The organism is Bradyrhizobium sp. USDA 4451 (assembly GCF_054822585.1).
Genome location: NZ_JBTRCH010000001.1, coordinates 7,298,381 through 7,353,787 on the forward strand (window position 1 = coordinate 7,298,381; position 55,407 = coordinate 7,353,787).

Below are 55,407 nucleotides of genomic sequence, written 5' to 3' on the forward strand. Positions count from 1 at the left end.
CACCGCGGCGACGCGCGGCTGCCGCGCGAACCAAAAGCCGACCAGGATGCCGCCGACCGAGCCGATCACGAAGGCCAGGATCGATTCCCACAAGGTGATCGCCAGATGCTTCCAGATCACCCCGCTCGAGAACCATTTGACGATCTGGCTGAAGACGTCGACCGGGTTGGAGAAGAAGAACGGCGGCAGCAGCACCTTGCCGAACACCGGCACGGTGGAAAAGACCTGCCACAAGGCCAGCGTGACGACGGCGACGAGAATCTGAAGGGAGAGCAGCGTGACGCGCGACATCAGGCGGCCCCCGCCTGTGTCGACTGCGCATAGCCTTTCATGACCTCGTCCTTCAGCACGCCCCAGATCTCGCGGTGCAGGGCGTGGAAATCCTTCTCCATCCTGATCTCGGCGATGTCGCGCGGCCGCGGGAGCGTGATGCGCCAATCGCCGATGATGCGCGCAGACGGACCGGCCGACATGATCACGACGCGGTCGGCCAGCGCGATCGCCTCCTCGAGATCGTGGGTGACGAACAGCACCGCCTTGCGGTCGGCCGTCCACAATTCCAGCAGCAGGTTGCCCATGATCTGCCGGGTCTGGGCATCGAGCGGACCGAACGGCTCGTCCATCAAGAGGATCTTCGGATCGCGGATCAGGACTTGCGCGAGCGCCACGCGCTTACGCTGGCCGCCCGATAGCATGTGCGGATAGCGGCCCGCGAACGCGCCGAGCCCGACCGAGGTCAACCATTTTTGTGCGCGCGCCAGCGCCTCACTCCGCGGCGTGCCCCTGATCTCGAGGCCGATCGCGACATTGTCGATCGCGGTCTTCCACGGGAACAGCGCATCGGCCTGGAACAGATAACCGGCGTCGCGGTTGAGGCCGCCGAGCGGCTTGTCGAAGATCCGCGCCGATCCGGACGCGGGTTTCAGCAGCCCCGCGGTGACGTTGAGCAGCGTCGACTTTCCGCATCCGGTCGGCCCGACAATGGCGACGAACTCGCCATGCGCCACCGCAAGATTGGCCTGCTCGACCGCGGTATAGACCCGTCCATCCGCCAACCGAAACGCCACCGTCGCATTGTCAAGCGCGACCGCCGTCGGCTCCGTCATCGCCACGCATTCCTCCCCGAATTTTCGGAAATGGCTTAGCGGTTCGGGCCGGCAAGTTCAACGCAGGAAGATGGCGCAGACGGCCAAGCCGCGGTCACGCAGTTTTCAGCGCAGCGGGGTTGCGCACTGCGCAAGCGGGGTTGCGAATTGGCGCGACATCGTCGAGGCTGCCGGCCAAATCGCAGGATCAGGAGATAATCATGCGGATCGCAGTGGTGGGGGCCGGCGGCGTCGGTGGCGGCTTTGGTGCGGCGCTCGCGCATGCCGGGGCCGACGTCACCTTTATCGCGCGCGGCGCCCATCTGGCCGCGATGCGCAGCGAGGGGCTGAAGGTTCAGGGCGGCCGTGGCGAAAGCCATTTGATGCCGACCCAGGCGACCGACGATCCCGCCGGCGTCGGCCCGGTCGACATCGTGCTGTTCTGCGTCAAGCTGTGGGACGTCGAAAGCGCCGGCGCACACATCAAACCGATGGTCGGTCCGGACACCGCGGTGATCCCGCTGCAGAACGGCATCGATGCGCCCGACCGGCTGATCCCGATCCTCGGACCCAACGCTGTGATGGGCGGCGTGGCGCAGATCTCCGCCTCGATCATCAAGCCCGGCGTCATCAACCAGGTCGGCAGCTTCATGCGGATGATCTTCGGCGAGCTCGACGGCCGCATCACGCCGCGCGGCAAGGCGCTGCTCGAGCTCTGCCTGAAGGCCGGCTTCGATGCGACGCTGAGCGAGCAGATCAACACCGAGCTGTGGATGAAGTTCGTCGGCCTCGCCACCAATGCCGGCATGACCGCGGTCACGCGCCAGCCGATCGGCGGGTTGCGCGACGATCCCGATCTGCGCCCGCTGTTCGTGTCGGCCTGCGAGGAGACCATCGCGGTCGCCCACGCCAGCGGCATCAAGCTGCCGCCGGATGCGCTCGAGAAGGTGCTCGCCTTCATCGGTCATGCGCCGCCGGCGATGAAGGCCTCGATGGCGCTCGACCTCGAGCGCGGCAACCGGCTCGAACTGCCCTGGCTGAACGGCAAGGTGGTCGAGCTCGGCCGCAAGCTCGGCATCCCGACGCCGACGCACGATTTCCTCTACGCGGTGCTGAAGCCTTACGCGATGGGCAGGCCGTCCTGATAGCCGAGCAAGACCGAAATCTGCCGGCCCGCTTCGCGCACCAGTTCGGAATAGTCCAACAGCGACGCGCCTCGCGCACCCGCGTCAGTGCGCGCGATGGCGATGCACCCGGCGCTTCGGAGGCAGCGGCGGCGCAAAAAAGGGATTCACCGAGCACATCGCGGCGCGGCCCGACGCACTCATCTGGCACTGCGGGATCGAGGTGAAGCTACAATCGATGTAGTTTCCGGCCCTGCCTTGAAAGACCTGCATGCACACCGGATAGTTCGGGTCATAGGCCTGCCCGGCGGCAGGTCCAATCAGGGCGGCCGCAAATGCAGCGATCGCGAGCAGCTTCAGGTACATCGGTCTCTCCTCGGCATTGCAGGGTTTCCTCACAACCGCCGGAGTTAGTCAACAGCACCTGAGACGCGACAGCCATGCAGGCGATCGCAGGCGGGCAACATCCCGATGCGCGAGCCGCTAATCGGCGGGCCGGCGCTGCCTTTGCCCCCGCTCCCTGGGTGGCTTTCTTGGACCCTTGTAGAATGGATTGACCGAGCATGTCGCCGCGCGCCCCGAAGCCGTTGCCTGGCACTGCGGAAGCGACGTGTAGCTGCAATCGATGTATTCCGGCGTCAGCCTGCCGCCATAGACTTCCAGGCACACCGGATAGTTCGGATCGTACATCTGCGCGGCAGCGGGCCCGGCAATGCCGACGCCGATCACGGCGACGATGAAGCGTGTCAAGCGCATCGCGTTCTCCTCAAGCCTGAGCGCAGGGCACACGGCTATCGCTGTTCGTCGGCCGGCTTGCCGTCGCCTTCACCGAGACAACGGATCATGAAGGCCGTCGTGTCCCGCGGCAGCACCTGGGCGGCGCGCGCTTTGAGGCGGCATTCGAGCTGCGCGATCTGGCGCGCCCGTTGCCGTTCGGACGGCAGCGCCGATTGCCGCAACCGGCGCAAGGTCATCGGCGTGCCGTCCGACTCGAAGCTCAGCTCGTACTTCTTGCCGTTCTGGTCGGTGGCGGTGCAGGTGACGGTGGACACCTGCCGCGTGATGAAACTGCCGACCTGGCGGCAGGAGCCCGTCGACATTTCGACCAACGGCACCGGCAAGCCATCGACGCGCGGACGATCGCTCGACTTCAGCAACATCCGGTCGACCGAAAGCTCGAACAGATTGTCCTGGGTGCGCTCGGTGCTCTCGCCGGAGAACGAGACGATGTGGCTCTTGTCGGCGGGATCGTCGAGCACCACGGTGAATTCGGAACGGCCGCGCAGGGTGTGGAAATAGGCGACCGCCTTGCAGCTATAGCTGCGGCCCGCGACGGTCACGTTGCGGCAGGTGCCCGACATCAGCGCATACAGATCGACGTCGTAGACCGGGCCCGCGGCGACGGCGAGCGCGGGCCAGCAGACGACGGCAGCCGCAATCAATCGAGCGAAACGGGAGATCATGCTGAAACGGCCGAAAACACGGTCAATCGGGAAGTCCATGGACTCAGGGTCGCTGATTTCCACGGACTGTGCAACGACGAAGCAGGCCTAAATGTGGAGACCCCGCAAACCGGCGGGAAACGCACCACAGCCCGTGCTGAAAGGCCGCGGCCCGGCCGCCTTGCGTCAGATCTGCGGGCCGGACAACGTCACCTCGCGCTCGGCGCGGAACACGTTGCTGTAGAGATTGGCGATCCACTGGCGGCCGCTTGCCGTCATGTTCAAACAGTTGATGGCGCCCTGGATGTGCGGCGCAACCATGTTCCAGTAGAATTGCGGATAACGGTCGACGATATCGGCCGGCGATTCATAACCGAGCTGGCGGTTGATGCCGACTTCCTCGAACTCGTGATAGAGCGCGTTGGCCTTCCTTATGTAGTTGGGATCACCGAGCTGCCCGATGAAATCGGCCGCCCGGACGATCGCGGCCTCGTCGTCATATTGCTGGCCTTCGGGCGCCGGAAACCGCGTGCCCTCGATGTTGCGCGCGACGCGCTCGCGATCGAGCGGGAGCACGGCCTCGAGCCGGTCGAGCACATACAGCTTCGAGCGATCGACATGGTACGGCATCAGGCCGGCATCCGACGAGCCGCGCGGCAGCACCACCTTGTTGCCGGCGGCATCGATGACGTACCCATCCGGGCCATCGCCCTTCAGCAGGCCGCGCACATAGCCGATGTCGTGAGTGAGGCAGGCGATGATGGTGTGGGTGTAATCCTCGGCGGTGACGTGGGTGTGCAGCGCGCGGCCGCGAATGATGTCGTGCCCGGCCAGCGTCACCAGCATCGTATGCTCGACATTGTGGTAAAGTGCATCGCTGTTGCCGATGCATTCCAGCGCGATCCGCGCCGCGGCCGGCAGCAGTTCGCCGAAGCGCGCTTGCGAAGCCCCGAAGGTGCGGCTGACATGCGTGGCGAAGAACTTCTCCAAAGCGCCTGCCGCCAACTCAGGTAACGTCATCATCGATGCAGCCCCCGACCGCGCAACGTTCCTCGTTCGCCCTCGATCTCACGCCGTAGTTGGGCAACGAGTATAGCGTATCTGCGGGCGTGCGGCTACGCGCTGCCGAACGCACCGAATGGCTCCCGCCGTACTTTACCGGTGTTGCCGGCCGCGACGCCCGGCCCACTGATAGTGGCATGAACCGTGCATGATTCGATTCAGACCGGGTTAATTCTACGGATAAAGACCATCATGCTTGTTACGCTCGTCGCCATCCTCTGCAATGCTCAGCTCTGCATGGAAAAGGTCGTCACCAACAGCGACCAATCAGGCATCACCATGGGCGCCTGCGCCGTAAATGCCCAAATCGGCATCGCCGACTGGCTCGCCAAGGGCCCGTATCACGAATGGCACCTGCAGAGTTACAAGTGCATCATGGGCAAATACGTCCCCAAGAACGAAGTGTGATGTGTGCTCACAGCCCCGAAAGGGGCTGATCCACTTCACGGGTCCGACTGGAACGGCAGCCGCGCGGCGCAGGCGTTCGCGCCGCAGGCCAATGTCCATTTTTGCGAAACCGCAGGTGCGACCACCTGCACCTCGAGTCAAAGTCCGTTTTATGGGCTATCACTGTCGTTCACGATCGTGAGACTGAGGTCGCCCTGGAATGCCCGCAACGCCGCTGATTGCCTACGCGCATGTCGGCAAGAGTTTTGACGATGGTCGCGTGGTGGCGGTCGACGATGTCTCGCTCGACGTGGCCGCGGGCGAATTCCTGGCCATTGTCGGCGGCTCGGGGTCCGGCAAGACGACGCTGCTCAGGCTCACCAACCGCCTGATCGAAGCCGACCGCGGCCAGATCGCAATCGAGGGCGAGGATGTCAGCCGCATCGACCCGATCCTGCTGCGGCGCCGCATCGGCTATGTCTTCCAGAGTGCCGGGCTGTTTCCGCATCTCACCGTTGCCGGCAATATCGGCATCACGCCCAAACTGCTCGGCTGGCCGCAAGCGGATGTCGCGGCGCGCGTCGACGAGCTGCTCGACCTGGTGCGGCTCGATCGCGCGCACTATCGCGACCGTCTCCCCCACGAACTCTCCGGCGGTCAGCGCCAACGTGTCGGCGTCGCGCGTGCACTGGCCGCGAGGCCGCGCATCGTGCTGATGGACGAGCCGTTCGGCGCGCTCGATCCGCTGACCCGCGACGCGCTTGGCGACGACTATCGCGCGCTGCACCGCGAGCTTGGCCTGACCACAATCATGATCACCCACGACATGACCGAGGCATTGCTGCTGTCCGATCGTGTCGCGGTCATGCATGGCGGCCGGCTGCTGGCCCAGGGCACGCCGGCGGACCTCTCGGCCAGCACCGACGCCTATGTCGGCGAGCTCATGCGCACGCCGCGACGACAGGCGGACCGGCTCGGCGCATTGCTGCCACGGGACGGCACGGCATGAGCCTGTTCGCCGATCCACGCTGGAGCGAGGCGCTGTCACATCTGCCTGACTATCTCGGCAGTCATGTGCGGGTCAGCGTGTCGGCGCTGGCGCTCGGGCTGCTGGTCAGCCTGCCGCTCGCGGTCATCGCCCGCAACCGACCGGTGCTGCGCACCGCCCTGCTCGGGCTCGCCAGCATCGTGCAGACGGTGCCCGGCCTCGCGCTGCTCGCGCTGTTCTACCCGCTGCTGCTGGCGCTCGCGGCGCTGACCGCGGCGTGGCTCGGCTTCAGCTTCTCCGCCTTCGGCTTCCTGCCGGCGGTGCTGGCGCTCGCGCTCTATTCGATGCTGCCGGTGCTGCGCAACACCATCACCGGCCTGTCGGGCGTCGATCCCGCCGTCCTGGAGGCCGCGGAAGGTGTCGGCATGACGCCGCGGCAATCGCTCACCATGGTCGAGCTGCCGCTGGCGCTGCCGGTGATGATGGCGGGAGTCCGCACCGCCGCGGTCTGGGTGATCGGCACCGCGACGCTGTCGACGCCGATCGGCCAGACCAGCCTCGGTAACTACATCTTCGCCGGGCTGCAGACCCAGAACTGGGTGTTCGTGCTGTTCGGCTGCTTTGCCGCCGCCGTGCTCGCACTTGTCGTCGACCAGTTGCTGGCGCTGATCGAGAACGGCCTGCGCAGTCAGAGCCGCATCCGCACCGCGCTCGGCGGGCTCGGCATCGCCGCCCTGATCGGCGCAACGCTGGTGCCCGCACTCGCCCGTCCGCATGCGCGCTATGTGGTCGGCGCCAAGACCTTCACCGAGCAATATGTCCTGTCGGCGCTGATGGCGCAGCGGCTGCAAGCGGCCGGGCTACCGGCCACGACCCGCGCCGGCCTCGGCTCCAACGTGATCTTCGACGCGCTCGCGTCAGGCGATATCGACGTCTATGTCGACTATTCCGGCACGCTGTGGGCCAACCAGTTCCACCATGCCGACATCAAGCCGCGTGCCGAGCTGCTGGCGGAGCTGAAGGCCGTGCTGGCCAAGCAGGACATCACGCTGTTCGGCGAGCTCGGCTTCGAGAATGCCTATGCGCTGGTGATGCCGAGGAAGCGCGCCGATCAGCTCGGCATCCATTCGATCGCCGACCTCGCATCGCGCGCCGCGACGATGTCGATCGCCGGCGACTATGAATTCTTCTCGCGTCCGGAATGGGCCGACATCCAGAAGGCCTATGGGCTGGCTTTCCGCGCCCAGCGCCAGATGCAGCCGGACTTCATGTATGCCGCGGTCGCCTCCGGCGAGGTCGACGTCATCGCGGGCTACACCAGCGACGGGTTGATCGCGAAATACGATCTCGTCGCGCTCGAGGACAACAGGCATGCCATCCCGCCCTATGACGCGATCGTGCTGCTTTCGTCGCAGCGGCGTGATGACGACGCCTTCAAGGCGGCGCTACAGCCGCTGCTCGGCAAGATCGACATCGCCGCGATGCGCGAGGCGAATTTGCGCGCCTCGGGCAATGACGCATCATCGTCGCCGGACGCGGTGGCGCGCTGGCTCTGGGAGAAGATCGGGCCACGCTAGAGCCTTTTCCGTTCCGATGGAATCGGAACGGGGCTCTAGATTCGTGTTTTGACGCGTTTTCTTTACGCGAACCGGTAGCCACCTCGCTCGAAAACGCTCTAGTCCCGTCGTCACTGCGAGGAGCGATGGCGACGAAGCCATCCATCTCTCCGCTTGCCGCCAGACGCCAGATGGATTGTTTCGCTCCGCTCGCAATGACGTCGTCAGGCTTACGCCCTGACCTCTTGGCGCTGGAACAGGACGTAGCCCGCGACGAACAGCACGATGGTGCAGGCGATCAGGCCGACCGTCTGCGGCCAGGCGATCATCACGCTCTGGCCGAACGGCAGCGGGGCGCCCATCACCGCACCTCGGATCTGGTCGAGGAACACCGGGCCGAGCGTGCGCGTGGTCGGCGACAGCACCGCCAGCATCGCCTCGCCGAACAGGTCATTCGGCGAGAAGCGTTGCAGCAGCTGGGTCCAGATCGCCGTGCCCGGCGTATCGAGCCCGAGGGCGGCAAAGCGCGGATCCGGCGGCACGATGGCCTGCGCAATCGCCGGCGCCAGCATCGGCCACAGCACGGTCAGGAACAGCCAGATGCCGAGCGCGACCAGCGCCGCGGTCGCCGGCGAGCGAAACACGATCGAAAGCAGCATCGCCAGCGACAGCCAGACGCCGGCATAGAAGACCGCGATCACCAGGAAGGCGAGCGAGCGGGCGATCTCCTCGCCGCCCGGCGGCACGCCGAGGAAGATCAGGCCGAGCCCGATCACCAGCAGCCACAGCGCCGTCAGGCTGATCGCGATGGTCGCGAGCCCGGCGAGATATTTGCCGAGCAGCAGGGCATCGCGGTAGATCGGCTGCGCCAGGATCCGCGACAACGTGCGCCGGTTGTGCTCGCTGTTGATCAGATCGAAGCCGAGCCCGATCGCCATCAGCGGGATCAGGAAGCCGAGGACGGCGACGAAGGACGGCAGCGGCGCCTGGCTCACGGTGAACAGGCGCAGCAGCAGGAATGGATCCTCCGCCGTGTTCTGGCGCAGTGCGACGATCGCCTCGTAGAGCGCCGCCATCGCGGTCAGCACGATCAGAAGCTCGAGCATCAGCATGCGGACGCTCGAGATGTTGTCCGACAGCTCCTTGACGAAGACCGCGCCAACGCCCTGGAATGCTGAACCTTCACGCCGCATCGCGCACGCCTCCTGATGGGATGGCCTGGAAGTAATGGGCGTAGATCGCCTCGAGGCTCGGCTCGTCGACCGAGAGCCGCCGCAAGGCGCCATTGGCCGCGACCACCGCGCGGGCCGCGTCGGCCCGCACGTCGCGGTCGGCGGTCATGCGGAAGCGGTCTTCCGCCAGCGTTTCGACATTGCCGACACCCGGGATCGCCGCCAGCCGCCGGGCAATCCCGGCACCGTCGGCCTCGACTTCGACGACGAAGCCCGCGCCCAGCACCTGCACCGAGAGCTCGGCCACCGAGCCCATCATCGCGATCTTGCCGGCACGGAACAGCGCGACGCGGTCGCAGACCCGCTGCACCTGATCGAGCATGTGCGACGACAGCAGCACGGTGATGCCCTCGGCCTTCAACTCCCTGATCAGATCGAGGAATTCGATCGTCGCCTGCGGGTCGAGGCCCGAGGTCGGTTCGTCGAGGATCGCGATCTCGGCGCGCTTGACGATGATCTCGGCAAGCCCGAGCCGCTGCCGCATGCCGCGCGAGAAGGTCGCGACCCGCTTGTCGGCGACATCGAGCAGACGCACACGGGTCAGCGCCGCCGCGATCCGCCGCGAACGTTCGGCCATCGCGAGTCCCATCAGCTTGGCGGCGTAGGCGAGGTTCTCCACCGCAGTCAGGTGGTCGTAGAAGCCGACGGCATCGGGCAGATAGCCGACCCGCCGCTTGACCTGCAACGGCTGCCGCGCCGGATCGAAGCCGAGTACGCTGACTCGGCCGGCCGAGATCTCGGTGAGCCCGAGCATCATCAGGATGGTCGTGGTCTTGCCGGCACCGTTCGGGCCGAGCAGCCCGAACACCTCGCCCTTGGCGATATCGAAGTTGATGGCGTCGACGACACTGGTCTTGCCGTAGCGCTTGGTGAGATCGCGCGCTGCGATAACGGCCTCCGGCCGCGCGGCAGCACTGTTGTTCTGCTGCGCGCTCATCGCCGTCCGAACCTCGCAACGGCACCCAGCATCAACAGCAGCGCGACGCCGATCACACCTGCGCCCGCCATGCCCCAGACAGTGGACGTACTGACGGTGACGCGGAACTGGCTCGATGCGGTCTCGCCGCGCGAGGTGGCGCGCACCGCGAGCTGGTAGTCGCCTGCGAGCGACTTGTCGCTCGGCGTCACCAGCGCCTGAACCTCGGTGTCCTTGCCCGGCACCAGCCGCTCGATCCTGGCGGGCTGGAACGTGACCTTCCAGCCGCTCGGCGCGGTTGCGGCGAGCTCGATATTGTCGGCCGGCGCGGTGCCGCTGTTGGTGACGACGACCGGGATCGTGCTCTGCTCGGCAGCGACGGCACGCGCGCTCAGCAGGCCATCACGGCCGGAGAGCTGAAGCTGCGGCTGGCCGGCGACGTCGAGCGCAACCTCGGTCTGCGCCGACGCATCCTCCGCATTGACCGTGACCTTGACCGGAAAATGTCCGGCATCGATCGCACTCGGCGGCCGCACCTTGAGCTTGATGTCCTTGGACTGTCCGGCATCGATCGGGATCGATGACAGTTCCTGGGTGCCGTAGGCCTCGGTGAACGAGGTCTCGAAATTTTGCGGCGCCGCCGCGGCAAAGCTTGCGACCAGGTTGCGGCCGCTGTCGTTCTTGATGGTCAGCGTGTACTCGAAGTTCGATTTCGGGCTGCCGCGCAATTCGGGAAGCTTCGACGACACCGTCAGTTTTGCCGGCAATTCCTTGGCGAGCGCGACCACGATCGGCAGCGTTGCCTCGCTGCCCTGCCCTTCGGCCTTCACCGTCAACGTCTGCTCGGCGAGCGACGCGTTGGCGGGCACGTCGAGCCGAAGCTGCAGCGGCACGCTGGAGTCGGGCGCCGGCATCGCGGCTGCGACCGGCTGACCGCCGCCGAGCAGCGTCGCGGTCCAGCCGCTCGGCACGCCCTCGACCGAAAGCTTATAGCGCTGCGGACCGAGATCGTAGTTCTGCAAACGCAGCGAGATGTTGGACGTGGTACCGGGTCTGACGGTGACGGCCGGATAATCCGTCATCATGTAGAGCCCCTTGATATCGTGAGGCGGCTCTGCGGCATGGGCCGAAGGAATGGCGAGGGGAACAGCAAGTCCGAAGGCGGCGACAAGGCGCGCGACATCGAGCGCTCGCATGGGCAAACACTCCTGCAAGAAGGGCCGGATTGGTTGATTTGACGCTGCGCGCTGATGGACATCGTGGCAGCGGCGCGACAGATCATCGCAACAATCGTGACGAAATCTCGGCGACGTAATTACAAATGAGTAATGCACGCGGTTTCGCGCGACGACCTTCGTCTAACGACGTTAGTCTAAAGTCCCTTGATGATCCCCGCGTCGATCAACAGGCGGTTGAAGCGGCGCGCCTCTGCGCCGTCCTTGCAGGAGTAGAACGCGCCGTTGCAGCGGAGCATGATCGCCTTCTGCTCCTCGAATGACGGATCGAGCGGAATGCCGGCGGCTTCCTGGATCACCAGCGGCAGATAGGCGGCATCGATCGTGTCCATCACCGCCGGGCTCTTCACCGGTTCGAAGTTGACGGCATCGATCGCGTAATAGGTCGCGTAGTAGCGCGGATCGTAATCCAACAGCTTCTTGCCGATGCCGGCCTCGTCCAGTTCGGGGTCGAGCAGTTGCGGCGAGAATTCCGGCTGATGATCGCCGTAGCGCACGATCAGGAACGGCTGCGCCGGAAACTTCTTCTTCAGCGCCGCGATGAAGCCGGCATAATCGTTGGCACTCATCGTCTGCCGGCGCAGATACTCGTCGATCGCCGGCGTATTGCCCGGCCGTTTCCACGCCGGCAGCAAATCGGGACGGAATTTCGTCTCCCACGGAAAATGGTTGGCGGCGAGATAGACGAAGGTGAACAGCGGCGTGCCCGATGTCTTCTGGTCCGCCATCAGCGTCAGCGCCTTGTCGTAGAAGAAGCTGTCGGGCTCGACATCCTTGGCATGCAGATCATGCGCATCGTAGAAATGCTGGATGCCGGCCGTGGTCTGGAAATTGCGCGCGCTCATGAAGGCGCCGAACGCCGGATAGAGCGACAGCGTATCGTAGCCGCAGCGGCGCAGCGCCAGCGGCAGGCCGCGTTCGACCCGACCGGATGCGATCCGGGTGACGAAATACGAAAACCGACCGAACGAGCGCGAGGACAGTCCCGCCAGCACGTTGTACTCGGTGAACCAGCTCGGCCCGCCATTGCTCTCGGCGAGGAATTTGCGCTCGATCCCGTCATAGGACTTGAACTGACTGCCATAGCCCGGCGGCACCTTGACGCCGGATGCGGCGCGGATGTCGAAGCTTGATTCATCATGGATCATGACGATGTTCGGCCGGCGTCCGGCGGGATGGCAGGCGTCGACCAGCGGCATCTTGAGCTGGTCGCTCGCTCTCGGATCCGACTCCATGAAACCATAGGCGACGAAGTCGGACACCGCGGTCACGCCGGAGCGCGCGAATTTCGACAGATAGCCGTCGTCGTAATAGCCGCGCCAGGCTTCGTCAGGCCAGGCGAAGGCATAGCCCGAGAGCGCGGCGGTGCAGGCAAGGCAGGCGGCCGCGGCCGGCAGGCGGCGGATGCGGAACGGATCGAGCCACCACAGCGCGTACATCAGCGGCAGCGTGACGAGGCCGGCGCCGATGATCGACCAGCGCAGGTTCGGGAAGATCGTAAGCAGGAACGCCGCGGTGTCGCGATCGATCACCATCAGGTCGACGAAGTTCGCGGTCATCTGCACCACGTCGTGCTTGAAGCGCGACAGCAGCACCAGCACCACGACCAGCGTCAGCGACAGCGCGCCCGACAGCGCCGGCCGGCGCAGCAGCGCGATGAACAGGCAGTTGAGGATTCCCCAGGTCAGCAGGAAGCAGAGCCGCGAGCCGAAATCGGTCTCGGTCCGCAGCATCAGGATCAGCGCGCCGAGATGCGGTGCGGCGACCGCCATCAACCGCCAGATGCCGATCGCGGCGAGACCGCCGGCGAGCGCGGCAACGGACGAGTTTTGCTGAGGCGCGGGCGCCATGGGCGGGACGCAATACTAGCCGGCGCAATGCCACGGCCTTGACTGGCAACGGCCAGGAGGCACACGGCACAGCCGGTGTCTGCACCATGTCATAAAACCGTAATTGAATCGTCATGAATGCGCAATGAATTTGCCCGCGCGGTGCACGCCGGGCTGGTGCGGCCTGCCTCAGACCTTCACCGCAGGCTTTGCAATGCCCGCAATGAAGAGGTCGACGATGTCAGCGGCCATCCGCTCGACCGCCGCTTCGCCGACACCCCAGCGCGGCAGATGCCCATCGATATGCATCCGCGCAAAGCCGTAGACCAGCGCGCGGCCGGCGACCTGGACCTGCTTCAGGTCGCGCGCCGCGAGCTGCCCCGCCGAAAAGGCCTCAGCCAGCGTGCGTTCGGTCAGGCCGATCAACTCGGCATTGTCGCTCGACACCCCGGCCGAGCGGTCGTGGTCGAAGAAGCGGCGGCTGGAGATGATCTCGAAATGGGTCGGGTTGTTCATCGCCCAGCGCAGATAGGCGATCCCGAGGCAGCGAAAACGGCCGAGCGGATCCGCCGGCGCATCGGCCAGCGCGGTCTCGATCTCGAAGCGGAAGCGGCGCTGCGCCTCCTCGGCCACCGCGTTCATCAGGGCATCGCGGCTCGGGAAATGCCGGAACGGGGCGCCGGGCGACACCCCGGCGCGGCGGGCGGCCTCGCGCACACTCACTGCCTCCGGCCCGCCCTCGCCGACCAGCTGCATGGTGGCGTCGATCAGGACCCGGCGAAGGTCGCCATGATGATAGGGCCTGGCCGCCGCCGCGCGCGCAGCGGCGCGACGCGGCTTGGCCGGACGGATGGATTGCGGTTTGGCGGGGCGGCGCATCGGCCCTGCTCTAGCATCACCCCCTTGTGAATGTAAGCGCCGATTACACGGATTGCCGCGCCGGCGACCGGCATGTAACTGGTGATTACATCTCGAGGGAGGCTGGATATGCGGATGCGTCATACCTGGTTCGAAGGCTGGCGGCTGTTCGCCCTGCTCACGCTGACCCTGATCGGGCTTTCGCTCTGGATCGCGGGGATGCGGCATTTCGAGGTCGAAGGCGTGCGGATGGTGATCCGGTTCACGGCACGGACCTCGCTGCTGTTGTTTTGCCTCGCCTTCTCCGCCGCGGCGCTGGCGCGGCTCTGGCCGAACGCCTGGACGCACTGGCAGCGGCGCAACCGCCGTTACCTCGGCGTCACCTTCGCAGCGTCACATGCCATCCATGCGGTCGCGATCGCCGCATTCGCAATGCTCGATCCGCCGGGTTTCGCGGCCGCGACCTCGATCGTGTCCTACATCTTCGGCGGCATCGGCTATCTCGTGATCGTCGCGCTCACCGCGACCTCGTTCCGGCCCAGCGCAGCGTTGCTCGGCCAGCACGCCTGGCGCAGGCTGCATCTCGTCGGCGGCTATTATCTGCTGGCGCAGTTCATGATCTCGTTCGGCAAGCGGATTCCCGAGATGCCGTCCTATGCGCTGTTCCTGCTGCCGCTCGCTGCCGTGTTCGCGCTCAGGATGATCAGCATGGCCGCGCGGCCCGCGCCACGTCAGGCACAGGCGAGCTAAGGATCAGGCCACCTTAAACGAGGTGAAACTTGCGGCCGAGCCGGCGATGAACCGACAGCACCGCGCGGTCGACATCGCTGATCAGGCTGTCGCCGAGCACCACATTCGGAATCTCCCAGTTGCGCCCGATCTGCGCATCGGGCAGCGCGGCGACCGCCGGCACCCGCGCGGTCTCGCAGCCGGGTTGGGCGCGCAGCGCCTCATCCGCAAGCTGGGTCAGTTCGTCCTGGCTCTTTCCGTCAGACATGACGTGGGTCCTGACTCCGGAAGATGGCTCACTGATGGCCAAGTTATCGGTCTCATGATGGTCTCGCCTTTCATCTTGCCTGTCCTCGACGGCGCCTCGGGGCGACGCAATAGCGCGAACGCGCCGCCTCGATCGATATTTTCGCCGGTGCGCTGCGCGCATCGTCCTAAATAATCTCTTAAATGTATCGGCCACAGCGGCGGCGTCCAAACCGCGAATTGAATCATGTCCGGTCGCGGCTCGTTAAGGATGCGATGCACCCGTATTTGCACCGGGTTCCACCTTAACGCAGGTGTAACACCGCGCCCTGCATGGTGTGCAGGCAGGTGTCATTCAACAAAAACAAGGTTGCCCATCGATGGCGCAACAGGCGTCACAATCGATTATTGCCGAACTCGAGGATGCGGTCCGGGACGGGACGTCGGCCAAGCGCGTGCAGACGCTGCGGCAGGTCACCGATCTGTTCCTGAACGACGGCGACCGCCTCAACGATGAACAGGTCAAGGTGTTCGACGACGTGTTGTGCCTCTTGGTCGCGCGCGTCGAGACGCGTGCGCGCGCCGAGCTCAGCAAGCGGCTCGCGCCGCTCGACTATGCGCCGTTTGAGGTGATTCAGCATCTGGCCTGGGACGACGACATCGGCGTCGCAGGCGAGGTCCTGACCCACTCCAGCCGCCTCTCCAACGCCGCGTTGCGCGAGATCGCCAGCAGCAAGGGCCAGGACCATCTGTACGCGATCTCGGCGCGGGAAAACTTGCCCGCTTCGGTCACCGACGTGATCATAGATCGCGGCGAGGACAAGGTGATCCGCCGCCTCGCCAAGAATGCCGGCGCCGAGTTCTCCGAGAACGGTTATTCCAGCATCGTCGCGCGCGCCGAAGGCGACGACGAACTGGTCGAGATCCTCGGGCTGCGCATCGACATTCCGGCCAAGCTGCTGCGCGACCTGCTGCAACGTGCCAAGGATACCGTGCGCGCCCGCCTGCTCGCGATCGCCTCCGCCCCGGGCGCGCGAGGAGATCAGCCAGGTGCTGAACGACATCGCGCAGGAGGAGGCCGCGGCCCCGCGCCGCAACTACGGCATCGCCGAAGAGCTGGTCAAGCTGATGAAGCAGCTCAACGAGCTCGACGATGCGGCAGTCTACAAATTCGCCGAACAGGGCAAGTTCGACGAGGTCACGGTTTCGCTCGCCGTGCTCAACGACATGCCGATCGCGATGATCGAACGCCTGATGCTCGGGCTTCGCTCCGACCTGCTGCTGATCCCGTGCCGCTCGGCGCGGCTCAACTGGCCGACGGTCGAAACCATCCTGCGCAAGCGGCCGCTGCCGCATGCCATTGACCATGCGACGCTGGAGATCGCGCACCGCGATTACCGGCGGCTGTCGCTGGAAACCGCGCAGCGCACGGTGCGGTTCTGGCAGCTGCACAACAGGATCGAGAAGCAGCCGATGGCGGCCGGTTAGCCGCCGCTCGCGTTTCATGACAAAGAAAAAGGGTGGGCAACGCGCCCACCCTTTTTCATTTGATGCGTCCGCGAGATTCCGGGTTCGGTCCTGCGGACCGCCCCGGAATGACAGGCTTCGCCTGTCAGTTCTTGCTCTTGTCGACCAGGGCGCCCTTCTTGATCCAGGGCATCATGTCGCGCAGCTTGGCGCCGACTTCCTCGATCGGATGGGCGGCGAGCTTGGCGCGGGTCGCCTTGAACGAGGTCTGGTTGACCTTGTTCTCCAGCATCCAGTCGCGGGCGAACTTGCCGCCCTGGATGTCGGCCAGCACGCGCTTCATCTCCGCCTTGGTCTCGGCCGTGACGATGCGCGGACCGGTGACGTACTCGCCGTATTCGGCGGTGTTGGAGATCGAGTAGTTCATGTTGGCGATGCCGCCTTCATAGATCAGGTCGACGATCAGCTTCACTTCGTGCAGGCACTCGAAATAGGCCATCTCGGGCGCGTAGCCGGCCTCGACCAGCGTCTCGTAGCCGCCCTTGATCAGTTCGACCAGGCCGCCGCAGAGCACCACCTGCTCGCCGAACAGGTCGGTCTCGCACTCTTCCTTGAATGTGGTCTCGATGATGCCGGCGCGGCCGCCGCCGATCGCCGAGGCGTAGCTGAGGCCGAGGTCATGGGCGTTGCCCGACGAATCCTTGGCGATCGCGATCAGACAGGGCACGCCGCCGCCACGCTGATATTCCGAGCGCACGGTGTGGCCCGGGCCCTTCGGCGCGATCATCAGCACGTCGAGGTCGGCGCGCGGATCGAGCAGGTTGAAGTGCACGTTGAGGCCGTGGGCGAAGACCAGCGCCGCGCCCTTCTTCATGTTGTCGTGCAGGTGTTCGCGATAGATGTCGCCCTGCAATTCGTCCGGGGTCAGCATCATGACGAGGTCGGCCCACTTGGCGGCTTCGGCAACTTCCATCACCTTGAAGCCGGCGTTCTCGGCCTTCTTGGCCGAGGCCGAACCCTTGCGCAGCGCGATCGCCACGTCCTTGACGCCCGAATCCTTCAGGTTGAGCGCGTGGGCGTGGCCCTGGCTGCCATAGCCGACGATGGCGACCTTTTTGCCCTTGATCAGGTTCAGGTCGGCATCGCGATCGTAGTAAACTCGCATCGTGGTTTCCTCGTTTGAAGGGGGCCAAAATCGGCCGATGAATCAGGCTTTCGGAAGGTCAGAACCGCCGGACGCCCGCGAATTTCCGGCGTTGTCTAGAGCATTTTCCCCCTCAGGGGAAACCCTCATCTCGCATGGCGCGGTGCGGCATCATGCGTCCATGAAGACCGGGTAGAGCGAGGCCAAGAGCAGGATGGCCATGACGACGTTGAAGGCACGGATCGCCCGGGTCGAGGTCAGGACCGGCCGCAGGGCGGTGCCGAACAGGGCCCAGACGATGCAGGAGACCGTTCCCAGGATCAGGCTCAGGCCGACCTGGATCGCGATGTTCCAGGGAAAGGCGGCAATCGCGGCATAGGCCGTGATGGTGCCGATCACCATCACCCAGCCCTTGGCATTGATCCACTGGAACATGGCCGCGCCCCAGAAAGTCATCGGGCCGCGGCCGGACTCGTCATCGCCGTCCGCCGAGGGCGGCGCGGCCATGGCGATGACGGCGGCGAGATAGACCAGATAGGCCACGCCGCCATATTTGAGGATCGTCTGCAGCACCGGATAGGCGATGAAGACCGCGCCGAGCCCGACGCCCACCGCGCCGACCATGAAGGCGAAGCCCACCGTGATGCCGGCAATGTGCGGCACCGTGCGGCGGAAGCCGTAAGTCAGCCCCGACGACAGCAGCATGATGTTGTTGGGGCCCGGCGTGAAGAACATCACGACGGCGAACACGATAAAGGCGAGCAGCAGCGAATTCGACATGGTGCCCTCACGCGACCTTCGGCAGCGCATTTGGCCGCTTCGACAGCAGCATCACGGCAATGCCGGCGATCACCGTGACCATGCCGGCGAGCCGCAGCGGCCCGAAGCTCTCACCGAACACGATGCTGGAGGCGGCGGAGCCGACGAACGGCACCAATAGCGCGAACGGCACCACCTGCGCCGCCGGATAATCCCGCAGCAAGCGGCCCCACAGCCAATAGGCGATGCTGGTCGAGATGCCGCCGAGGCAGAGCACGCAGATCAGCCCGGTCAGCGACATGTGGCTCAGCGCCTGCCAGGTCGGCTGCGGGCCGTTGCTGATCAGGGTCAGCACCGCGAGCGGCACGGCGGCCGACAGGCACAGCCAGGCAAACAGGTCGAACATCGGCGCGGCGTGCGCCTGCCGCAGCAACAGATTGCCGATCGCGAAGCTGATCGGACAGACCATCAGAATGACAAAGGCCGAGACGCTGAAATCGTAACCGACCGTGCCGCAGATCATCAGCAAGCCGAACGCGGCGATCGCGACCCCGATCGCCTGCGTCCGCGTCGGCATCTCGCCGAACGCGATCGCAGCGAACGCAATGGTGAACAGCGCCTGGCTCTGCACGACCACGCTGGAGAGGCCAACCGGCACGCCATGCGCGATCGCGAAGGCCTGCGCGAGGAACTGGCCGAGGAACAACGTGAAGCTGATCGCGATCAGCAGCGGCCAGGACACGCCGGGTTTGCGCAGGAACAGGCACGGCAGCGCGGCGACGGCGAAGCGCAGCGTCGTCATCAGCTCCGGCGAGAACTCGTCGAGCGCGATCCGGCTCGCGACGAACGCAAGTCCCCAGATCACCGCGACCATGACGGCGATGCCAACATCGGCCGGCTTCATTGTTGTTCTTCTTTTGCTTCCGTTTCGCTACGTCGGTCGGGATCAGATCTGTTCATCCGGCTTCGGCTTGCGCAGCAGATAGGTGCCGTGCAGCGGCGCGTGATAGTCGGCGGCGACCAGCGTGAAGCCGGTCTCGGTCAGCATGCGCTCCATCACCCAGCCGAAGGTCGAGTACTCGTCGCGCATGTGGGTCATCACGCTTTCGCGCTCGAAATCGTGGTTCTTGATCGAGAAATCGGCCCAGCCCTCGACGTCGCGATCGACGCCGTCGGGCATGCTGACGAACACCATGTCGCGCAGATAGAAGTTCGCGCCGGGCTTCAGCGCGTTGAATATCCGCGACAGCGCCACGGCCTTCCAGAAATCCGGCAGATGGTGCAGCGTGAACTCGCTGACGATCAGATCGTAGGAGTTCGGCTGATAGGCAAAGGACAACAAGCCGGCCGGCTGGGTCCGGATCTTCGCCTTGCGGTCGCGCGCGTAGATTTCGGCCAGCCCGATCATCGCCGGCGAGATGTCGATGGCGTCGACCTCGGCGCCCATCAGCGCCGCCTCGGTCGCCAGCACGCCGTTGCCGCAGCCGATATCGGCGATCCGCCAGCCCGGCTTGACGCCAAGCATGATCAGCGCCTGACGGGCGCGGACGTCGCTGTCCTCGCTGACGTCATAGATCGAGGCCACCGCGGTATCGAGGCCGACCTGCCGCCGTTGCGTGTAGTACCAGTCGCGCGCCAACATTGTTCACATCCCTTCCGGCCCACGCGTGATCGCGGCCACCCCGGTTCGTGACACCTCGACCAGCCCGAGCGGGCGCATCAGGTCGATGAACTGACTGATCTTGGACGAATTGCCCGTGATCTCGAACACGAAGCTCTCGGTCGTGGCATCGATCACCCGGGCGCGGAACGCATCCGCCAGCCGCAGCGCCTCGACGCGGTGATCGCCGCCGCCCCGCACCTTGACCATCGCAAGCTCGCGCTCGATCGAACTGCCGGTCAGCGTCATGTCGACGACGCGGTAGACCGGGATCATGCGGTCGAGCTGATGCTTGATCTGCTGGATCACCATCGGCGTGCCGGTCGTGACGATGGTGATCCGCGAGAGATGTTTCTGGCTCTCGGTCTCCGAGACGGTGAGGCTTTCGATGTTGTAGCCCCGGCCGGAGAACAGCCCGATCACGCGCGCGAGCACGCCGGGCTCGTTCTGCACCAGGACGGACAGCGTGTGGGTCTCGTTCGGGTCGTGACGCTCTTCGAGGAAATAGGCGGATGCGGGCTGGTTCATGGTCGTCCCCTTACATTCTGTTCACGCCACCGCCCGCTGGGCGGCCGGCGGAGCATCCGTCCCGATCCAGGTCCGGAACAGATCGAAATCGATATTGCCGCCGCTCAGGATCAGGCCGACCCGCTTGCCGGCGAGCCTGGCCTTTTCCTGCAGCGCGGCTGCAAGCGCCGCAGCACCCGCGCCCTCGGCGAGATTGTGGGTGTCGGTCCAGTAGGCGCGGATCGCCTGTCCGACCTCGTCGTCGGTAACCTGCACGATGCGCGAGGCGCCCTTCTGGATCAGCGCGAACGCCTCCGCGTCCGGAATCCGCGTCGCCATGCCGTCGGCCAGCGTGTTGCTGGTCGCGGTGGTCACGATCTTTCCGGCCGCAAACGACAGCGCGTAGGACGGCGCTTCGGTCGACTGCACGCCGACGATCTCGGTCTTCAGGCCGAGCAGGTCACGCGCCATGATGCAGCCTGAGATGCCGGAGCCCTGCCCGATCGGCACGTAGAGAATGTCGAGGTCGGGCGCCGATCGGAACAGTTCGAGCGCGTAGGTCGCAACACCCAGCACCAGGTCGGTGTGGAACGACGGCACCATGTGCAGGCCGGCGAACTGGGCGCGGCGCTCGGCCTCCTCGCGCGCGGCCTGGAAGTCCTCGCCATGCTCGACGAGCTCGGCGCCGAACGCGTGCATGGCACGGTTCTTCTCGACCGAGTTGCCGCGCGGCACGTAGATGGTCGCCGGCACGCCGTGACGGCCCGCGGCAAACGCCAGGCTCTGGCCGTGATTGCCGCGTGTCGCCGAGATGATGCCGGGCACGTCTGGCCGCTCGCGCTTCAGCCGCTCGAGATAGACCAGGCCGCCGCGCACCTTGAAGGCGCCGGTCGGCGTGTGGTTCTCATGCTTAACCACGACCTCGGTGCCGAGCCGCTCGGCCAGCAACGGCCACGCATATGCCGGCGTCGCCGGCACCGCGGCGCCGACGATCCTGTGCGCGCGCTCGAGCTCGTTGAGGTCAAACATCTTGGCTTCCGGTCGTTCCGCTCTTTCTATCGTCATCCCCGCGAAAGCGGGGAGGTGGATTCACACTCGAAGTGCAACACTTGAGAGAAGGCCTCGAGAGGGGTTTGGAAGTCAAGGCATTTGCGCGGGGTGTTGTTGTAGGCGTTGATCGACTGGCGGAGGCGGCGCGTCGGGAAGGTCGCGAGATCGGTTTTGCGTGGAATGAAGCGGCGCATCCGACCGATCGCATTCTCGATGCCGCCCTTCTGCCAGGGCGCGTGCGGATCGCAGAAGAAGGTCTCGATCGCGAGGCGGTGCAGCTCCAGGTGACAGGCGAACTCGGTCCCATTGTCGAAGGTAACGGTCTGGCACAGGCCTTCCGGCAAGGCAGCAAACAAGCGGACGAGATGACGGGCGATACCGCGCGCGAGCTTGCTGGCGATGCGGATGCCGAGCAGCAGGCGCGAGGTGCGCTCGTGCACGGTCAGGATCGCCTGACCGTATTTGGAGAACATCATCAGGTCGGCTTCCCAATGACCGGGGGCATTGCGATCGGCGGCCTCGATAGGCCGTTTGTTCAAGGAAACACGGCCTTCTATGAAGCTTGCGGGACTGCCGCCCTTCTTGCCGCGGTAGCCGCGTTTGCTCTTGCCGCGTGGCAGATAACGCCGCCAGCTGAAGTCCGAGGTGCGCCGGATCTGGGCGTATATGAAGCGGTAGATGGTCTCGTGGGAGATCACCTTGCGGCCGTGTTCGCGGGCCAGCCGGCCCGCGACCTGCTCGGGCGACCAGCCCCGACCAAGGCGCTCCAAGACCGCGCGGCGCAGGCCGGGCTCCCGTTCGAGGCGTACGCCCGTCCAGCGCCGCGCTCGCATCTGTTGCTGGGCATAGCTGGGTTTGTAGCCGACCTGGGCGCCAGAATTGCGGTTCAGCTCCCGAGAGATCGTTGATGGCGAGCGATCCAGAGCTGCCGCGATTTGCCGCACCGAGCTGCCATTGGCTGAAAGCCGGGCAATCTCGCATCGCTCGTCCAGGGATAGCTGCTCGTAACTCCGCCCCATCGCAACACCTCCTCAAGGAAGTGTTGCACTTCGTTTGTGAACTCAGGGGATGCAGTATTCCAGAAACGCCCGAGAGCAATCGAGCTGCCGCGGCGTACTGGATCGCCCGGTCAAGCCGGGCGATGACGCTAGAGTTTGTGTCGTACATCATCACACCAGCGCCTTGCCGCCGGAGAACGCCTTCGCGGTCGCCTCGTCGGTGGCTTCTTCCGGCAGCAGCATCTCGTTGTGCGCCTTGCCCGACGGGATCATCGGGAAGCAGTTCTCGAGCGCCGCGACGCGGCAGTCGAACAGCACCGGACGCTTGATCGAGATCATCTCCTTGATCGCGCCGTCGAGATCGGACGGCTTGGTCGCCTGCAGCCCGACGCAGCCATAGGCGTCGGCGAGCTTGACGAAGTCCGGCAGCGCCTCCGAATACGAGTGCGACAGGCGGTTGCCGTGCAGCAGCTGCTGCCACTGCCGCACCATGCCCATGTACTGGTTGTTCAGGATGAATATCTTGATCGGCAGATCGAACTGCACCGCCGTCGACATCTCCTGGATCGTCATCTGCACCGACGCGTCGCCGGCGATGTCGATCACCAGACTGTCCGGATGCGCCACCTGGACGCCGACCGCGGCCGGCAGGCCGTAGCCCATGGTGCCGAGCCCGCCCGAGGTCATCCAGCGGTGCGGCTCCTCGAAGCCGAAGAACTGCGCCGCCCACATCTGGTGCTGGCCGACCTCGGTCGTGATGTAGGTGTCCTTGCCGCGGGTCAGCTCGAACAGGCGCTGGATCGCGTATTGCGGCAGGATGATATCGTTGTTCTTGCGGTACGACAGCGAGTTGCGCGCACGCCATTGCGCGATCTGCTGCCACCACGCCTTGATGTCCGGCTTCCTGGCTTCCGCCTTGAACACCTGCAACAGGTCGCCGAGCACATTGCCGCAGTCACCGATGATCGGCACGTCGACGCGGATGTTCTTGTTGATCGAGGACGGATCGATGTCGATGTGGATCTTCTTGGAACCGGGCGAGAACGCGTCGGTGCGGCCGGTGATGCGGTCGTCGAAGCGCGCGCCGACGCACAGCATGACGTCGCAATCATGCATGGTCATGTTGGCCTCGTAGGTGCCGTGCATGCCCAGCATGCCGAGCCAGTTCGGCCCCGATGCCGGATAGGCGCCGAGCCCCATCAGGGTCGAGGTGATCGGAAAGCCGGTCGCCTCCACCAGCTGGCGCAGCAGCTGCGAGGCCTCGGGACCGGAATTGATCACGCCGCCGCCGGAATAGATCACGGGACGCCTGGCGTTGGCGAGCATCGCCACCGCCTTGCGGATCTGGGTCGCATCGCCCTTGACGCGCGGCGTGTAGGAGATGTGCACGTCGGATTTGCGCGGCGGATGATAGGTGCCGGTGGCGAACTGCACGTCCTTCGGCACGTCGACCACGACCGGGCCGGGCCGGCCGGTGGTGGCGACATAGAAGGCCTCGTGCAGCACCCTGGCGAGGTCGTTGACGTCGCGAACCAGCCAGTTGTGCTTGGTGGCGGGCCGCGTGATGCCGACGGTGTCGCACTCCTGGAAGGCGTCATTGCCGATCAGATGGGTCGGCACCTGGCCGGTGATGCAGACCAGCGGGATCGAATCCATCAGCGCGTCGGTCAGCGGCGTCACCATGTTGGTGGCGCCGGGCCCCGACGTCACTAGCACCACCCCGGGCTTGCCGGTCGAGCGGGCGTAACCTTCGGCGGCGTGGCCGGCGCCCTGCTCGTGGCGGACCAGGATGTGCTCGACCTCGCTCTGCTGGAAGATCTCGTCGTAGATCGGAAGCACCGCACCGCCGGGATAGCCGAAGACATGCTGCACGCCGTGATCGATGAGCGCGCGCACGATCATCGCGGCGCCGGTCATCTGATTGGGATCGTGGCTCTTGTCGGTCATGGTTCGCTCCGGATGCGCTTGTTTTTGCGCGGCTTTTGTCAGTTCTCGTCAGGTCGGCTTCAGGCAATAAAAAGGGGCCCCAGAGGCCCCATGCACACCGCCCGAATTTGGATGGCCGCTAGCCATCCCCGGCGGTGTGCCTGGGTACGACGGCGATAAGCAGTTTGGTAATAATGTTGCGCACGAGACGACCCAGTCTTCCCAAAGGTTGCGCGAACATAGCGGCCAAAGCCCGAATGTCAAGGCAAGGCAAGCACTTTCGCGATTTTTGAAGTGTAACGGGGTTCCGGCCCTTCGGCGAGTGTTTTTGCGCTGGCGAACGCGCATGGCTGACGGGCGTGTGGCGGCGTGAGGCCTCTTGTAGCCCGGATGGAGCGCAGCGAAATCCGGGGCGAGCGCTTCCTGGGGTAAGATTCCCCGGATTGCGCTTCGCTCCATCCGGGCTACCGGATCCGTCCTTGCAGCCACGCCGTCGCCGCCTCCGGCGCCACCCATTCGAATTCCGGCAGCTGGTGGCGAAACCAGGTGAACTGGCGCTTAGCGTAATGGCGGGTATCGGCCCGTCCGATCTCGGCGGCCTCCTCCCGGCTGATCTCCCCCCTGAGGTGCCGGATCAGCGCCGGCACGCCATGGGCCTTCATCGCCGGCAGCAGCGGATCGAGCCCGCGCTCGGCCAGCGCCGCGACCTCGTTAAGCGCCCCCGCATCGAGCATCGTGCCGAACCGGGCGTCGATCCGGGCATAGAGCTGCGCGCGGTCCGGCGCGAGGAACAGCGCATGGAATTCACCAGGCGGCAGCAGCGGCGGCAGACCCTCACGATGCCAGTCCGGCAAAGGCCGGCCGGTGGCCTCGACGACCTCGAGCGCCCGGGCGATGCGGGTGCGGTCGCGCGGCTTCAGCCGTTCGGCCGACACCGGATCGCGCGCGGCGAGCTCGGCATGCAGCGCCTCGACGCCGTGCTGCTCCAGCCTTGCGCGGACATCGTCGCGCACAGTGGAGGGAATCGGCGGCACCGCCGACAGGCCGCGCGTCAGCGCCTTGAAATACAGGCCGGAGCCGCCGATGAATATCGGCAGGCGCTTGTCCGCACGCGCCTCGCCGAGCGCCTTGGTCGCATCCGCCACCCAGGCGCCGGCGGAGAAATTCACGCCGGCGTCGACTTGGCCGTAGAGCCGGTGCGGAACCAGCGCCTCTTCGCTCACGGTCGGCCGCGCCGTGATGATGCGGAGGTCGCGATAGACCTGCATCGAGTCGGTGTTGATCACAACCCCGCCGGTCCGCTGCGCGAGCGCTAGCGCCAGCGCCGACTTGCCGCTGGCGGTCGGCCCTGCGATAAGCACTGCCTTGTCCAACAATCCCGAATCCGCCTGCATGTCCCTCGTTGCCACGCTGATCTGCAATCCTGCAAGCCCCGCGCTCGACTCCACCATCGTCGACGGCGCGCGGGCCGCGCTGCCCTCACCCGGCCCGGCGCAGTGGCTGTTCAACGAGGTCGCCGTCGACATCCCGTTCGAGAGCCCGAATTCCGACGGCGAGGCCAGCCGGGACGACATCAAGGCCGTCGAAGCGCGGCTGCGCCAGGCCCGTGGCGACCTGCCGATCGACATTGTCGTGCAGCCTCGGATCGGCCGGCGCAAGAAGCTTTTTCTGGCCGACATGGATTCCACCATGATCGGCCAGGAGTGCATCGACGAACTCGCCGACTTCGCCGGGCTGAAGGCCCATGTCGCCGCCATCACCGAGCGGGCGATGCGCGGCGAGATCGAGTTCGAGCCGGCGCTGCGCGAGCGCGTGGCGCTGCTCAAGGGCTTGCCGGTCAGCGTCGTCGACGAGGTGCTCGACAAACGCATCACGCTGACGCCGGGCGGCCGCGAGCTGGCCATGACCATGCGCGCGCACGGCGCCTATACCTGCCTCATCTCGGGCGGCTTCACCCTGTTCACCCAGGTGGTCGCGGCCAAGGTCGGCTTCCAGGAGAACCGCGCCAACCGGTTGCAGGTCGCGAACGGCGAGCTGACCGGCGAAGTGGTCGAGCCGATCCTCGGCCGCGCCACCAAGCTCGCCACCCTGATCGAGCTCACCGAATCCTTCGACCTCGACGATATCGACACGCTGGTGGTGGGCGACGGCGCCAACGATCTCGGCATGATCCAGGCCGCGGGCCTCGGCGTCGCCTATCACGCCAAGCCGGCGGTCGCGGCCGCCGCTGCGGTCCGGATCGACCACGGCGATCTCACCGCGCTGCTGTATGCGCAGGGCTATCGGCGGGATGAGTTCGTGGCGTGATAAGGCTCATGCAGCCTGTCGTCCCCCGCGAAAGCGGGGGACCCAGTATTCCAGAGACGTCGATGGAAGATGGCGAGGCCGCGACGTACTGGATCCCCCGCTTTCGCGGGGGATGACACCCTATGAGTGAGGCGCCGCTCTGCCTTACTGCACACCCAACGCGACGAAGCGCAGTTCGCCGTCGCCATTGGAGACCAGCAGCAGCACGGACTTCTTGCCGTCCTTTTTCAGCTGGTCGACGCGCTTCTTGATATCGGCGGCACTGGCCACCGCCTCCTGCGCCACCTCGACGATGACGTCGCCGGCCGACAGCCGCTTCTCGGCAGCATCGGAGGCATTGTCGACGCCGGTGACGACGACGCCCTTCACGCTGTCCTTGATCTTGTATTTGGTGCGCAGGTCCTTGCTCAGCGCCGCCAGGTCGAGACCGAGCGCCTTCTGGGTCACCGGCTTCTCGGCAGTGTCGTCCTTCGGCTTGGCGTTGGCCTGCTGGACCTTGTCGGTGTCCTCGAGCCGGCCGAGCGTGACTTTGCGGGTCTCCTCATTGCCCTTGCGGATGATGACGACGTCGACTTCCTTGCCGACCGCGGTGTCGGCGACGATGCGCGACAGATCCTTCGGGTCCTTGACGTCCTTGCCGTCGAACTTGACCACGACGTCGCCGGGCTCGATTCCGGCCGGCTTGGCCGGCCCCTTGTCGTCGATGCCGGCCACCAGCGCGCCACGCGCCGGCTTGATGTTGAGGCTGTCGGCGATCTCGTCGGTGACCTGCTGGATGCGCACACCGAGCCAGCCGCGGCGCAGCTCGCCGAACTTCTGCAACTGGTCGACGACGCCGGCCACCGTCTTCGACGGCACCGCAAAGCCGAGGCCGATCGAGCCGCCGGTCGGAGAGATGATCAGCGTATTGACGCCGATCACCTCGCCGTCGAGGTTGAACAGCGGACCGCCGGAATTGCCGCGATTGATTGCGGCGTCGGTCTGGATGTAGCTGTCATACGGACCCTGGCTGATATCGCGGTTCTTGGCCGAGACGATGCCCGCGGTCACCGTGCCGCCGAGGCTGAACGGATTGCCGATCGCGACCACCCAGTCGCCGAGGCGGATCTTGTCGCTGTCACCGAACTTGACCGCAGTCAGCGGCTTCGGCGGCTTGAACTTCAGCACCGCAAGGTCGGTCTTCTTGTCGACGCCGACCAGCTCGGCCTTGATCTTGGTGCCGTCGTTGAGGATGACGTTGATCTCGTCGGCGTCGGCGATGACGTGATTGTTGGTGACGACGATCCCCGCGGTGTCGACGATGAAGCCCGAGCCGAGCGAGTTGGTCTTGCGCGGCTGGAACTCGCCGCCCTTCTCACCGCCCTTGCCGGGCGGCCCGCGGCGGTTCTTGAAGAAATCGTCGAAGAATTCCTCGAACGGCGAGCCCGGCGGCAGCTGCGGCATCGCGCCGCCGCTCTTGGCCTCGATGGTCTGCGAGGTCGAGATATTGACGACGGCGTCGATCACCTTCTCGGCGATGTCCGCGATGCCCTCGGGTCCGCGCGCGAACGCCGGCACGGAGCTCAGCATGCTCGCAGCACCGATCGAGATCGCGGCCCCCATCATGCGGAGGCGGCGGCTCAGGGCTGGTCTGACAGCGATCATGTCGGAGTTTCTCCAGGCAAACGGGTTCAAACTAGCTCGTTAGAGAGTGCGCCCGAACGGGCATATGGCGCAAGCATCTCAGCCGGGCATTTCGGCGAAAAACCGGCGGCGCGAGGCTCACGATTATGTTGATTCCGGCGCGATCTGCCCGGCGGAACAGGCAATGTTCAGCGCCGCACCACCCAGATCAGGATAAGCCCGGCGACCGCCGAGCCGATGCCGACGATCCGCAGGATGTTGTCGGGTGTGGCGAGCGCGCTTTTCATCGCCCGGCGCATCCAGGCAGGGCTTGCCGCGAACAGGATGCCTTCGAGCACGAACAGGATTCCCAACCCGATGAGGAAGTCGCCGAACGCTATTGACCTCATCGGATGGCAACCTCCCCGCACGATGTTGTTATTCTTGAAACGGCAGCGACGCGTTGTCCGCGTCGCTGCCAAGCCGTGATATTCAAGGCGCTACGTTCAAGTCGTGACGTTACTGTTTCGCCGCGGCGGCCGCCTCAGGCGGCTTGCCGCTGGCACTGCCGAAGTATTTGAAGAATTCCGAGTCCGGCCGCAACAGGAAACGCGTGTCGTTGGGCTTGAGGCCGTTCTCATAGGCCGTCATCGAACGATAGAACGCGAAGAAGTCCTTGTCCTTGCCGTAGGCTTCGGCGAACAGGCGGTTGCGCTCGGCATCGCCGGCACCGCGGGTCTGATCCGCTGCCGAGTTCGCCTCGGCGACGATCACGGTCGCTTCGCGGTCGGCCTTGGAACGGATTTCCTGCGCCTTCTGGTCGCCCTGGGCACGGAACTCGGCCGCCTCGCGCTGGCGCTCGGTCTTCATCCGGTCATAGACCGCCTGACTGTTCTGCTCCGGCAGGTCGGCGCGGCGGATCCGGACGTCGACAACCTCGATGCCGTAGCCGTCGGCTTCCTTGTCGAGCTGCTCGCGGATCCGCGACATCAGCTTTTCGCGTTCGTCACGCACCACCGTGATGAAGTTGACCTCGCCGAGCACGCGGCGCAGCGCCGCGTTCAAGAGCGTGGTCAACTGCAAATTGGCGGCCTGGATCGACCCGACGCTGGTGTAGTAGCGCAGCGCATTCTTGATGCGATAGCGCGCAAAGGCGTCGACCACGAGTCGCTTCTGGTCGGAGGCGATCACTTCCTGCGACGGATTTTCGAGATCGAGGATGCGCTTGTCGACATTGATCACCGAATTCCACGGCGCCTTGAAGTGCAGGCCGGGATCGGTGACGACCTCGACCGGCTCGCCGAACCGCAGCACGATGGTCTGCTCGGTCTGCTGCACGGTGAACACCGAGCTGTAGCCGACGGCAAGAACGATGAAGAGAACGATCAGGGACAGGATGCCGGTGACGGGGGACCTCATCGGGTGGCTCCCTGCTGGCCGGTCGTGGTCGGCGGTGCCGGCGGACGCTTCGTCGTCAGCTCGCCGAGCGGAAGATAGGGCACGATGTTCTGGCCCTGGCCGCCGTCGTAAACCAGCTTCTCGGAGCCGCCGAGCACTTTTTCCATGGTCTCCAGATAGATGCGCTCGCGCGTCACGTCGGGTGCCTTCTTGTACTCGTCATAGACCTTGAGGAAGCGCGCGCTCTGGCCCTTGGCCTCGGCGACCGCCTGCTCCTTGTAGCCTTCGGCGGCCTGCTGGATCTGCGCGGCACGGCCGCGCGCTTCCGGCACGATCCGGTTGGCGTAGGTCTGCGCCTCGTTCTGCTTGCGCTCGAGGTCGGCGCGCGCCGCCTGCACGTCGCGGAACGCGTCGATCACCTGCGCCGGCGGATCGACCTTCTGCATCTGCACCTGCGTGATCTGGATGCCCGCATTGTAGGTATCGAGCGTCTTCTGCATCAGCTCCTGGACGTTCTGCTCGGTGACGTTGCGCGCCCCGGTCAGGATCGGCTGGATCTGCGAACGGCCGATCACCTCGCGCATCGCGCTTTCGGCAACCGCCTTCACGGTGCCTTCCGGATTCTGGATGTTGAACAGATACGCGCCGGCCCCGCCCGGCTTGATGCGCCAGAGCACGGTGAAGTCGACGTCGACGATGTTTTCGTCGCCGGTCAGCATCAGGCTCTCTTCCGGCACGTCGCGCATGGTGCGGCCGCGCCGTGCGGGATCGTCGATCAGGGTCATGCCGATCGAGATCGTGTTGACGCGCAGCGCCTTCGGCAGCAGCACCGTCTCGATCGGATATGGCAGGTGGTAGCGCAGGCCCGGCTGCGCATCGCGGTCATACTTGCCGAAGCGCATGACGACGCCGAGCTCCTCGGACTGGACGCGGAAGATGCCGGTCGCAAACCAGATTGCGAGCGCAGCAACCAGCACCAGCGCGATGCCCATGCCGCTGAAATGGCCGCCGGGCAGCCACTGCTGGAGGCGGTCCTGGCCGCGCCGCAGCAGATCCTCAAGATCCGGCGGCCTCGGCCCGGCTGACTGCGGACCCGTGCCCCACGGCCCTTTCGGACCCGAGCCCCATGGCCCCCCGCCTTGATTTTTCCACGGCATCAAACATCTCCTCGGCAAGCCCGGACGGGACGCCCCGGCTCGAATGTCCGGCCCGGTTATAGGGGACCGTCAGGGCCCTTACAACGCAAGCTTCCTGGCCGGACGAGCTATGCGCCGGGGCATAATTGTCAATGCAAACATTGGTTAACGTTGGCCGCGCCGACGATATGTCACATAGGAGAAGTCGACGCTGTCGTCCGGGCCTGCCGGATTCCGCACGCGCGCGACCTCCTCCCACACGTTGGTGTCGATCTTGCCGAACCGTGTATCGCCGTCAGGCCGGGCGTGGACCTCGGTGATCTCCAGGCGATCGGCCGTGCCCATCCATTGCGCATAGATCTCCGCGCCCCCGATGATCGCGATTTCAGTGGCGAAACGCCGCAGCGCGTCACCAAGCGCAATTGCACGCGCGTTCTCGAACGAGTTCGTGACGATGGCGCCGCGCGCGCGATAATTCGGATCGCGCGTCACCACGATGTTGGTGCGGCCCGGCAGCGGCCTGGGCAGGGATTCGAACGTCTTGCGTCCCATCACGATCGGCTTGTTCAGCGTGATCGCCTTCAAGCGCCGCAGGTCCGATTTCAGCCGCCACGGAATTGCGTTGTTGTTTCCGATCACGCCGTTCTCGGCGACCGCGACGACGAGCACGACTTCCATCAGCGCGGCCCTTCCGCAAGCGCCGACAGCGCCGCGCCGGAGACGCGGCAAATCGTCCACTCGTCCATCATCTCGGCACCGAGCGACTTGTAGAACGCGATCGACGGCGCGTTCCAGTCGAGCACCGCCCATTGCAGGCGTGACCAGCGATTGGCGAGACATTGCTTGGCCAGATGCACCAGCAGCGCCTTGCCGATGCCCTTGCCGCGCAGCGCCGGACGCACGAACAGGTCTTCGAGATAGATGCCGTGGCGGCCGGCGAAGGTCGAGAAATTGACGAACCAGACGGCGAAGCCGGCCGGCTCGCCGTTCCATTCCGCGATGTCGCAATAAAGCCGCGGGCTGGCGCCGAACAGCGCCTCGGCGATATCGGCCTCGCTGGCATGGACCTCGTGCAGGAGCTTTTCGTAGTCGGCGAGCTCGCGGACCAGCGAGAACACCAGTCCGGCCTCATCGGGCCTCGCACGGCGGATGGTCAGCGACATCAGACCGCGACTTCGGCCTTGATGTGCGGATGCGGGTCGTAGCCTTCGAGTTTGAAGTCCTCGTAGCGGAACGCGAAGATATCCTTCACGTCAGGGTTGATCGCCATCGTCGGCAGCGGCCGCGTCGGCCGCGTCAATTGCAGGCGCGCCTGCTCGAGATGGTTCGAGTAGAGATGCGCATCGCCGAGCGAGTGCACGAAATCGCCGGGCTTCAGTCCGGTCACCTGCGCGACCATCATGGTCAGGAGCGCATAGGAGGCGATGTTGAAGGGCACGCCGAGGAAGACGTCGGCCGAGCGCTGATAGAGCTGGCAGGAGAGCTTGCCGTTGGCCACATAGAACTGGAACAGGCAGTGGCACGGCGGCAGCGCCATCTTGTCCACCTCGGCCGGATTCCAGGCGCTGACGATCAGCCGCCGCGAATCCGGGTTGCGCTTGATCATCTCGATCACGTTCGAAATCTGGTCGATGCTGCGGCCATCGGGCGCGGGCCAGGAGCGCCATTGCGACCCGTAGACCGGGCCGAGATCGCCATTGGCGTCGGCCCATTCGTCCCAGATCGTGACGCCGTTGTCGTTGAGATATTTGATGTTGGTGTCGCCGGCGAGGAACCAGAGCAGCTCGTGCACGATCGCCTTCAGCGGCAGCCGCTTGGTGGTCAGCATCGGGAAGCCGGCCGACAGGTTGAAGCGCATCTGGTGGCCGAAGATCGACAGCGTGCCGGTGCCGGTGCGGTCGTGCTTCTCCGCACCATCGGCGAGGATGCGTTCGAGCAGGTCGTGATACTGGTTCATGACAGGTTCTTGGCGGTCTTTTCGGAGCTTCGAGAGAACGGCGAATGTAGCGGCCAGGGCCGCCGGTCGACACGCTGATTCGGCTGAACGCACCGATTATACCCTGAAAAATGAACACTCCCCCGGCAAACGACAAGGGGCGGAACTCGCGTTCCGCCCCTCGCCTATCCACTTGGTTGCGCTGGATTAAGTCGCCGGTTTCAGCACCGGGGTCCACTTCGCGATCTCGTCCTTGACCAGGGCAGCGAGCGCCTCCGGCGTGCGGCTGGTGGGCGCCGGGATCACGCTGCCGAGCTCGAGCAGGCGCTTGCGGACGTTGTCGTCGTCGAGCGCCTTGATGGTCGCGGCATTCAGCGTGGCGATGATGGCGGGCGAAGTTCCCTTCGGCGCGAAGATCGCGTTCCAGGCCTGGGCCTGGAACGTCGGCAGGCCGGCTTCCGTCGTGGTCGGCACGTCAGGCAGCGACGGATTGCGCTCGGGGGTCGCAACCGCATAGGCCTTGATGGTGCCGGCGTTGATCTGCGGGACCGCATTGACGATCTGGTCGCACATGTAATCGACCTGGCCGGCGACCAGCGCGTTCATCGCAGGTCCCGTGCCGTTGAAGGGCACGCCGACCGGCTTGATGTCGAGGATCGAATTCAACAGCTCGCAGGAGGCGTGCGAGACCGAGCCGATGCCGGCATGCGCGGCGTTGACCTTCTCGGCATTGGCCTTCACGTAGGCGACGAACTCCTTGAGATCCTTCGGCGGGAAATCCTTGCGGGCAAGGATCAGGATCGGCGTGCCGGCGAGCAGCGCGACCGGCTCGAAATCCTTTTCAGGGTGATAGGCAAGCTTGGGATAGAGCGGCACGGACGCGGCGTGCGTGCCCATATGTCCGGTGACGAGCGTGTAGCCGTCATTGCCGGCGCGTGCGGCGCGCGTCGTCGCCGTGGTGCCACCGGCGCCGACCACGTTCTCGATGACGATGCTCTGGCCGAGCGTTTGCGCCATATGCGCGGTGACGATCCGCGAGATGACGTCGGTCGGGCCGCCGGCTGCGAACGGCACGATCATGGTGATGGTGCGGGTCGGATAATTCTGCGCGGATGCCGGCACGGCGAATGCACCGAGCGCGGCAAATGCCGACAGGCATGCGCCCGCAAGCGAGCGAATGGACATCATCTCGATTCCTCCCGGGAACGTTTGACCAATAAAAATGCCGGCCAAATCGGCCGGCATTTTCATTTCATGAGACGACATCGAGTGTCGATTCGACTTCCGCCTGCGGCGCGCCGACGCAGGGCCGGAGCTTCCTGTTTGAGCATGCTCTATCCGGAAAACCGCTTTGCACTTTTCCGGATCATGCTCTAGCCCTCGGACTCCACGAACACTTCGTCGCGCTTCGCACGCAAGGTCGGCAACACGGCAAGCACCAGGAGACCTGCCGCGATCGCCAGCAGCACCGCCGACAGCGGCCGCGAGACGAACACGCTCCAGTCGCCGCGCGAGATCAGCAGCGCGCGACGCAGATTCTCCTCCATCAGCGGGCCCAGCACCATGCCGAGCAGCAGCGGCGCCGGCTCGAAATCGTGCTTGATCAGCCAGTAGCCGATGAGACCGAACGCGCCGGCGAGAACGACGTCGACCGGCGCGTTGTTCACCGAGTAGATGCCGATCGCGCAGAACACCACGATCGAAGGGAACATCAGCCGGTACGGCACGCGCAGCAGGCGGACCCAGATGCCGACCAGCGGCAGGTTGATGATGATCAGCATCAAATTGCCGATCCACATCGAGGCGATCATGCCCCAGACCAGGTCGGGCTGCTTCTGCATCACCTGCGGGCCCGGCACGATGCCATGAATGGTCATCGCGCCGACCATCAGCGCCATCACCGCGTTCGGCGGGATGCCGAGCGTGAGCAGCGGGATGAACGAGGTCTGCGCCGCGGCATTGTTGGCGCTTTCCGGCGCCGCCACGCCCTCGATCGCGCCGCGGCCGAACCGCGACGGATTCTTCGCCAGCTTCTTCTCCAGAGTGTAGGCCGCGAACGACGCGATCACGGCGCCGCCGCCCGGCAGGATGCCGAGGATCGAGCCGAGCACGGTGCCGCGCAGGATCGCAGGCGTGGAGTCCGCCAGATCCTTCCTGGTCGGCATCAGACCGGTGATCTTCTGCTGCACCAGATTGCGGTCCATCTCCGCGCCATGGTCGAGGTTGCGGATGATCTCCGCGAAGCCGAACACGCCCATCGCCACGGTGGCGAAGCCGAGGCCGTCGGCAAGTTCCGGGATGTTGAAGGCCATGCGCGAGGCGCCGGTCTCGATATCGGAGCCGACCATCGACAGCAGCAGGCCGAACACGATCATCGCGATCGCCTTCAGCACCGAGCCCTTGGCCAGCACCACGGCGAAGATCAGGCCGAGCACCATCAGCGAGAAATATTCGGCCGGACCGAACGCCAGCGCGAGCTTGGTCAGCGGCGCGCCGAGCACGGCGATCAGCACGGTCGCGACGCAGCCGGCGAAGAACGAGCCGATCGCCGCGATCGCCAGCGCCGGACCGGCGCGGCCCTGCCTGGCCATCTGGTGGCCGTCGAGCGCGGTCACTACCGAGGTCGCCTCGCCGGGAATGTTGACCAGGATCGAGGTGGTCGACCCGCCATATTGCGCACCGTAATAGATGCCGGCGAGCATGATCAGCGCGCCAACTGGCGGCAGGCCGAAGGTGATCGGCAGCAGCATGGCGACGGTGGCGATGGTGCCGATGCCCGGCAGCACGCCGACCAGCGTGCCGACCAGCGCACCGATCAGGCACATCAGAAGGTTGATCGGCGAGAAGGCGACCGCGAAACCATGGGCGAGATTGGCAAACAGTTCCATCACGCCCTCACTGGATCAGGAAACGCGGGAACATCGGCATTGGAAGTCCCAGTACATAAGGAAACAGCAGCGCGCAGCCGATCGTCAGGCAGGCACCGACAATGATGGCTTCGATCCATTTGGTCTCGTGCGAGCCGAGCGCCGCGATCAGGAAGGCGGCAAAGGCGGAGACCACGAGCCCGAGCGGGCGGATCGCGACTGCGAAGAACACGATGGCTGCGGACACGAACAACGGGCCGCGCCAGGAATAGGCCGCGATGTCAGGGCCGTCCTTGAGAATGCCCATCAGCGCGACGGCGCCGCCGAGCAGCAGCAGCAGCACGGCAAACATCCGCGGCGCAGTCCCGGCGCCGAACGAAAATCCGTGCATGCCCTGCAGATCGCTCGAGGCCCACAACGCAAACAGCGCAACCGCGACCATGGCGAGCCCGCCGATGAAGTCCTGCGGGCCGCGTACCCATTCCGGCAAGATCGATTTGACCGGCGCCTCGCTCGGCGTATCGCTCATGACTTCGCTTCCCCCGTCAGGGCTGTCCCGCCCGTTTGATTGAATGGCTTGGCTTGTGATGCGTTGACCGCAAGCCTTGCTAGCGATTTTCATCAGACAACGCCAGCGAAACCCAGGAGACCTCCGGCAAGCAACATCCACAAAGGATTGATCCGCGTGGCAAAAGCAAGCGCGGCTGCGACAATGGTGATCAGGACCGCGATCCAACTTTGGTCTGATGTCCGCGCCACGATCAGGCCGGAGGCAGCCATCAGGCCGATCGACAGCGAAGACCGCTGATGGAATGACGAGGCCTGCGACATCACGCCGCTTCAGCAGCGGCTTCATCATCTTGAGGACGACGGCAAACAGCAGCCCGACCGCGGCACAGGCGACGCCTGCAAGCGTTCGGCGCAACATGACGCCATCGCCGTAGCGGGCGTAGAGCGCGGCCAGCATGGGTCGCGATCACCATCGATGGCCCGACCAGCCCGTCGAAACACGACCGACAGGTTGACGATGTGGACCCGGCAGGAAATGGCACAGCGCGAGGGTCTCGTTGAACTCCTCCGCCGTCATCCAGCGGCGCTGCCCGACGATCGACCGCCGGGCCCAGACCAGCACCCCACCGAAGCCGGCCAGCGACATCTTGGCGAACGCCAGGAACAACTCGAACAGGCCGGGCTGGTTGGGCGGCGATGGGTCGAAGGCATCCGGCGCCGGGGCGGCAACCGGCGGGAATTCCGGAGGCATGGACGGATGCTAGAACGCCACCCGGAGGCGGACCACCCCAATTTGGTGTATTTTCACAGCCGAAAGGGCCTGAAACGGCTCTGTTTTTCTACGACTTTGCCGCTATATTGGGGGTGCCGGTTCGCCGGCTATGGAAATAAATGGCCGTCGCAATAAACCATTCGGACCCGGGGGCGGTACCCGGCGCCTCCACCAAAACCCATCCCAAACCCTTGTTTCGGTGGCTTTTGGCGGGGGCGAAATAGGATCGACGAGGGCGTAAAGGGCGTGTTTTTTCTCGGTATGGTTCCGCCGTTATCGGGCTAATGCAATAGTTGCCAACGACAACTTTGCTCCGGTTGCTCAGGCTGCGTAACGCAGTTTGAAAGACCATCTTAAAGTCCTAGCGGGTTAAGCTCCGCTAGGCGGGGTTCGGAGGCACCTGGCAACAGAAGCCTCCACTTTACTTTCAATCGGGCGTCCGCCCGCATTTCAGCCACCAGCCCTGCTGATTTCCGGCTCCCGGCGGGGTAGCATATGGCCAAAAGGGCGAGTCGGATCGACCGGCGCGGCCTTGCCGACCATTTTCGAAGCGACAGGATCACCATGGCGACCGATCACATCCGATATGACGTGCTGGCGCGCGATGCGCTGCGCGGGGTGCTGCGCCGGGTGCTGTCCGACGCCGCCGAGCATGGCCTGCCGGGTGAGCACCATTTCTACATCACCTTCCTGTCGCATGGCGACGGCGTGAAGCTGTCGCCCCGGCTGCTCGCCCAATATCCGGAAGAGATGACCATCATCCTGCAGCACCAGTTCTGGGATCTGGTGGTGACCGAGGATCGCTTCGAGGTCGGCCTGTCGTTCGGCGGGATTCCGGAGCGGCTGACCGTGCCGTTCGCCGCGGTGACCCGCTTCCTCGATCCGTCCGCGCCGTTCGATCTGCGCTTCGACGTCTCCGACGCGCTGTCCGAGGAGGCTGCTCCCGCTGCGGCGCCGGCCGCTCCCCTGCCCGCACCTGCTGCCCGCGTCGAGGCCGAGACGGCCGAGACCGAGCAGGAGCCCGACAAGCCCAGCGAAGGCGCCGAGGTGGTGCGGCTCGACCGTTTCCGCAAGAAGTAATCTAAGCGCAGTTCACTCCGCGACCTTGTAGGATGTTGGTGAGGACCGGGATGACAGATCGTCATCGCGGACTATCTCTGCATGAACGTGCCTTCGCGCGGCCGCCGTCGCGTTGCCGCGCCGGAAAACCCGGCGGCCTGCCGGGCCACGTTCTGATGACGCAACGGAGAGCATCCATGGCTCAATCGACCACAGCATCCAACACCGCCACCCGCAGCGAGACCGACAGCTTCGGCCCGATCGACGTTCCCGCCGACCGCTACTGGGGCGCGCAGACCGAACGCTCGCGGCAGAATTTCAAAATCGGCCACGACCGGATGCCTATCGCGATCGTCCACGCGCTTGCCATGGTGAAGCTCGCGGCCGCCGAGACCAATCGCGAACTCGGCCAGCTCGATGCGCGCCGCGCCGACGCCATTGCCGGCGCAGCGAAGGAAGTGATCGACGGCAAGCTCGACGATCATTTTCCGCTGGTCGTCTGGCAGACCGGCTCCGGCACGCAGACCAACATGAACGTCAACGAGGTGATCGCCAACCGCGCCAACCAGATGCTCGGCGGCGAGCTCGGCGCCAAGCAGCCGATCCATCCGAACGATCATGTCAACATGAGCCAGTCCTCGAACGACTCGTTTCCGACCGCGATGCATATCGCGGCCGCAAGCCGCATCATCGCCGACCTGATTCCCGCGCTCACCGAGCTGCATCAGGCGCTGCACCGGAAGCAGGAGGCGTTCGCCAAGATCGTGAAGATCGGACGCACGCATACCCAGGACGCGACACCGCTGACGCTCGGCCAGGAATTCTCCGGCTACGCCGCGCAGGTCGAGAGCGGCATCGCGCGCTTGCACGTCGCCGTGAAGGAGCTGTTTCCGCTGGCGCAGGGCGGCACCGCCGTCGGCACCGGGCCTCAACTCGAAGCCGGAATTCGCCAACGCCTTCGCGAAGCATGTCGCCGAGATCACGAGGCTGCCGTTCACCAGCGCGGCGAACAAGTTCGAGGCGCTGGCCTCCAACGACGCCTATGTGCTGGTGCACGGCGCGATCAACTCGGTGGCGACCGGGCTGTTCAAGATCGCCAACGACATCCGCTTCCTCGGCTCCGGCCCGCGCTCCGGTCTCGGCGAGCTGATCCTGCCGGAGAACGAGCCGGGCTCGTCGATCATGCCGGGCAAGGTCAACCCGACGCAGTGCGAAGCCATGACGATGGTCTGCTGCCAGGTGTTCGGCAATCAGACCACGATCACCGTTGCCGGCAGCCAGGGCCATTTCGAGCTCAACGTGTACAAGCCAGTTTTGGCATATTGTATGATAAATTCCATTCAGTTGCTGTCTGACGTGGTCCGCTCATTTACTGAGCATTGCGTTGACGGCATACGCGCCGACGAAAAGCGCATCAACGAACTGATGCAGCGCTCGCTGATGCTGGTGACCGCGCTCGCACCGAAGATCGGTTACGACAACGCAGCCAAGGTCGCCAAGTCGGCGCATGCGCACGGAACGACGCTGAAGGAAGAGGCTTTGCGGCTTGGATTTGTGTCTGCCGATGAATTTGATCGCCTCGTGCAGCCGGACAAAATGACACACCCCGGCTGAATGGGCGACGCGCAATGTCCGGATAATTACGGTCAGCGCGCGTGATATAATTATGGACCATAACGCCTAAAGACTAAGGCCCGTTACCTATCAGCTCTGCGCTGGCGCGTGGTACAGACGTCTAGTTTTCGCAGAGCGAAACGGATTCTTTGATGCTATCAGAAGCATCAAATGGGGATTCGGGATGAATATCGAGCCGGGCGCGCAGTGCAGTCGCTCTTGCTTTCGTCACGATGCATCACCAATTCCGCTTTGGGGACGATTGAGGACGACGAGCATGGGCGACGTGGTCAACCTGAAACGATTCAAGAAGCGCAGTGAGCGCGAACAAGCAGCCAAGCAGGCCGAAGCCAATCGTGCGCTATTCGGTCGCACCAAATCCGAGCGCGCGCGTGACGAATTTCTCGACGAGCGCAATGCGCGTGTGCTCGATCAGCACCTTCTCAATCAGCACCTTCTCAATCAGCAGCGTATCGAAAGTGGAGACGCATCATGAAGTCTCCCGTCGTTAAGCGTTCGATCGTGGTTGCCGGCCACAAGACCAGCGTCAGCCTCGAAGAGGCCTTCTGGAACGGCATGAAGGAGATTTCCGGACTGCGGAACATGACGCTGTCGGAATTGGTCGGCGAGATCGACAGCAACCGTCAGCAGGGCAATCTGTCCTCCGCGATCCGGCTTTTCGTGCTCGACTACTTCCGCTCGCGCGCCACGCCGGCCGTGCCGACGGATGTCAGGCCGCAGCAGGTCGATACGCGCCAGCAGGCCTGACCGCCTCTCCGACCGTCGCCATCGCGCAGACGGTCGCTCCACCGCGCGGACTTCCGCATGAAGGTCAATCGCATCGTCGCGAACGTTGCCACAGCAGACATTGCGGCAGCGACGTCGTTCTATCGGGACATCCTCGGCCTCGCGCCGCTGATGGATTTCGGTTGGGTTGCGACTTACGGCTCATCCGAAACGATGCAGGTTCAAATCAGCTTCGCATCCGAAGGTGGCTCCGGCACGCCGGTGCCCGATCTCTCGATCGAAGTCGACGATCTCGACGAGGCCCTGCGCCGGATGACAGCTGCCCGCATCGCGATCGAATATGGACCGGCGGACGAGCCGTGGGGCGTGCGGCGGTTCTACGTCCGCGATCCCTTCGGCCGACTGATCAATATTCTCCAGCACCAGTCGTGAACCGCCTCGGCTCGACGCGGTTTCTTCACGCGAACCGGTAGCCGCGATGCCTTGAGGCGCGCTTCAGTTTTGCATGGCCGGCCGCGGCGGCGGATTGGCGACCTGCGGCGTCAGCGACAGCGGCGGGCGCAACGGCCGCAGCCTGGCCGCACCGGGTACCGGCTTGACTTCGATCGGCGGCGGCAACGGCGCCACCTGGGGCTGGCCAGCAATCGGCGCGGGCGGCACGACGGCAGGTGCGGTGGCAACCGGCGGGACGATCGGCGGCCGCGGCGCCACGATCTTCGGCTTCGCAGGGACGCGGCGCGGATCGGGGCCGGGCGCCGGCAGATTGGCCGAAGGCACTGCCGCCGAATTCGGGGTGGACGCATCAGGCGCCGGCCCGATGGTAGGCGAAAGCGCCGCAGGGGCCAGCGGCGGCGCCGGTTCGCCGCGCTCGATCGCGTCAAGCCGCCTGGTCTCGCGGTCGATCGCGCGCACCGCAAGCCACGACGACAACGCGCCAATGTCGATGCTGCGCGACAGCCCGTCGGGCGTGCCCACGGCAAGCAGCTGGATTTCCGGGCGACTGTTGGCGTTGCCAACCTGCGTCGATGCCAGTGCGGCGCGGATGTCGGCCTGATCGGCCGGAATGTCGTAGCCGCCGGACACGATGGCGTTGGCGCCGTTGGCCGCAAGCGTGGTGGCCGCGACACGGATGCGGCCGTCGCGGATGTTGAAGGGAATTTGCGCCGAGGCGATCGACAGCCCACCGGCGGCGAGCGCCGGTTCGACGATCTGCCTCAGCTTGACATCGTCGGTCGCCTGCCCGGAATCGCTGGCGCGGATCGCGACGTCGAACGCACGCGGATCGAGACCCGGAAGGCTCAGCCCCTCCAGTGTCACGATGCCGCTGCCGGACATCGCACCGGTCAACGCCGCGGCACTACGGCCCTGCGTCAATAACGTCACCTGCATCGAAGCACGTGCCTTGGGCATCGCGAGACTGCGATAGCGCAGCGCCGACGCGTCGACGCCCGACAGCTGCACATTGGCGTTCAATGCAAGTCCGTTGACGCCCTGTCGCGCATCGATCGAGGCGGTCGCCTCGCCGCCGCCGATCTTGCCCTTGATGCCGTCGAAGGTCAGCGCCTGCCCGTCCGACCTGATCGTGCCGCTGACCGGCTGCAGCTCGGCGCCGCCCGGCAGCAGGCCGTGCAGCGCCTCGAACGTGACCTTGCCGCGCCAGGCGCTGGTGAGCCCGGTGCCGAGCGGCTCCGCCGCATCGTGGCCGGCCGCACCGATCGCGGCTGCGAAAATCGGCGCCAGCGTGATCTGATCGAGGCCGATTTCGCCGTCGATGTTCTTCTGATCGGCGAGCGTCAGCGCCAGACGGCCACGCATCCGCGAACCGGCGACGATGCTGTCGAGATCGTCGAAGGTCAGCCGGTCACCCGCGAGCGTCAGCTTCGACGACAGACGGATGTTCGCTGCCGGATCCGATGATTTCAGATTGAGCAGCGGACTGATGTCGGCGCTGCGGACGCGGAGGCTGACGCTCGATTTGCTCTCGCTCGCCCCATCCCTTGCCCCATCCTTGCTTCGGTCCTTGGACCACGGCTCCGCGCTGCCTTCCGCATCCGCGTCGAGCCCGGCACCCCAGAGCCGTGCTTTCAGCCGCAACGGCGCCTGCCATGCGCCGCTCACAGTGCCCTCGAATTGGGTCGCGCCCGCACCGGCGGCAACCACGCGGTCAAGCCCGAGCAGCGCCAGCAAGGCACGGCCTTCGCTGGCCGAGACCCTCGCTTCCGCCGTCACCTCGTTGCGCCGAAGCGCATCGATATCCAGCGCACGGATCGCAGCCACCTGCGGCGTTGCCGAGATCACCGTATTGCCCTTCAGCTGCGGCGTGTCGAGATCGAGCGTCGCGCGCGCGCTGACCCGATCGGCGGCCTTGCCCTTGCCGAGGTCGAGCGCGAGCCTGGCGCGGACCGGGCCGGCATCGGCGCGGAGCACGCCAAGCCGCGCGGCCAGCGCCGGCGCGAACGGCTGAACGATCGCGACCAGCCGGCCAAGCGAAGCGGCGCTCGCGTCGACTGCGAGCTTGCCGGTCGAATTGGCGCGGTCGAAATTGCCGCTGCCGTCAACGGTGACATTGTCGGGCTGACCGATCTTCACGCGCTCGAGCACGATGCTCTTTTGGCTATAGGCGATCTTCGCCAGCAGCGGCCGCAATTCCTGCCCCGAGGAGATGGCACGCCCGATGTCGAGCGAGAGCTGCGCCTCGTCGGGCCATTCGGCCTGCGGACCGGCCAGCGAATGGATCAAGGCAGCGGTCGCATCGAGATCGAGCCGCTCCGCCTTCAACTGGGCTTCGACCTTGGAGCCGTTCGCGGCATCGCGATGAGCGACCGCGACGCGGCCCTCGAGCGTGCCGCTCTCGATCTCCGCCTTCATCGCATCGATCGAAAAGCCTGACGGCGACACCGTGACATCGCCGCGCAGCCGCAGCGGCTTCTGACTGCGATAGCTGACATCGCTCCGCCCCTGCAGCCAGCTCATCAACGCATCGGGATCGGACGATTCGACATTGAGCGCGGTCTTGAAGCTGTTCGAGGATCCGGCTTGCGCGCTGGCGCCGCTCATCGAGACCCGCGTCGATCCCGGCGCGCGAAACTCCAGCCGGCGCACGGTCCACGATTTGGCATCCGATTGCAGCTCGGCCGAGATCTTCTGCAACGGACGCCCGCCGAGCATGATCTGCTCGGATGTCAGCTCCATCTGTGCCGGAATCGGACTTTGCGGCAGGCCCGACAACACCGCGCGTAATGCCGGCAGCACGCGCACCGGCTCGACATTGCCGTTGTTGCCGTCCTTGGCGCCATCTTTGGCCGCGAACTTGTCGCCGTCGAGCTGCCGCGCCGTGAGCGAGGCGCGCAGCAGCGGCGACGCGCCGAACCGGAGATCGCCGTTGCCCGCGAGCTTCAGTGCGCGGTCCTCGGCGCCATAGCTCACCTCGATCTGGTCGAGACGTGCCGCCGAATAATCCGACTTCACCTTGGTCGCGATCCGCCAGGGCGGCAGGTCGCTGCCGCCGCGCTGGCCCGGTGTCCCCGCCAGCGTCAGGGTCCCCTCGAAGCGCGGCGCGCGGGCCTCGAAGGTCAGGATGCCGTCGAGATCGGCCGACACCGGCCGCTGCCCGGGATCGATGTTGAAATGCAGGCGGGTACCGCTGCCATCGGCGCTTTGCCCCGACGAGACCCGAAACGGATAGCGGTTGCCGTCGAACATGAAGTTGCCGTCGCCACGGATCGCGCCGGCCAGCGAGCGGACGTCGCCGCTGAAGGCGATGTCATTCAGCTCCAGCGTGCTGTGGCTCGCGGCGTCATGCAGCGCAACGCGGCCGGTCAGGTTGAGCCGGTCGATCGCCAGCGAGGCCAGATTGAAGCTGCCGCTCGACGGCGACCAGTCGATCCGCCCCTTCGGATCGAGCCCAAGATCGAGCGACACGCCGTTGACGGTGAGCTCGTTGGCGCGCACCTCGCCGCGCATCAGCGAGCTCAGGCTGAACTCGACATCGAGACTGGCGGCCCGGACCTTGCCGAGGTCGTTGGTGCCGCCGACGCTGACGGTTTTCAACCGCAGCGAGGGCGCCGGGAGCAAACGCGCGTCGAGATTGCCGGCGACGCGCACCGGCGCGCCGATGATCTTGGACGCTTCCTCCTCGAACTGCGGCCTGAACTGGTTCCAGTCAACGAAATACGGACCGACCAGCGCGGCCACCAATGCAAGAATGAACGCGATTGCCAGGCCGAGCAGCGTCGTCTGCACGGTGTCTCCCTTTGAGCCCGCTCCGCGGCAGCCTCCTTATGCTGAACCTTTGCCAACCCTTGGCCGGAGCAACCCAAATATAGAGACAAGTATGGCGAAGTCACAGCGGCTTTACCGCTACAACGTTAATCGGACGGTGGTTTTCCGCTCAAGCGTGCGTGCGCCAGCTTCACGGTAGGGCCGCCCCCTTCCGGGAACGTCACCAGCTCGCCGGCAGCCGCTTCAGCCCGCGCAGCACGAAGGTCGGCCGCCACTCCGGATTTTCCGCGTCATCGAGCCGCAGGCCGGGGATCCGGCGCAGCAGGGTCGAGATCGCGATTTCGGCCTCGATCCGCGCCAGCTGGGCACCGAGGCAGAAATGGATGCCGCCGCCAAACGATAGCGGCTTTACGTTCGGCCGCTGGATATCGAGCTTTTCGGGATGGTCGGGATAAACCGCCGGATCGTGATTGGCGGAGCCGAGCAGGCACAGCACGCTCTCGCCCTTCGGGATGCGCTTGCCGCCGAGATCCTCGATGTCTTCCAGCGCGACGCGGCCGGTCATCTGCACCGAGGAATCGTAGCGCAGGAACTCTTCGATCGCATTGGTGATCAGGCCGGGATTGGCTTTGAGCAGCGCGAGCTGGTCCGGGTTGCGGAACAGCGCGAGCAGCCCGTTGCCGATCAGGTTCACGGTGGTCTCGTGGCCGGCGCCGAACAGCAGGATGATGTTGCCGGTGAGCTCCTCGTTGGTGAGCTTCTGGCCGTCCTCCTCCGCCTGCACCAGTTGCGTGGTGAGGTCGTCGCCGGGCTGCTTGCGCCGCAGCTCGAACAGCTGATGGAAGTACATCGCCGCCATCGCATTGCCGGCGTTGCCCTGCTTGATCTCCTCGGGTGTCAGCGGCACCGGCTCCAGCAGCCGGCCGCCGTCGCGCGAGCCGTTGTAGAAGGCCTCGCGATGCTCCTCCGGGATGCCGAGCATGTCGCAGATGATCGTGACCGGGAGGCGGAACGCGAAATCCTCGATCAGGTCCATCCTTCCTTGCGGAATGATGCGGTCGAGCGTCTCGTCGACGACGTGCTGGATGCGCGGGCGCATGTCCTCGACCCGGCGCGCGGTGAACGCCTTGACGACGAGGCCGCGCAGCCGCGTGTGATCGGGCGGATCCTGCTGCAGCATCCAGTGGCTCATGCTGCGAATGACCGGCTCGTCCATGATTTTGGGGCCGTAGCGGCGGATCGTACGCTCGACATAGTCCTTGCCGAACCGCTTGTCGCGCAGCACGAGGCTCGCCTCGGCATGGCGGCTGGCGACGAAGGCGCCATGCGCGTTGACGTGCATCGGATCGAGACGGCGCAGCCGCTCGTAATACGGATAGGGATTGCGAATGAATTCGGGGGCCAGTGGATTGAAAAGCGGATCGCCGCTCGCCGGCTGAACTTGCTCGTTCATGGTGACCTCGTTCGCTCGTGCACCGGTGCCTAAACCCTGGCGCGCCTTGGTGTCATCCTCAAGACCGCACCATCACGGATGCGGCCATTTTCGTTTCATCGAGCACTCGTTTCATCGAATGCAACTCGATACACTATTGTATTGAGTTGCATTGTGCCCTAAACTGCGCCGATGTCAAGGGTTCGGACCAGACCGACACGAGACGACACCTGCGAGAAGCTGTTCGAGGCGGCGGCGCGGGTGTTCGAGGAACAGGGCATCGGCGGCGCCAGCATCGAGGCGATCGCGGCCGCCGCGGGCTTCAGCCGCGGCGCCTTCTATTCGAACTTCAAGAGCAAGGACGAGTTGATCTTCGCGATGCTCGAGGATCACGTCGAGCAGTCGATCCGGCGCAATCTCGACCTGCTCGCCAAGCACAGCAACCTGCCCGACTTCCTGGAGGCGCTGCGCACAGTTGATCGCAGCCAGCAGGACCCGCTCGGCCGCTCGCCTCTCCTGCACATGGAGATGATCCTGTTCGTGGCGCGCGCCGAGAAGCGGCGGCCCGAGCTCGCCAAGCGGCTGCGTGCCCGGCGCAAGCTGATCGCCGACATCGTCGCGACCGCGCAGAAAAGCAGCGGCAGGAGTCCCAGGCTCAATCCGGATTGGACCGGCGCGATCGTGCTGGCACTGGAAGACGGCTTCCGCCTGCATCGCCTGATCGATCCGGACACCACGCCCGCCGACAGCTGCCTGCGTGCGATCACCGACCTGCAGCGCGCGATCGGCGTTTCATCCGGCTGATCCTCAGGCGGCGATCTTGTGCACCTGTCCGGCGACCGCGCGGACCTTGCGGGGCGAAGCCTGCCAGATCGCGAATGCCGACAGCAGGCTGACGGCGATCCCGACCAGGAACGCGCTGGTATAGCTGCCCGAGACATCATAGAGCTGGCCGGTGATCCAGGGGCCGGCCGCACCGCCGGCGAGCGCAGCCAGCATCACGGTGCCGAAAATGCTGCCGTAATGCCTGCCCTGGAAGATCTCCAGCACCACCGGGCCCATCACGGATGTCAGGCCATAGCCGAGCGCGCCCTGGGTGAAGACCATCAGATAGATCAGCGCCATGCTCGGCCAGTATCTCAGCGCAGCCAGCGCGGCAAAGCAGATCACGAAGCCGAAGCAGGAGATCGCCCACACCCATTCGCGGCCGATGCGATCGGAAAGATGCCCGAGCCAGATCTGGCCGGGAATGCCGAGCAGGCTGACGACGCCAAGCGCCCAGACGCCGACATTGGAGCTGAAGCCGATGTCGAGCAGGAACTTGGTCTGATGCACCTGCACCGCGTACCAGATGTACAGGCCGCAGAAATAGCCGATCGCGATCCACCAGAACCGTGCCGTGCGCAGTGCACGCGGCAGCGTCCAGTCGGTGCCGGCCCACGCCGGATCGACGATGTTCGATGCCGGCTTGGCCGACGTCGCCGTCGGCGCGGCATCGCCGTCCGGTTGCAGGCCGATGTCCTCCGGCCGCTTGCGCAGCAACAGGTTGATCGGCGCGAGCACGACCAGCACCACGATCCCCATCGCGGTGCAGGCGGTGCGCCAGCCGGTGTGCTCGATCATGTGCTGGACCCATGGCAGCAGCGTCACCGAACCGATGCCGACGCCGGCGAATGCGAGCCCGATCGCAAGGCCACGGCGGCGGATGAACCAGTTCGGCACGAACAGCGACTGGCCGGAATAGCCGAGGCAGACGCTGCCGGAGCCGACCAGCACGCCGATGGTGAGATAGAGGTGCCAGGGTTGCGTGGTCAGCGGCGCCAGCAGCAGGCCTGAACCCATCAGCAGCACGCCGAGCTCCATCACTGCGCGCGGCCCGCGGCGGTCCATCAGCCGGCCGATCAGCGGGCTTGCGATTCCCGAGGCGATAAAGCCGAACGAGAAGGCCCCCGCCGTGACGCCGCGCTCCCAACCGAACTCGGAGATGATCGGGGGATAGAACAGCGAGAACGCCGTGCGCGCGTTGACGCCGATCGCCATGGTGACAAAGGTCACCGCGACGATGATCCAGCCGTAGAAGAAGGGGAGTCGCATGGAGGCACTGTCGAATGGGATGAACAAGAAGCCGACCGGACGGGACGGCTCACGAAGAGCGCAGGCTTTGCATCATGCACGGCCAACTCTGTGAAGCAATTCATAGACAGCGGTACAAACCAGTGATTGTAAACCGTGAGCCATCCGCTCTCGTCTAGCCGGAAGCCGGGAAGCGGGTTATCATGGCCTTTTCAGGAGGAATACAATGGGTGGTTTGGTTGCCGACAGTTACGTCCCCAACGTTTTGCAGCAGATGAATTCCCGACTTATCGGCGAAGCGCTGAGCGAAATGGTTCAATTTCAGAAGGAGTTCAAGGTCTTCTCGCCGGACCGTTCGCTGGAGACGTCCTTCAAGCTGCTCAATATTGCGCCGGTCGGCGAAGCGGATCGCAGGGGGTTCTACAGATTTCTGGGCCTCTTGAAGAAGACGAGCGCCTCGGTCGACGGCAAGGCAACGAAGCTGACTGGACACGATCAGATCATCGCATCGCTGAAGGCCAATCTCGAGAGCAGCAAGCCGCTGGCGGTGCAGTTTACCTCGCACCCCGGGGAGTCTCCGAAGGGCGTCGTGAGGGTGACGGCCGGCGATCGCGCCTTGAACTATTCCGCTCTGGTTTTTCTCACGATCTCGATGCCGATGATCAGGGCCGACCGTCCCAAGGCCGCCGTCCGCAACAAGAAGTAACCTGACACCACGGCGATGCTCGACCCGCACGCCAAGGTCCGCGATTACTATTCCGGAACGCTGGAGCGCCATGGCCCGACCCCGCTCGGGGTCGATTGGCCGAACGTGCTCTCGCAAAACCTGCGCTTCGTGCAGCTCCTGAAGCTGTGCGACTTCAGGCGGCCGTTCAGCCTGAACGATTTCGGCTGCGGCTACGGCGCGCTGCTGGAATTCCTGGCGACGCGGCATGGCGATGCCGAAGTGACCTATCGCGGCATCGACATTTCGCCGGCGATGATCGCGGCCGCCCGCGCCCGCTGGGCCGGCAGCACGCAGGCCAGCTTTGCCGAGGGTTCGCAGTGCGGCGCGCTCGCCGACTATTCGCTTGCAAGCGGGATCTTCAACGTCCGGCTCGGTCATCCGGTCGCGGATTGGGAAGCCTATGTCGGGGCAATCCTTGCCGATCTTCGGGACAGCAGCCGGATCGGATTCGCCGTCAACTTCATGCTGCCGCGTGACGACGCCCGCACCGAGGCCGGGCTCTATCGGACCGCGCCGGAGCGCTGGATCGGGTTTTGCAATCGATTGGGCCGCGTCGAGGTGGTCACCGACTACGGCATGCGTGAATTCACGCTTCTTGTCCGCAGGACGACGACTGCACGACCGGAAACAGGCGCTCATAGGGTGAGGCGCCGGTCTCCTCGATGAGATTCCGCGCGTGACCGAGCAGCTCGTTCAACCGATACTGCGGGTAACGCAGGCGGTCCGCATTGACCACATGCGCCAGCACCAGCGTCAAGCGGCATTCGGCGAGCCGCGCCCGCCGCTCCCGCGCAACCACGATGCCCTGTTCGGCCGCGCTGAAGGCCGCGCCGTGGCTGCCGCTCTTCAGATGAATTTCGGCGAGCAGCGCCAGCATGTCGCTTTCATATTCGAGGCCGGCGAAAGCCTCGCGCGCGAGCCGGATCGCCGATTCTAGCTTCTGGATCGCCGCAGCGTGGTCTCCCGCCAGCGACAGCGCCAGTCCGCGGCAGACGCTCGCATACACCGCGACATAGGGCGTGTCGTTTCTCCTGGCGATCTCGTCGATCCGCAAGCTGTGAAAATCGGCAAGCTTTTCGTCCTGCGTCAGCCAGGCCATTTCGACGCCGGCATGATGCGGGATGAACAGGACCGCCGGATCAGGATGGCCGCTCTCGCTGGCGACCAGTCGGGCAATGCTCTGCCGCGCAACATCGAAGTTCCCCGTCCGCACCAGCAGCCGCGCGTGCAGGCCCTCAACCCATCGTTCCACATTGAAGCCAAGCGGCGCTTCGTGCGCCTTCTCGATGTTCGCGATGTGCTTGAGCGCCGTCTCGCCGGCCGCGAGCGCTTCGCGCATCTTGCCGGCATAGCCGTAGGCCTGGCACAGGAACACCTGCATCATGGTCCTGATGCTCGGGTCCTCGGAGACCTCGATCGCTTGCAGCAGTTGCCGCACATATTCGTCGGCCGAGCCCGTCCCGGCCGAGACCCGGCCAAAGGCGGCAAGCAGCAGGACCTCCCAGAGCGAGTCCTTGAGGTCCCGTGCAGCAGCCATGGCCTCGCGGAAGAACGGCGCAGCCTCCTCGGCGCTGATGCCTTCGCGCCAGCCAAGGATCAACACTTGACCGGACGCGTGCATCCGCAGCCGATCGGTTTCCGGCGAGCGCGGCAGCGACTGCAGCAGCAGCCGGACCTTGAGCCACGACTTCATCCCGAGCCGCGAATTGGTCGTACCGACCCAGCTCGCCGAGCGGGCCAGATAGTTGGCGGCTGATCCGAAATCCTTGGCCGATTCGAAATGATACGCGATCAGATTGGCATATTCGCCGAGCCGGTTTTGGTAGAATCGCTCCAGGGCACCCGCGACCGCCTGGTGCAGTTCGACGCGGCGGCCGCGCAGCTGCATCGCATAGGCGACCTCCTGGATCAGCGGATGGCGGAATGCGTATCGGTCGGGCTCGATCTCGCTCGCAACCGCCTGGATCAACTCGAGATGCGACAATCGGCCGAGAATGCCGGCGAGTTCGTCGTCGCTTGCGCGTGCCACTTCGGCCAGCACCGAAAACGGGAATTCCCGTCCGATCGTGGCGCCGACCTGAAGCACTTCCTTGTCCATCGGCGCGAGACGGTCGATGCGCGCGCCGATCACAGTCTGCACGGTCGTCGGCAGCGTCTCGGCGGACTCCTGCCCGGACATCTCGTAGTGGCCGGGGCGGCCGGCGAGATCGCCACTGTCGATCAGCGAACGGACCAGCTCCTCCGCGAAGAACGGATTCCCGCCGCTTCGTTCGACGATACGGCCGGAAATTGCGGCCGTGGACGGATGCTCGCCAATCAAGTCCGCGATCAGGGCGGAGATATCCTCGTTGCGGAGTTCGTCAAGCCGCAACTCCTGGAATTGCGGCCCCTCCTGCCACGGCGCCTGATAGGTCGGACGGTAGGTGAGGATGATCAGGGCGCGGCTGACATGCGCGACATTGACCAGCGCCGAGACGAACTCCATGCTCGCCTCGTCGAGCCAGTGGATGTCCTCGATGATGATCACCGACGGCGTGCGCGTGCCGTCGCGCACGAGGCTCGCGACGAGATTGACCAGCCGCGTGTGCCGCGTCTTCGGATCGAGCGCAGGCACCGGCGATTGCGGGTCGCGGATGCCGAGAAAGTCGGCGAGCAGCGCCACGTCTTCCATCAAATGCGGGACCGAGGACTCGATCCGTGCCGCGACCTTGGCCCGCGCCGTCTCGGCGTCGTCGCTCGAGGCGATCCGGAAGAAGTTGCGGAAGAATTCCAGCAGCGGTTGCAGCGGACCGGAATGGTCGTAGGGCGATGCGCTTGCCTCCTGCACCGGCACCAGACGCTCCTTGGCGCCGCGCGCGAATTCGAAGCACAGGCGGCTCTTGCCGATGCCGGGCGGCGCCGAAATTCCGATCACCTTCCCGGCGCCCTGCTCGGCGCCCGCGAACGCCTGATGGAGGATGGCGAGCTCGGCATCGCGCCCTCGATAGGTGCCGACGACGGCATCCCGGAACGGCGCGCGCGACGGCTTCATTCCGACCAGCCGGTAGACGCCGATCTGCCGCGGGAATCCCTTGACGTCCTGGTGGCCGAGGGCACGCGCATCGCAAGATGCCTGCACCAGCTTGAACGTCGATTCCGTGACGCAGATGTCGCCCGGCTGGGCCATATGCTCGAGCCGGCTCGCCAGATGCACGGCGGCGCCATAGACGCCCTGCTCCTTGGTGAACCTGTCCGGCACGCCCGCGACGATCTCGCCGGAATGGATGCCGACGCGCAGCACGATACCGTTGTCCCGAGACGACTGGACCATGGTGAGCGCCGCCTGGCAGGCACGGAGGGCGTGGTCCTCCTGGGCGTGCGGAACGCCGAAGATCACCATCAACCCGTCGCCCATGCTGCGCATGATGGTGCCGTCGAACTGCCGGACGGCATTACCCATCCGCGCCAAGGCGGGCGGCAGGCGATCCAGCGCAAGCTCGGGATCATTGTCCCCGATCAATTCGGTCGAGCCGACGATGTCGGCAAACATCACGGTGACGACCTTGCGTTCGCCCACCGGCTGGGGTTGGTCCAGGCGCTCGCCGCAGGCCCCGCAAAACCGTGCGCTCTCGAGATTTGGATGCTCGCAACTCAGACAGACGGAAGTAAAGCTTAGGCGGCACGACCGGCAGACGCCATCTTCTTCCAGGGTGTCTGTCTGACAGGCCGGGCACAGCATTCACACCACCTTCCCGATACCCCGTCCGTTGGCTGACTCCGGCGCATCCTAGCACAATCGGCAGGCCTGCCGCATGAGGCCCCATGAAGCCAGAATCGGCGCCGAGCGCCAAGCCTTACCTTTAACCAAGCCTGACCTTTAAGGGGGGCGGGGATATGGCGGCCTCAGGCGCCCAGGGCGTGGCTCTCGTGGCCGAAATAGGCGCGTTCGAGCCGGTGCGGCAGGTCGTTTTCGCCGGTCGGCGCCTCCAGCGCGATCACCCCCTGCACCAGCGCGTAGACACGATCGGCCGATGCCAGCGCCTTTTCCAGCAATTGCTCAACCAGCAGTACGGACGTCCCCTGCTGGCGCAACCGACCGATCACATTAAGGACGCGATCGACCAGCACCGGGGAAAGCCCCGCCGAGGGCTCGTCGAGCATCAGGAGCCGCGGACGGCGGACTAGGCCCTGGGCCACCGTCAGCATCTGCTGCTGCCCGCCCGACAGCGCGCCGCCGCGCTCATGCCGCTTCTCGGCGATCTCGGGAAAGAACGACAACGCCTCCTCGATGCGCATGGCGCGTTCCGCGCGCGGCAGGTCGTAGCCGGCGAGCAGCAGATTGTCGGTGACCGAGATCTGCGTGAACACGCGATGTCCCTCGATCACATGCACGAGCCCGGCGCGCGCGGCATCGCGCGGCGTGGCGTTGGTCATGTCGCGGCCGCCGAACCGGACCTGCCCGGCAGTGACCGGCAACAGGCCCGACATCGCACGGAGCAGCGTGGTCTTGCCGGCGCCGTTCGGACCGAGCAGCGCAACCACCTCGCCGGCGCCAATCGTCAGGTCGATGCCGTGCAGCACCCGGATCTTGCCGTAGCCGGATTCCAGCGCGGTCACTTTAAGGAGGGGGTCAGCCGCCGAGGTAAGCACTGACGACCTCCTTGTGAACGCGGATTTCCGCCGGCGTGCCCGCCGCCAGCGTGCGGCCGAGATTGAGCACGGTGACCTGGTGGCAGATGTCGAAGATCAAATCGGCATGGTGCTCGACCAGCAGCACGCCGGTGCCGCGGCCGCTGACCGCCTTGATCAAGGTGGCGAGCCGCTCGATCTCGTCATTGGAGAGGCCGGCCGCAGGCTCGTCGAGCAGCAGGAAATCCGGATCGAGCATCAGGGCGCGCGCGATCTCGATGAAGCGCAGCTCGCTGTGCTGCAGCCGGTCGGCGCGCACATCGGCGAGCGCCTCGAGGCCGACGACGCCGAGCAGCGCGCGGGCCTTGGCGGCGAGCATCCGCTCGTCGGCGCCGTTGCGCGGCAGCGCGAGCATCGCCTCGACGAAATTGGCCCGGCCCTCGATCGAGCCGCCGATCATGACGTTCTCCAGCACCGAGGCTTCGCCGATCACCCGCGGCGTCTGGAAGGTGCGCGCGATGCCGCATGCGGCGCGCTTGACCGGCTGGCCTGCGGGCAATGTCGCGTCGCCGAGCGTCATGGTGCCGGCCTTCGCGGCGTAATAGCCCGAGATCACGTTCAGCGTCGTGGTCTTGCCGCTGCCGTTCGGGCCGATCAGGCCGTGGATCTGGCCGGGCGCGACGTCGAGATCGAGGCCGTCGATCGCCTTCACATTGCCGAAGCTGAGCGCGATGCCGCGCAGCTGCAACGTCTTGCCGCCGTCGCGCCGGCGCACGATATCGGCGAGCGCCGCCGGGCGCGGCACGATGGCGCGGTTGCTGGCGAGCGGACGGCGGTTGCGGAAATCGAGCAGCGCGGCGATCCCGCCGGGCATCACCAGCACGATCAGGAGCAGCAGCACCGCGTAGAGAAAGGTCGACCACGACGCCAGCGGCGCCGCGATCTCCGGCAGGATGGTCAGGATGATGGTGCCGAGCATCGGCCCGAGGATCGAGCCGCGGCCGCCGATCAGGATCGCGATGAAGAATAGCACCGAGAGATCGAAGGTGAAGGCGTCGGGCGTGATGTAGGTCTGCAACGTCGCGAACAATCCGCCGGCGATTGCCGCCAGCGCGCCGGCGAACAGGAAGATCGCGATCAGCATGTTCGGCTTGGAGATGCCGCTGGCCTCGGCCGCGACCTCGGCGTCGCGCACCGCGATCAGGGCGCGGCCGAAGCGGCTGCGCGCGATATTGGCGCTCATCCAGGTCGTGAACGCGGCGAAGCCGATGCAGAGGCCGTAAAATCCCCACGGCGTGTTGAACGGCGCCGGAAATTCGGGACCCGTGATGCCGATGCCGCCGCCGGTCACGCTCTGCCACGCCAGCGCAATCTGGGTCACGATGGTCGCAAAGCCCAGGGTCGACATCGCGAAATAGAAGGTGCGCAGGCGCAAGGCCGGCAGGCCGACGATCACGCCGAAGATCGCCCCGATCAGGCCAGCGATCGGCAGGGCGGCAAACACCGGAATGGCCGGCATCACATTGCCGGCGACCAGCACGCTGGTCGCATAAGCGCCGAGCGTCAGCAGCGCGACATAGCCGATCGCAAGATGGCCGGCGAAGCCGACCACTAGATTGAGGCCGGACACCAGCACCCAGTAGATCGCGGCGCGGGTGCCGATCAGCACCCAGTAATCATTGCTGACGAACGGCAGCAGCACCGCCGCCGCCAGAATGCCGAGGAACGGCAGGATATGCGGCAGCGCGGCGCGCCATGCGCCGATGTCGGTTCGAGGCGGCGTTGCGGCGACCGAGCTCATCACACCCTCCGCGCGGTCGAACTGCCGAACAGCCCCTGAGGAGCTGCGAGCAGCACCACGATGAACAGCGTGAACACCGCGACCGAGGAGAAGATGCCGCCGACCAGGAAGTTCGCCGCCTGCTGGAACAGGCCGAGCGCCAGCCCGCCGATGATCGCGCCCCTGTTGTTGCCGAGCCCGCCCAGCGCCACCGGCACGAATCCATAGAAGTTCAAGAGCGCGCCGTTGGCGAAGAAGGCGAGCAGCAACTGCCCGCCGGAAAATCCGGCGATGCCGCCGACCATTCCGGCGAGTGCGTAGCTCGCCACGCGCAGATTGCGCTCCGGCAGGCCGAGCGCCCGCGCCGCGAAATTGTCCTCCGCGATGGCCAGGAACGCGCGGCCGACCAGGGTGCGGC

53 protein-coding genes, 1 other RNA gene and 2 pseudogenes (2 of these 56 only partly in view) are annotated in these 55,407 nt (G+C 65.4%); 17 read left to right on the plus strand and 39 right to left on the minus strand.

The window, feature by feature from the left end; translation table 11 throughout:
- Both ACVMB0_RS34235 and ACVMB0_RS34240 read right to left on the minus strand, forming a co-directional pair.
- Positions 1 to 291, minus strand: the 5' end (the start) of a protein-coding gene (locus ACVMB0_RS34235) for an ABC transporter permease (RefSeq protein ID WP_461349011.1). 495 nt of this gene lie to the left of the window's left edge; only the first 291 of its 786 coding nucleotides appear in the window; it begins with the start codon at positions 289 to 291; its stop codon lies off the left edge, out of view.
- Positions 291 to 1,106, minus strand: a complete 816-nt coding sequence (locus ACVMB0_RS34240; protein WP_461349012.1) for an ABC transporter ATP-binding protein — start codon at positions 1,104 to 1,106, stop codon at positions 291 to 293. Before ACVMB0_RS34240 ends, ACVMB0_RS34235 begins: the two co-directional genes overlap by 1 nt.
- A 200-nt stretch (positions 1,107 to 1,306) precedes the next feature.
- Between ACVMB0_RS34240 and ACVMB0_RS34245 the strand changes: the two genes are divergently transcribed.
- Complete coding sequence (locus ACVMB0_RS34245) at positions 1,307 to 2,230, plus strand: ketopantoate reductase family protein (RefSeq protein ID WP_461349013.1); 924 nt, start codon at positions 1,307 to 1,309, stop codon at positions 2,228 to 2,230.
- Positions 2,231 to 2,314: 84 nt separating this feature from the next.
- Here the strand turns inward: ACVMB0_RS34245 and ACVMB0_RS34250 are convergent, their stop codons facing one another.
- From ACVMB0_RS34250 to ACVMB0_RS34265, 4 genes are all read right to left on the minus strand, one after another.
- Positions 2,315 to 2,575 carry a DUF3551 domain-containing protein gene (locus ACVMB0_RS34250; RefSeq protein WP_461349014.1) on the minus strand — a complete coding sequence of 87 codons (261 nt, stop codon included), beginning with the start codon at positions 2,573 to 2,575 and terminating at the stop codon, positions 2,315 to 2,317.
- 117 nt (positions 2,576 to 2,692) lie between these two features.
- Positions 2,693 to 2,965, minus strand: a complete 273-nt coding sequence (locus ACVMB0_RS34255) for a DUF3551 domain-containing protein (RefSeq protein ID WP_461349015.1) — start codon at positions 2,963 to 2,965, stop codon at positions 2,693 to 2,695.
- A gap of 35 nt (positions 2,966 to 3,000) precedes the next feature.
- On the minus strand, positions 3,001 to 3,672 hold the full coding sequence (locus ACVMB0_RS34260) for a hypothetical protein (RefSeq protein ID WP_461349016.1): 672 nt from the start codon (positions 3,670 to 3,672) through the stop codon (positions 3,001 to 3,003).
- A gap of 165 nt (positions 3,673 to 3,837) precedes the next feature.
- On the minus strand, positions 3,838 to 4,674 hold the full coding sequence (locus tag ACVMB0_RS34265) for a metal-dependent phosphohydrolase (RefSeq protein WP_212022280.1): 837 nt from the start codon (positions 4,672 to 4,674) through the stop codon (positions 3,838 to 3,840).
- Positions 4,675 to 4,905: 231 nt separating this feature from the next.
- Between ACVMB0_RS34265 and ACVMB0_RS34270 the strand changes: the two genes are divergently transcribed.
- The 3 genes from ACVMB0_RS34270 (at position 4,906) to ACVMB0_RS34280 (ending at position 7,665) form a co-directional block, all read left to right on the plus strand.
- Positions 4,906 to 5,121, plus strand: a complete 216-nt coding sequence (locus ACVMB0_RS34270; protein WP_076866967.1) for a hypothetical protein — start codon at positions 4,906 to 4,908, stop codon at positions 5,119 to 5,121.
- 199 nt (positions 5,122 to 5,320) lie between these two features.
- Entirely contained in the window at positions 5,321 to 6,109 is a 789-nt protein-coding gene (locus ACVMB0_RS34275; RefSeq protein WP_461349017.1) for an ATP-binding cassette domain-containing protein, read from the plus strand.
- A complete protein-coding gene (locus tag ACVMB0_RS34280) occupies positions 6,106 to 7,665 on the plus strand; it encodes an ABC transporter permease/substrate-binding protein (RefSeq protein ID WP_461349018.1) in 1,560 nt (519 codons plus the stop codon). Before ACVMB0_RS34275 ends, ACVMB0_RS34280 begins: the two co-directional genes overlap by 4 nt.
- Positions 7,666 to 7,874: 209 nt before the next feature.
- Here ACVMB0_RS34280 and ACVMB0_RS34285 read toward each other — a convergent pair whose 3' ends face one another.
- The 5 genes from ACVMB0_RS34285 to ACVMB0_RS34305 all read right to left on the minus strand — a co-directional run bounded on the left by ACVMB0_RS34285 (position 7,875) and on the right by ACVMB0_RS34305 (position 13,735).
- Positions 7,875 to 8,837, minus strand: a complete 963-nt coding sequence (locus ACVMB0_RS34285) for an ABC transporter permease (protein ID WP_456753444.1) — start codon at positions 8,835 to 8,837, stop codon at positions 7,875 to 7,877.
- Positions 8,827 to 9,813, minus strand: coding sequence for an ABC transporter ATP-binding protein (locus ACVMB0_RS34290; RefSeq protein ID WP_461349019.1), 987 nt, complete (start codon positions 9,811 to 9,813; stop codon positions 8,827 to 8,829). The genes ACVMB0_RS34285 and ACVMB0_RS34290 overlap by 11 nt, the downstream gene beginning before the upstream one ends.
- Positions 9,810 to 10,988 carry a COG1470 family protein gene (locus ACVMB0_RS34295; RefSeq protein WP_461349020.1) on the minus strand — a complete coding sequence of 393 codons (1,179 nt, stop codon included), beginning with the start codon at positions 10,986 to 10,988 and terminating at the stop codon, positions 9,810 to 9,812. The genes ACVMB0_RS34290 and ACVMB0_RS34295 overlap by 4 nt, the downstream gene beginning before the upstream one ends.
- A 176-nt stretch (positions 10,989 to 11,164) precedes the next feature.
- Positions 11,165 to 12,877 carry a sulfatase-like hydrolase/transferase gene (locus tag ACVMB0_RS34300; RefSeq protein ID WP_456797806.1) on the minus strand — a complete coding sequence of 571 codons (1,713 nt, stop codon included), beginning with the start codon at positions 12,875 to 12,877 and terminating at the stop codon, positions 11,165 to 11,167.
- Between the two features lie 168 nt (positions 12,878 to 13,045).
- Positions 13,046 to 13,735: a TetR/AcrR family transcriptional regulator gene (locus ACVMB0_RS34305; RefSeq protein ID WP_461349021.1), complete on the minus strand. Its 690-nt coding sequence runs from the start codon at positions 13,733 to 13,735 to the stop codon at positions 13,046 to 13,048.
- 108 nt (positions 13,736 to 13,843) lie between these two features.
- Here ACVMB0_RS34305 and ACVMB0_RS34310 point away from each other — a divergent pair, with 108 nt between their 5' ends.
- On the plus strand, positions 13,844 to 14,464 hold the full coding sequence (locus ACVMB0_RS34310; protein WP_456753439.1) for a hypothetical protein: 621 nt from the start codon (positions 13,844 to 13,846) through the stop codon (positions 14,462 to 14,464).
- Between the two features lie 13 nt (positions 14,465 to 14,477).
- Here the strand turns inward: ACVMB0_RS34310 and ACVMB0_RS34315 are convergent, their stop codons facing one another.
- Entirely contained in the window at positions 14,478 to 14,711 is a 234-nt protein-coding gene (locus ACVMB0_RS34315) for a hypothetical protein (protein WP_456753438.1), read from the minus strand.
- A 358-nt stretch (positions 14,712 to 15,069) separates the two neighbouring features.
- Here ACVMB0_RS34315 and ACVMB0_RS34320 point away from each other — a divergent pair.
- Both ACVMB0_RS34320 and ACVMB0_RS34325 read left to right on the plus strand, forming a co-directional pair.
- Positions 15,070 to 15,633 (plus strand): annotated as a pseudogene (locus ACVMB0_RS34320) (DUF2336 domain-containing protein); the annotation flags it as partial.
- Positions 15,634 to 15,739: 106 nt separating this feature from the next.
- Positions 15,740 to 16,177: a DUF2336 domain-containing protein gene (locus ACVMB0_RS34325; RefSeq protein ID WP_461349022.1), complete on the plus strand. Its 438-nt coding sequence runs from the start codon at positions 15,740 to 15,742 to the stop codon at positions 16,175 to 16,177.
- 124 nt (positions 16,178 to 16,301) lie between these two features.
- Here ACVMB0_RS34325 and ilvC read toward each other — a convergent pair whose 3' ends face one another.
- The 9 genes from ilvC to miaA all read right to left on the minus strand — a co-directional run bounded on the left by ilvC (position 16,302) and on the right by miaA (position 25,594).
- On the minus strand, positions 16,302 to 17,321 hold the full coding sequence (gene ilvC, locus ACVMB0_RS34330; RefSeq protein WP_050401884.1) for a ketol-acid reductoisomerase: 1,020 nt from the start codon (positions 17,319 to 17,321) through the stop codon (positions 16,302 to 16,304).
- A gap of 150 nt (positions 17,322 to 17,471) precedes the next feature.
- Positions 17,472 to 18,080, minus strand: a complete 609-nt coding sequence (locus ACVMB0_RS34335) for a LysE family translocator (protein WP_456753436.1) — start codon at positions 18,078 to 18,080, stop codon at positions 17,472 to 17,474.
- A gap of 7 nt (positions 18,081 to 18,087) precedes the next feature.
- Positions 18,088 to 18,963, minus strand: coding sequence for an EamA family transporter (locus ACVMB0_RS34340; protein ID WP_461349023.1), 876 nt, complete (start codon positions 18,961 to 18,963; stop codon positions 18,088 to 18,090).
- 42 nt (positions 18,964 to 19,005) lie between these two features.
- The gene (locus ACVMB0_RS34345) at positions 19,006 to 19,701 is read right to left on the minus strand and encodes a class I SAM-dependent methyltransferase (protein WP_456753434.1); all 696 of its coding nucleotides are present in this window, start codon (positions 19,699 to 19,701) and stop codon (positions 19,006 to 19,008) included.
- Between the two features lie 3 nt (positions 19,702 to 19,704).
- Entirely contained in the window at positions 19,705 to 20,247 is a 543-nt protein-coding gene (gene ilvN, locus ACVMB0_RS34350) for an acetolactate synthase small subunit (protein WP_016841057.1), read from the minus strand.
- 21 nt (positions 20,248 to 20,268) lie between these two features.
- Positions 20,269 to 21,255 (minus strand): threonine dehydratase, encoded by a 987-nt coding sequence (locus tag ACVMB0_RS34355; RefSeq protein WP_461349024.1) that lies wholly within the window; start codon positions 21,253 to 21,255, stop codon positions 20,269 to 20,271.
- A 32-nt stretch (positions 21,256 to 21,287) separates the two neighbouring features.
- Positions 21,288 to 22,295, minus strand: a complete 1,008-nt coding sequence (locus tag ACVMB0_RS34360) for an IS30 family transposase (protein WP_461349025.1) — start codon at positions 22,293 to 22,295, stop codon at positions 21,288 to 21,290.
- 150 nt (positions 22,296 to 22,445) lie between these two features.
- A complete protein-coding gene (locus ACVMB0_RS34365) occupies positions 22,446 to 24,221 on the minus strand; it encodes an acetolactate synthase 3 large subunit (RefSeq protein WP_461349026.1) in 1,776 nt (591 codons plus the stop codon).
- A gap of 443 nt (positions 24,222 to 24,664) precedes the next feature.
- Complete coding sequence (miaA, locus tag ACVMB0_RS34370; RefSeq protein ID WP_456753431.1) at positions 24,665 to 25,594, minus strand: tRNA (adenosine(37)-N6)-dimethylallyltransferase MiaA; 930 nt, start codon at positions 25,592 to 25,594, stop codon at positions 24,665 to 24,667.
- Here miaA and serB point away from each other — a divergent pair.
- The gene (serB, locus tag ACVMB0_RS34375) at positions 25,593 to 26,507 is read left to right on the plus strand and encodes a phosphoserine phosphatase SerB (RefSeq protein ID WP_461349027.1); all 915 of its coding nucleotides are present in this window, start codon (positions 25,593 to 25,595) and stop codon (positions 26,505 to 26,507) included. The two genes, miaA and serB, sit on opposite strands and share 2 nt — an antisense overlap.
- Positions 26,508 to 26,651: 144 nt before the next feature.
- Here the strand turns inward: serB and ACVMB0_RS34380 are convergent, their stop codons facing one another.
- The 11 genes from ACVMB0_RS34380 to ACVMB0_RS34430 all read right to left on the minus strand — a co-directional run bounded on the left by ACVMB0_RS34380 (position 26,652) and on the right by ACVMB0_RS34430 (position 36,707).
- Positions 26,652 to 28,151 carry a Do family serine endopeptidase gene (locus tag ACVMB0_RS34380; RefSeq protein ID WP_461349028.1) on the minus strand — a complete coding sequence of 500 codons (1,500 nt, stop codon included), beginning with the start codon at positions 28,149 to 28,151 and terminating at the stop codon, positions 26,652 to 26,654.
- 167 nt (positions 28,152 to 28,318) lie between these two features.
- The gene (locus tag ACVMB0_RS34385; RefSeq protein WP_050628416.1) at positions 28,319 to 28,519 is read right to left on the minus strand and encodes a DUF2065 domain-containing protein; all 201 of its coding nucleotides are present in this window, start codon (positions 28,517 to 28,519) and stop codon (positions 28,319 to 28,321) included.
- Positions 28,520 to 28,628: 109 nt separating this feature from the next.
- Entirely contained in the window at positions 28,629 to 29,528 is a 900-nt protein-coding gene (gene hflC, locus ACVMB0_RS34390; protein ID WP_456753427.1) for a protease modulator HflC, read from the minus strand.
- A complete protein-coding gene (hflK, locus tag ACVMB0_RS34395; protein ID WP_456753426.1) occupies positions 29,525 to 30,664 on the minus strand; it encodes an FtsH protease activity modulator HflK in 1,140 nt (379 codons plus the stop codon). Before hflK ends, hflC begins: the two co-directional genes overlap by 4 nt.
- A gap of 144 nt (positions 30,665 to 30,808) precedes the next feature.
- A complete protein-coding gene (locus ACVMB0_RS34400) occupies positions 30,809 to 31,321 on the minus strand; it encodes a dihydrofolate reductase (protein ID WP_461349029.1) in 513 nt (170 codons plus the stop codon).
- A complete protein-coding gene (locus ACVMB0_RS34405; RefSeq protein ID WP_461349030.1) occupies positions 31,321 to 31,806 on the minus strand; it encodes a GNAT family N-acetyltransferase in 486 nt (161 codons plus the stop codon). The genes ACVMB0_RS34400 and ACVMB0_RS34405 overlap by 1 nt, the downstream gene beginning before the upstream one ends.
- Entirely contained in the window at positions 31,806 to 32,600 is a 795-nt protein-coding gene (locus ACVMB0_RS34410) for a thymidylate synthase (RefSeq protein ID WP_456753423.1), read from the minus strand. The genes ACVMB0_RS34405 and ACVMB0_RS34410 overlap by 1 nt, the downstream gene beginning before the upstream one ends.
- Positions 32,601 to 32,786: 186 nt before the next feature.
- Positions 32,787 to 33,767: a tripartite tricarboxylate transporter substrate binding protein BugD gene (locus tag ACVMB0_RS34415; protein ID WP_461349031.1), complete on the minus strand. Its 981-nt coding sequence runs from the start codon at positions 33,765 to 33,767 to the stop codon at positions 32,787 to 32,789.
- A gap of 185 nt (positions 33,768 to 33,952) precedes the next feature.
- Positions 33,953 to 35,467: a tripartite tricarboxylate transporter permease gene (locus tag ACVMB0_RS34420; protein WP_456753421.1), complete on the minus strand. Its 1,515-nt coding sequence runs from the start codon at positions 35,465 to 35,467 to the stop codon at positions 33,953 to 33,955.
- Positions 35,468 to 35,474: 7 nt separating this feature from the next.
- Entirely contained in the window at positions 35,475 to 36,413 is a 939-nt protein-coding gene (locus tag ACVMB0_RS34425) for a tripartite tricarboxylate transporter TctB family protein (protein WP_461349032.1), read from the minus strand.
- Between the two features lie 9 nt (positions 36,414 to 36,422).
- The gene (locus ACVMB0_RS34430; protein WP_461349033.1) at positions 36,423 to 36,707 is read right to left on the minus strand and encodes a chromate transporter; all 285 of its coding nucleotides are present in this window, start codon (positions 36,705 to 36,707) and stop codon (positions 36,423 to 36,425) included.
- A 77-nt stretch (positions 36,708 to 36,784) separates the two neighbouring features.
- On the opposite strand from ACVMB0_RS34430, the gene ssrA reads away from it, so the two are divergent.
- From ssrA to ACVMB0_RS34460, 6 genes and pseudogenes are all read left to right on the plus strand, one after another.
- Positions 36,785 to 37,149: a transfer-messenger RNA gene (gene ssrA, locus ACVMB0_RS34435) on the plus strand.
- 143 nt (positions 37,150 to 37,292) lie between these two features.
- Entirely contained in the window at positions 37,293 to 37,808 is a 516-nt protein-coding gene (locus tag ACVMB0_RS34440; RefSeq protein ID WP_456753418.1) for an SspB family protein, read from the plus strand.
- A gap of 155 nt (positions 37,809 to 37,963) precedes the next feature.
- A pseudogene (fumC, locus tag ACVMB0_RS34445) lies at positions 37,964 to 39,401 on the plus strand (class II fumarate hydratase).
- A 277-nt stretch (positions 39,402 to 39,678) separates the two neighbouring features.
- A complete protein-coding gene (locus ACVMB0_RS34450; RefSeq protein WP_456753416.1) occupies positions 39,679 to 39,897 on the plus strand; it encodes a DUF4169 family protein in 219 nt (72 codons plus the stop codon).
- Positions 39,894 to 40,169, plus strand: a complete 276-nt coding sequence (locus ACVMB0_RS34455) for a ribbon-helix-helix domain-containing protein (RefSeq protein ID WP_021077181.1) — start codon at positions 39,894 to 39,896, stop codon at positions 40,167 to 40,169. The genes ACVMB0_RS34450 and ACVMB0_RS34455 overlap by 4 nt, the downstream gene beginning before the upstream one ends.
- A gap of 57 nt (positions 40,170 to 40,226) precedes the next feature.
- Entirely contained in the window at positions 40,227 to 40,580 is a 354-nt protein-coding gene (locus ACVMB0_RS34460) for a VOC family protein (protein ID WP_461349034.1), read from the plus strand.
- Positions 40,581 to 40,643: 63 nt separating this feature from the next.
- Here ACVMB0_RS34460 and ACVMB0_RS34465 read toward each other — a convergent pair whose 3' ends face one another.
- Positions 40,644 to 44,390, minus strand: coding sequence for an AsmA family protein (locus tag ACVMB0_RS34465; protein ID WP_461349035.1), 3,747 nt, complete (start codon positions 44,388 to 44,390; stop codon positions 40,644 to 40,646).
- A gap of 199 nt (positions 44,391 to 44,589) precedes the next feature.
- The gene (locus ACVMB0_RS34470; protein WP_456753413.1) at positions 44,590 to 45,822 is read right to left on the minus strand and encodes a cytochrome P450; all 1,233 of its coding nucleotides are present in this window, start codon (positions 45,820 to 45,822) and stop codon (positions 44,590 to 44,592) included.
- Positions 45,823 to 45,993: 171 nt separating this feature from the next.
- Between ACVMB0_RS34470 and ACVMB0_RS34475 the strand changes: the two genes are divergently transcribed.
- Positions 45,994 to 46,605 (plus strand): TetR/AcrR family transcriptional regulator, encoded by a 612-nt coding sequence (locus ACVMB0_RS34475; protein WP_461349036.1) that lies wholly within the window; start codon positions 45,994 to 45,996, stop codon positions 46,603 to 46,605.
- Positions 46,606 to 46,608: 3 nt separating this feature from the next.
- Here the strand turns inward: ACVMB0_RS34475 and ACVMB0_RS34480 are convergent, their stop codons facing one another.
- The gene (locus ACVMB0_RS34480; protein WP_461349037.1) at positions 46,609 to 47,895 is read right to left on the minus strand and encodes an MFS transporter; all 1,287 of its coding nucleotides are present in this window, start codon (positions 47,893 to 47,895) and stop codon (positions 46,609 to 46,611) included.
- Between the two features lie 205 nt (positions 47,896 to 48,100).
- Between ACVMB0_RS34480 and ACVMB0_RS34485 the strand changes: the two genes are divergently transcribed.
- The gene (locus ACVMB0_RS34485; protein ID WP_456753410.1) at positions 48,101 to 48,580 is read left to right on the plus strand and encodes a hypothetical protein; all 480 of its coding nucleotides are present in this window, start codon (positions 48,101 to 48,103) and stop codon (positions 48,578 to 48,580) included.
- Between the two features lie 15 nt (positions 48,581 to 48,595).
- Positions 48,596 to 49,267, plus strand: coding sequence for a methyltransferase domain-containing protein (locus tag ACVMB0_RS34490; protein ID WP_461349038.1), 672 nt, complete (start codon positions 48,596 to 48,598; stop codon positions 49,265 to 49,267).
- Here ACVMB0_RS34490 and ACVMB0_RS34495 read toward each other — a convergent pair.
- The 4 genes from ACVMB0_RS34495 to ACVMB0_RS34510 form a co-directional block, all read right to left on the minus strand.
- Positions 49,188 to 52,157 carry an ATP-binding protein gene (locus tag ACVMB0_RS34495; RefSeq protein WP_461349039.1) on the minus strand — a complete coding sequence of 990 codons (2,970 nt, stop codon included), beginning with the start codon at positions 52,155 to 52,157 and terminating at the stop codon, positions 49,188 to 49,190. The two genes, ACVMB0_RS34490 and ACVMB0_RS34495, sit on opposite strands and share 80 nt — an antisense overlap.
- A 326-nt stretch (positions 52,158 to 52,483) precedes the next feature.
- Entirely contained in the window at positions 52,484 to 53,230 is a 747-nt protein-coding gene (locus ACVMB0_RS34500; RefSeq protein ID WP_461349040.1) for an ABC transporter ATP-binding protein, read from the minus strand.
- Entirely contained in the window at positions 53,211 to 55,010 is a 1,800-nt protein-coding gene (locus ACVMB0_RS34505; RefSeq protein WP_461349041.1) for a branched-chain amino acid ABC transporter ATP-binding protein/permease, read from the minus strand. The genes ACVMB0_RS34500 and ACVMB0_RS34505 overlap by 20 nt, the downstream gene beginning before the upstream one ends.
- On the minus strand, positions 55,010 to 55,407 hold the 3' portion of the coding sequence (locus ACVMB0_RS34510) for a branched-chain amino acid ABC transporter permease (RefSeq protein WP_461349042.1). The gene runs 460 nt beyond the window's last position; only the last 398 of its 858 coding nucleotides appear in the window; the start codon falls outside the window, past its right edge — the gene reads right to left on this strand; the stop codon is at positions 55,010 to 55,012. Before ACVMB0_RS34510 ends, ACVMB0_RS34505 begins: the two co-directional genes overlap by 1 nt.

Bases quoted from the DNA above. Each gene is read 5' to 3' on its own strand.
- ACVMB0_RS34485 (WP_456753410.1), top strand. From the start codon at position 48,101: ATGGGTGGTTTGGTTGCCGACAGTTACGTCCCCAACGTTTTGCAGCAG.
- ACVMB0_RS34255 (WP_461349015.1), bottom strand. From the start codon at position 2,965: ATGCGCTTGACACGCTTCATCGTCGCCGTGATCGGCGTCGGCATTGCC.
- ACVMB0_RS34335 (WP_456753436.1), bottom strand. From the start codon at position 18,080: ATGTCGAATTCGCTGCTGCTCGCCTTTATCGTGTTCGCCGTCGTGATG.
- ACVMB0_RS34425 (WP_461349032.1), bottom strand. From the start codon at position 36,413: ATGCTGGCCGCGCTCTACGCCCGCTACGGCGATGGCGTCATGTTGCGC.
- ACVMB0_RS34300 (WP_456797806.1), bottom strand. From the start codon at position 12,877: ATGGCGCCCGCGCCTCAGCAAAACTCGTCCGTTGCCGCGCTCGCCGGC.
- ACVMB0_RS34275 (WP_461349017.1), top strand. From the start codon at position 5,321: ATGCCCGCAACGCCGCTGATTGCCTACGCGCATGTCGGCAAGAGTTTT.
- ACVMB0_RS34240 (WP_461349012.1), bottom strand. From the start codon at position 1,106: ATGACGGAGCCGACGGCGGTCGCGCTTGACAATGCGACGGTGGCGTTT.
- ACVMB0_RS34400 (WP_461349029.1), bottom strand. From the start codon at position 31,321: ATGGAAGTCGTGCTCGTCGTCGCGGTCGCCGAGAACGGCGTGATCGGA.
- ACVMB0_RS34405 (WP_461349030.1), bottom strand. From the start codon at position 31,806: ATGTCGCTGACCATCCGCCGTGCGAGGCCCGATGAGGCCGGACTGGTG.
- ilvN (WP_016841057.1), bottom strand. From the start codon at position 20,247: ATGAACCAGCCCGCATCCGCCTATTTCCTCGAAGAGCGTCACGACCCG.
- miaA (WP_456753431.1), bottom strand. From the start codon at position 25,594: ATGCAGGCGGATTCGGGATTGTTGGACAAGGCAGTGCTTATCGCAGGG.
- hflC (WP_456753427.1), bottom strand. From the start codon at position 29,528: ATGAGGTCCCCCGTCACCGGCATCCTGTCCCTGATCGTTCTCTTCATC.
- ACVMB0_RS34265 (WP_212022280.1), bottom strand. From the start codon at position 4,674: ATGATGACGTTACCTGAGTTGGCGGCAGGCGCTTTGGAGAAGTTCTTC.
- ACVMB0_RS34480 (WP_461349037.1), bottom strand. From the start codon at position 47,895: ATGCGACTCCCCTTCTTCTACGGCTGGATCATCGTCGCGGTGACCTTT.
- ACVMB0_RS34365 (WP_461349026.1), bottom strand. From the start codon at position 24,221: ATGACCGACAAGAGCCACGATCCCAATCAGATGACCGGCGCCGCGATG.
- hflK (WP_456753426.1), bottom strand. From the start codon at position 30,664: ATGCCGTGGAAAAATCAAGGCGGGGGGCCATGGGGCTCGGGTCCGAAA.
- ACVMB0_RS34250 (WP_461349014.1), bottom strand. From the start codon at position 2,575: ATGTACCTGAAGCTGCTCGCGATCGCTGCATTTGCGGCCGCCCTGATT.
- ACVMB0_RS34415 (WP_461349031.1), bottom strand. From the start codon at position 33,767: ATGATGTCCATTCGCTCGCTTGCGGGCGCATGCCTGTCGGCATTTGCC.
- ACVMB0_RS34280 (WP_461349018.1), top strand. From the start codon at position 6,106: ATGAGCCTGTTCGCCGATCCACGCTGGAGCGAGGCGCTGTCACATCTG.
- ACVMB0_RS34505 (WP_461349041.1), bottom strand. From the start codon at position 55,010: ATGAGCTCGGTCGCCGCAACGCCGCCTCGAACCGACATCGGCGCATGG.
- serB (WP_461349027.1), top strand. From the start codon at position 25,593: ATGTCCCTCGTTGCCACGCTGATCTGCAATCCTGCAAGCCCCGCGCTC.
- ACVMB0_RS34470 (WP_456753413.1), bottom strand. From the start codon at position 45,822: ATGAACGAGCAAGTTCAGCCGGCGAGCGGCGATCCGCTTTTCAATCCA.
- ACVMB0_RS34355 (WP_461349024.1), bottom strand. From the start codon at position 21,255: ATGTTTGACCTCAACGAGCTCGAGCGCGCGCACAGGATCGTCGGCGCC.
- ACVMB0_RS34455 (WP_021077181.1), top strand. From the start codon at position 39,894: ATGAAGTCTCCCGTCGTTAAGCGTTCGATCGTGGTTGCCGGCCACAAG.
- ACVMB0_RS34460 (WP_461349034.1), top strand. From the start codon at position 40,227: ATGAAGGTCAATCGCATCGTCGCGAACGTTGCCACAGCAGACATTGCG.
- ACVMB0_RS34475 (WP_461349036.1), top strand. From the start codon at position 45,994: ATGTCAAGGGTTCGGACCAGACCGACACGAGACGACACCTGCGAGAAG.
- ACVMB0_RS34440 (WP_456753418.1), top strand. From the start codon at position 37,293: ATGGCGACCGATCACATCCGATATGACGTGCTGGCGCGCGATGCGCTG.
- ACVMB0_RS34345 (WP_456753434.1), bottom strand. From the start codon at position 19,701: ATGTTGGCGCGCGACTGGTACTACACGCAACGGCGGCAGGTCGGCCTC.
- ACVMB0_RS34315 (WP_456753438.1), bottom strand. From the start codon at position 14,711: ATGTCTGACGGAAAGAGCCAGGACGAACTGACCCAGCTTGCGGATGAG.
- ACVMB0_RS34295 (WP_461349020.1), bottom strand. From the start codon at position 10,988: ATGCGAGCGCTCGATGTCGCGCGCCTTGTCGCCGCCTTCGGACTTGCT.
- ACVMB0_RS34305 (WP_461349021.1), bottom strand. From the start codon at position 13,735: ATGCGCCGCCCCGCCAAACCGCAATCCATCCGTCCGGCCAAGCCGCGT.
- ACVMB0_RS34430 (WP_461349033.1), bottom strand. From the start codon at position 36,707: ATGCCTCCGGAATTCCCGCCGGTTGCCGCCCCGGCGCCGGATGCCTTC.
- ACVMB0_RS34285 (WP_456753444.1), bottom strand. From the start codon at position 8,837: ATGCGGCGTGAAGGTTCAGCATTCCAGGGCGTTGGCGCGGTCTTCGTC.
- ACVMB0_RS34245 (WP_461349013.1), top strand. From the start codon at position 1,307: ATGCGGATCGCAGTGGTGGGGGCCGGCGGCGTCGGTGGCGGCTTTGGT.
- ACVMB0_RS34420 (WP_456753421.1), bottom strand. From the start codon at position 35,467: ATGGAACTGTTTGCCAATCTCGCCCATGGTTTCGCGGTCGCCTTCTCG.
- ACVMB0_RS34380 (WP_461349028.1), bottom strand. From the start codon at position 28,151: ATGATCGCTGTCAGACCAGCCCTGAGCCGCCGCCTCCGCATGATGGGG.
- ACVMB0_RS34290 (WP_461349019.1), bottom strand. From the start codon at position 9,813: ATGAGCGCGCAGCAGAACAACAGTGCTGCCGCGCGGCCGGAGGCCGTT.
- ACVMB0_RS34260 (WP_461349016.1), bottom strand. From the start codon at position 3,672: ATGATCTCCCGTTTCGCTCGATTGATTGCGGCTGCCGTCGTCTGCTGG.
- ACVMB0_RS34450 (WP_456753416.1), top strand. From the start codon at position 39,679: ATGGGCGACGTGGTCAACCTGAAACGATTCAAGAAGCGCAGTGAGCGC.
- ilvC (WP_050401884.1), bottom strand. From the start codon at position 17,321: ATGCGAGTTTACTACGATCGCGATGCCGACCTGAACCTGATCAAGGGC.
- ACVMB0_RS34360 (WP_461349025.1), bottom strand. From the start codon at position 22,295: ATGGGGCGGAGTTACGAGCAGCTATCCCTGGACGAGCGATGCGAGATT.
- ACVMB0_RS34310 (WP_456753439.1), top strand. From the start codon at position 13,844: ATGCGGATGCGTCATACCTGGTTCGAAGGCTGGCGGCTGTTCGCCCTG.
- ACVMB0_RS34490 (WP_461349038.1), top strand. From the start codon at position 48,596: ATGCTCGACCCGCACGCCAAGGTCCGCGATTACTATTCCGGAACGCTG.
- ACVMB0_RS34340 (WP_461349023.1), bottom strand. From the start codon at position 18,963: ATGAAGCCGGCCGATGTTGGCATCGCCGTCATGGTCGCGGTGATCTGG.
- ACVMB0_RS34270 (WP_076866967.1), top strand. From the start codon at position 4,906: ATGCTTGTTACGCTCGTCGCCATCCTCTGCAATGCTCAGCTCTGCATG.
- ACVMB0_RS34385 (WP_050628416.1), bottom strand. From the start codon at position 28,519: ATGAGGTCAATAGCGTTCGGCGACTTCCTCATCGGGTTGGGAATCCTG.
- ACVMB0_RS34410 (WP_456753423.1), bottom strand. From the start codon at position 32,600: ATGAACCAGTATCACGACCTGCTCGAACGCATCCTCGCCGATGGTGCG.